This is a genomic window from Kribbella sp. NPDC051137 (assembly GCF_040682535.1).
Classification (GTDB): domain Bacteria; phylum Actinomycetota; class Actinomycetes; order Propionibacteriales; family Kribbellaceae; genus Kribbella; species Kribbella karoonensis.
In genome coordinates, this window is record NZ_JBFBBI010000007.1 from 503,757 (window position 1) to 560,895 (window position 57,139).

Annotated in this window: 53 protein-coding genes (2 of these 53 only partly in view); 30 read left to right on the forward strand and 23 right to left on the reverse strand. The window is 65.1% G+C overall.

Annotated features, from left to right (window positions below; genetic code table 11):
- Both AB0M51_RS37790 and AB0M51_RS37795 read left to right on the forward strand, forming a co-directional pair.
- A protein-coding gene (locus AB0M51_RS37790; protein ID WP_363753217.1) for a nucleoside triphosphate pyrophosphohydrolase family protein crosses the window boundary here: on the forward strand, positions 1-236 show its end. The gene continues 637 nt to the left of window position 1, outside the view; only the last 236 of its 873 coding nucleotides appear in the window; its start codon lies off the left edge, out of view; it ends in the stop codon at positions 234-236.
- Between the two features lie 176 nt (positions 237-412).
- Complete coding sequence (locus AB0M51_RS37795) at positions 413-568, forward strand: hypothetical protein (RefSeq protein WP_363753220.1); 156 nt, start codon at positions 413-415, stop codon at positions 566-568.
- Here AB0M51_RS37795 and AB0M51_RS37800 read toward each other — a convergent pair.
- The gene (locus AB0M51_RS37800; protein ID WP_363753223.1) at positions 549-1,700 is read right to left on the reverse strand and encodes a hypothetical protein; all 1,152 of its coding nucleotides are present in this window, start codon (positions 1,698-1,700) and stop codon (positions 549-551) included. The genes AB0M51_RS37795 and AB0M51_RS37800 overlap by 20 nt on opposite strands.
- Entirely contained in the window at positions 1,649-2,302 is a 654-nt protein-coding gene (locus AB0M51_RS37805) for a hypothetical protein (RefSeq protein WP_363753226.1), read from the reverse strand. The genes AB0M51_RS37800 and AB0M51_RS37805 overlap by 52 nt, the downstream gene beginning before the upstream one ends.
- Before the next feature lie 1,654 nt (positions 2,303-3,956).
- Between AB0M51_RS37805 and AB0M51_RS37810 the strand changes: the two genes are divergently transcribed.
- Together AB0M51_RS37810 and AB0M51_RS37815 are read left to right on the forward strand one after the other, a co-directional pair.
- Positions 3,957-4,310 carry a hypothetical protein gene (locus AB0M51_RS37810; protein ID WP_363753229.1) on the forward strand — a complete coding sequence of 118 codons (354 nt, stop codon included), beginning with the start codon at positions 3,957-3,959 and terminating at the stop codon, positions 4,308-4,310.
- A gap of 76 nt (positions 4,311-4,386) precedes the next feature.
- A complete protein-coding gene (locus AB0M51_RS37815) occupies positions 4,387-4,929 on the forward strand; it encodes a hypothetical protein (RefSeq protein WP_363753232.1) in 543 nt (180 codons plus the stop codon).
- Between the two features lie 945 nt (positions 4,930-5,874).
- On the opposite strand, the gene AB0M51_RS37820 is transcribed toward AB0M51_RS37815, so the two are convergent.
- Positions 5,875-7,158 carry a hypothetical protein gene (locus tag AB0M51_RS37820; protein ID WP_363753235.1) on the reverse strand — a complete coding sequence of 428 codons (1,284 nt, stop codon included), beginning with the start codon at positions 7,156-7,158 and terminating at the stop codon, positions 5,875-5,877.
- A gap of 117 nt (positions 7,159-7,275) precedes the next feature.
- On the opposite strand from AB0M51_RS37820, the gene AB0M51_RS37825 reads away from it, so the two are divergent.
- A complete protein-coding gene (locus tag AB0M51_RS37825) occupies positions 7,276-8,151 on the forward strand; it encodes a HEPN/Toprim-associated domain-containing protein (protein WP_363753238.1) in 876 nt (291 codons plus the stop codon).
- A gap of 639 nt (positions 8,152-8,790) precedes the next feature.
- Here AB0M51_RS37825 and AB0M51_RS37830 read toward each other — a convergent pair.
- Together AB0M51_RS37830 and AB0M51_RS37835 are read right to left on the reverse strand one after the other, a co-directional pair.
- Positions 8,791-9,084, reverse strand: coding sequence for a hypothetical protein (locus tag AB0M51_RS37830; RefSeq protein WP_363753241.1), 294 nt, complete (start codon positions 9,082-9,084; stop codon positions 8,791-8,793).
- A gap of 109 nt (positions 9,085-9,193) precedes the next feature.
- Positions 9,194-11,059 carry a hypothetical protein gene (locus tag AB0M51_RS37835; protein WP_363753244.1) on the reverse strand — a complete coding sequence of 622 codons (1,866 nt, stop codon included), beginning with the start codon at positions 11,057-11,059 and terminating at the stop codon, positions 9,194-9,196.
- A gap of 399 nt (positions 11,060-11,458) precedes the next feature.
- Between AB0M51_RS37835 and AB0M51_RS37840 the strand changes: the two genes are divergently transcribed.
- The 3 genes from AB0M51_RS37840 (at position 11,459) to AB0M51_RS37850 (ending at position 15,758) form a co-directional block, all read left to right on the forward strand.
- Positions 11,459-13,120 carry an AAA family ATPase gene (locus AB0M51_RS37840; protein WP_363753247.1) on the forward strand — a complete coding sequence of 554 codons (1,662 nt, stop codon included), beginning with the start codon at positions 11,459-11,461 and terminating at the stop codon, positions 13,118-13,120.
- Entirely contained in the window at positions 13,120-14,757 is a 1,638-nt protein-coding gene (locus AB0M51_RS37845) for an ATP-dependent helicase (protein ID WP_363753250.1), read from the forward strand. Before AB0M51_RS37840 ends, AB0M51_RS37845 begins: the two co-directional genes overlap by 1 nt.
- A 131-nt stretch (positions 14,758-14,888) precedes the next feature.
- Positions 14,889-15,758, forward strand: coding sequence for a hypothetical protein (locus AB0M51_RS37850; RefSeq protein WP_363753253.1), 870 nt, complete (start codon positions 14,889-14,891; stop codon positions 15,756-15,758).
- A 1,389-nt stretch (positions 15,759-17,147) separates the two neighbouring features.
- Here AB0M51_RS37850 and AB0M51_RS37855 read toward each other — a convergent pair.
- From AB0M51_RS37855 to AB0M51_RS37865, 3 genes are read right to left on the reverse strand one after another with little or no spacing between them, the layout of a single operon-like run.
- Positions 17,148-17,525, reverse strand: coding sequence for a hypothetical protein (locus AB0M51_RS37855; protein ID WP_363753256.1), 378 nt, complete (start codon positions 17,523-17,525; stop codon positions 17,148-17,150).
- A complete protein-coding gene (locus tag AB0M51_RS37860) occupies positions 17,525-18,631 on the reverse strand; it encodes a mechanosensitive ion channel domain-containing protein (RefSeq protein ID WP_363753259.1) in 1,107 nt (368 codons plus the stop codon). The genes AB0M51_RS37855 and AB0M51_RS37860 overlap by 1 nt, the downstream gene beginning before the upstream one ends.
- Positions 18,632-18,646: 15 nt before the next feature.
- Positions 18,647-20,206 (reverse strand): MFS transporter, encoded by a 1,560-nt coding sequence (locus AB0M51_RS37865; protein WP_363753263.1) that lies wholly within the window; start codon positions 20,204-20,206, stop codon positions 18,647-18,649.
- Positions 20,207-20,466: 260 nt separating this feature from the next.
- Here AB0M51_RS37865 and AB0M51_RS37870 point away from each other — a divergent pair, with 260 nt between their 5' ends.
- Positions 20,467-20,916, forward strand: a complete 450-nt coding sequence (locus AB0M51_RS37870) for a DNA starvation/stationary phase protection protein (RefSeq protein ID WP_363753266.1) — start codon at positions 20,467-20,469, stop codon at positions 20,914-20,916.
- 140 nt (positions 20,917-21,056) lie between these two features.
- Here AB0M51_RS37870 and AB0M51_RS37875 read toward each other — a convergent pair whose 3' ends face one another.
- The 5 genes from AB0M51_RS37875 to AB0M51_RS37895 form a co-directional block, all read right to left on the reverse strand.
- Positions 21,057-21,512 (reverse strand): Hsp20/alpha crystallin family protein, encoded by a 456-nt coding sequence (locus AB0M51_RS37875; protein ID WP_363753269.1) that lies wholly within the window; start codon positions 21,510-21,512, stop codon positions 21,057-21,059.
- Positions 21,513-21,617: 105 nt separating this feature from the next.
- Positions 21,618-21,848 carry a DUF1931 family protein gene (locus AB0M51_RS37880; RefSeq protein WP_363753404.1) on the reverse strand — a complete coding sequence of 77 codons (231 nt, stop codon included), beginning with the start codon at positions 21,846-21,848 and terminating at the stop codon, positions 21,618-21,620.
- Positions 21,849-21,941: 93 nt separating this feature from the next.
- On the reverse strand, positions 21,942-22,232 hold the full coding sequence (locus AB0M51_RS37885) for a hypothetical protein (protein ID WP_363753272.1): 291 nt from the start codon (positions 22,230-22,232) through the stop codon (positions 21,942-21,944).
- Positions 22,233-22,755: 523 nt separating this feature from the next.
- Positions 22,756-23,439 carry an ANTAR domain-containing protein gene (locus AB0M51_RS37890; protein WP_363753275.1) on the reverse strand — a complete coding sequence of 228 codons (684 nt, stop codon included), beginning with the start codon at positions 23,437-23,439 and terminating at the stop codon, positions 22,756-22,758.
- Positions 23,440-24,002: 563 nt separating this feature from the next.
- Entirely contained in the window at positions 24,003-24,506 is a 504-nt protein-coding gene (locus tag AB0M51_RS37895; RefSeq protein WP_363753278.1) for an Hsp20/alpha crystallin family protein, read from the reverse strand.
- Positions 24,507-24,853: 347 nt separating this feature from the next.
- Between AB0M51_RS37895 and AB0M51_RS37900 the strand changes: the two genes are divergently transcribed.
- The 6 genes from AB0M51_RS37900 (at position 24,854) to AB0M51_RS37925 (ending at position 30,525) form a co-directional block, all read left to right on the forward strand.
- Positions 24,854-25,519 carry a response regulator gene (locus AB0M51_RS37900; protein WP_363753281.1) on the forward strand — a complete coding sequence of 222 codons (666 nt, stop codon included), beginning with the start codon at positions 24,854-24,856 and terminating at the stop codon, positions 25,517-25,519.
- A complete protein-coding gene (locus AB0M51_RS37905; protein WP_363753284.1) occupies positions 25,516-26,898 on the forward strand; it encodes an ATPase domain-containing protein in 1,383 nt (460 codons plus the stop codon). Before AB0M51_RS37900 ends, AB0M51_RS37905 begins: the two co-directional genes overlap by 4 nt.
- Positions 26,899-27,035: 137 nt before the next feature.
- Complete coding sequence (locus AB0M51_RS37910) at positions 27,036-28,460, forward strand: AAA family ATPase (RefSeq protein ID WP_363753287.1); 1,425 nt, start codon at positions 27,036-27,038, stop codon at positions 28,458-28,460.
- A gap of 325 nt (positions 28,461-28,785) precedes the next feature.
- Positions 28,786-29,271, forward strand: a complete 486-nt coding sequence (locus tag AB0M51_RS37915; RefSeq protein WP_363753290.1) for a general stress protein — start codon at positions 28,786-28,788, stop codon at positions 29,269-29,271.
- A complete protein-coding gene (locus AB0M51_RS37920; RefSeq protein ID WP_363753293.1) occupies positions 29,268-29,780 on the forward strand; it encodes a CorA family divalent cation transporter in 513 nt (170 codons plus the stop codon). The genes AB0M51_RS37915 and AB0M51_RS37920 overlap by 4 nt, the downstream gene beginning before the upstream one ends.
- 133 nt (positions 29,781-29,913) lie before the next feature.
- Complete coding sequence (locus AB0M51_RS37925) at positions 29,914-30,525, forward strand: hypothetical protein (RefSeq protein WP_363753296.1); 612 nt, start codon at positions 29,914-29,916, stop codon at positions 30,523-30,525.
- 202 nt (positions 30,526-30,727) lie between these two features.
- On the opposite strand, the gene AB0M51_RS37930 is transcribed toward AB0M51_RS37925, so the two are convergent.
- The 3 genes from AB0M51_RS37930 to AB0M51_RS37940 form a co-directional block, all read right to left on the reverse strand.
- A complete protein-coding gene (locus tag AB0M51_RS37930; protein WP_363753299.1) occupies positions 30,728-32,053 on the reverse strand; it encodes an NAD(P)/FAD-dependent oxidoreductase in 1,326 nt (441 codons plus the stop codon).
- Positions 32,054-32,278: 225 nt separating this feature from the next.
- Complete coding sequence (locus tag AB0M51_RS37935; RefSeq protein WP_363753302.1) at positions 32,279-33,208, reverse strand: DnaJ C-terminal domain-containing protein; 930 nt, start codon at positions 33,206-33,208, stop codon at positions 32,279-32,281.
- Positions 33,192-33,467 carry a hypothetical protein gene (locus AB0M51_RS37940; RefSeq protein WP_363753305.1) on the reverse strand — a complete coding sequence of 92 codons (276 nt, stop codon included), beginning with the start codon at positions 33,465-33,467 and terminating at the stop codon, positions 33,192-33,194. Before AB0M51_RS37940 ends, AB0M51_RS37935 begins: the two co-directional genes overlap by 17 nt.
- 514 nt (positions 33,468-33,981) lie before the next feature.
- On the opposite strand from AB0M51_RS37940, the gene AB0M51_RS37945 reads away from it, so the two are divergent.
- From AB0M51_RS37945 to AB0M51_RS37955, 3 genes are all read left to right on the forward strand, one after another.
- Entirely contained in the window at positions 33,982-36,780 is a 2,799-nt protein-coding gene (locus AB0M51_RS37945) for an AAA family ATPase (RefSeq protein ID WP_363753308.1), read from the forward strand.
- A 252-nt stretch (positions 36,781-37,032) separates the two neighbouring features.
- A complete protein-coding gene (locus AB0M51_RS37950) occupies positions 37,033-37,155 on the forward strand; it encodes a hypothetical protein (protein WP_363753311.1) in 123 nt (40 codons plus the stop codon).
- Positions 37,156-37,417: 262 nt separating this feature from the next.
- Complete coding sequence (locus AB0M51_RS37955) at positions 37,418-37,849, forward strand: barstar family protein (RefSeq protein ID WP_363753314.1); 432 nt, start codon at positions 37,418-37,420, stop codon at positions 37,847-37,849.
- Between the two features lie 182 nt (positions 37,850-38,031).
- Here AB0M51_RS37955 and AB0M51_RS37960 read toward each other — a convergent pair whose 3' ends face one another.
- Positions 38,032-38,952, reverse strand: a complete 921-nt coding sequence (locus AB0M51_RS37960) for a helix-turn-helix domain-containing protein (protein ID WP_363753317.1) — start codon at positions 38,950-38,952, stop codon at positions 38,032-38,034.
- A 213-nt stretch (positions 38,953-39,165) separates the two neighbouring features.
- On the opposite strand from AB0M51_RS37960, the gene AB0M51_RS37965 reads away from it, so the two are divergent.
- The 3 genes from AB0M51_RS37965 to AB0M51_RS37975 all read left to right on the forward strand — a co-directional run bounded on the left by AB0M51_RS37965 (position 39,166) and on the right by AB0M51_RS37975 (position 40,820).
- A complete protein-coding gene (locus AB0M51_RS37965) occupies positions 39,166-39,720 on the forward strand; it encodes a hemerythrin domain-containing protein (protein ID WP_363753320.1) in 555 nt (184 codons plus the stop codon).
- 423 nt (positions 39,721-40,143) lie between these two features.
- Complete coding sequence (locus tag AB0M51_RS37970) at positions 40,144-40,446, forward strand: BON domain-containing protein (RefSeq protein WP_363753323.1); 303 nt, start codon at positions 40,144-40,146, stop codon at positions 40,444-40,446.
- Positions 40,446-40,820: a BON domain-containing protein gene (locus AB0M51_RS37975; protein WP_363753326.1), complete on the forward strand. Its 375-nt coding sequence runs from the start codon at positions 40,446-40,448 to the stop codon at positions 40,818-40,820. The genes AB0M51_RS37970 and AB0M51_RS37975 overlap by 1 nt, the downstream gene beginning before the upstream one ends.
- A gap of 1,264 nt (positions 40,821-42,084) precedes the next feature.
- On the opposite strand, the gene AB0M51_RS37980 is transcribed toward AB0M51_RS37975, so the two are convergent.
- The 6 genes from AB0M51_RS37980 to AB0M51_RS38005 form a co-directional block, all read right to left on the reverse strand.
- Positions 42,085-43,218 (reverse strand): glutathione-independent formaldehyde dehydrogenase, encoded by a 1,134-nt coding sequence (locus AB0M51_RS37980; protein ID WP_363753329.1) that lies wholly within the window; start codon positions 43,216-43,218, stop codon positions 42,085-42,087.
- A gap of 417 nt (positions 43,219-43,635) precedes the next feature.
- Positions 43,636-44,193: a nucleoside monophosphate kinase gene (locus AB0M51_RS37985; RefSeq protein WP_363753332.1), complete on the reverse strand. Its 558-nt coding sequence runs from the start codon at positions 44,191-44,193 to the stop codon at positions 43,636-43,638.
- Between the two features lie 111 nt (positions 44,194-44,304).
- Complete coding sequence (locus AB0M51_RS37990; RefSeq protein WP_363753335.1) at positions 44,305-45,189, reverse strand: hypothetical protein; 885 nt, start codon at positions 45,187-45,189, stop codon at positions 44,305-44,307.
- Positions 45,190-45,374: 185 nt separating this feature from the next.
- The gene (locus AB0M51_RS37995) at positions 45,375-45,821 is read right to left on the reverse strand and encodes a DUF1931 family protein (protein ID WP_363753338.1); all 447 of its coding nucleotides are present in this window, start codon (positions 45,819-45,821) and stop codon (positions 45,375-45,377) included.
- A gap of 48 nt (positions 45,822-45,869) precedes the next feature.
- Entirely contained in the window at positions 45,870-46,778 is a 909-nt protein-coding gene (locus AB0M51_RS38000) for a PrsW family glutamic-type intramembrane protease (RefSeq protein WP_363753341.1), read from the reverse strand.
- Positions 46,779-46,812: 34 nt separating this feature from the next.
- Positions 46,813-47,235 (reverse strand): hypothetical protein, encoded by a 423-nt coding sequence (locus tag AB0M51_RS38005; RefSeq protein ID WP_363753344.1) that lies wholly within the window; start codon positions 47,233-47,235, stop codon positions 46,813-46,815.
- Between the two features lie 792 nt (positions 47,236-48,027).
- Between AB0M51_RS38005 and dnaK the strand changes: the two genes are divergently transcribed.
- The 9 genes in view from dnaK to AB0M51_RS38050 are tightly spaced (at most 51 nt apart) and all read left to right on the forward strand, a layout consistent with a single transcriptional unit that may run on beyond the window.
- Positions 48,028-49,911: a molecular chaperone DnaK gene (dnaK, locus tag AB0M51_RS38010; protein ID WP_363753347.1), complete on the forward strand. Its 1,884-nt coding sequence runs from the start codon at positions 48,028-48,030 to the stop codon at positions 49,909-49,911.
- 5 nt (positions 49,912-49,916) lie between these two features.
- Positions 49,917-50,477: a nucleotide exchange factor GrpE gene (locus tag AB0M51_RS38015; protein WP_363753350.1), complete on the forward strand. Its 561-nt coding sequence runs from the start codon at positions 49,917-49,919 to the stop codon at positions 50,475-50,477.
- Entirely contained in the window at positions 50,477-51,466 is a 990-nt protein-coding gene (locus AB0M51_RS38020; protein WP_363753353.1) for a DnaJ C-terminal domain-containing protein, read from the forward strand. The genes AB0M51_RS38015 and AB0M51_RS38020 overlap by 1 nt, the downstream gene beginning before the upstream one ends.
- Positions 51,463-51,807: a chaperone modulator CbpM gene (locus tag AB0M51_RS38025; protein ID WP_363753356.1), complete on the forward strand. Its 345-nt coding sequence runs from the start codon at positions 51,463-51,465 to the stop codon at positions 51,805-51,807. Before AB0M51_RS38020 ends, AB0M51_RS38025 begins: the two co-directional genes overlap by 4 nt.
- The gene (clpB, locus tag AB0M51_RS38030; RefSeq protein ID WP_363753359.1) at positions 51,798-54,425 is read left to right on the forward strand and encodes an ATP-dependent chaperone ClpB; all 2,628 of its coding nucleotides are present in this window, start codon (positions 51,798-51,800) and stop codon (positions 54,423-54,425) included. The genes AB0M51_RS38025 and clpB overlap by 10 nt, the downstream gene beginning before the upstream one ends.
- On the forward strand, positions 54,422-54,862 hold the full coding sequence (gene trxA / locus AB0M51_RS38035; protein WP_363753362.1) for a thioredoxin: 441 nt from the start codon (positions 54,422-54,424) through the stop codon (positions 54,860-54,862). Before clpB ends, trxA begins: the two co-directional genes overlap by 4 nt.
- The gene (locus AB0M51_RS38040) at positions 54,859-55,122 is read left to right on the forward strand and encodes a UBP-type zinc finger domain-containing protein (RefSeq protein ID WP_363753365.1); all 264 of its coding nucleotides are present in this window, start codon (positions 54,859-54,861) and stop codon (positions 55,120-55,122) included. Before trxA ends, AB0M51_RS38040 begins: the two co-directional genes overlap by 4 nt.
- Positions 55,119-56,732 carry an FAD-dependent oxidoreductase gene (locus AB0M51_RS38045; RefSeq protein ID WP_363753368.1) on the forward strand — a complete coding sequence of 538 codons (1,614 nt, stop codon included), beginning with the start codon at positions 55,119-55,121 and terminating at the stop codon, positions 56,730-56,732. Before AB0M51_RS38040 ends, AB0M51_RS38045 begins: the two co-directional genes overlap by 4 nt.
- Positions 56,733-56,783: 51 nt before the next feature.
- Positions 56,784-57,139 carry the 5' portion of a manganese catalase family protein gene (locus AB0M51_RS38050; RefSeq protein ID WP_363753372.1) on the forward strand. Its footprint extends 262 nt past the window's final position, so the window shows 356 of its 618 coding nt (coding positions 1-356); it begins with the start codon at positions 56,784-56,786; its stop codon lies off the right edge, out of view.

Sequence of the window (57,139 nt, forward strand, 5' to 3'; positions counted from 1 at the left end):
CACTGGTCTTCTCGTACGCGGCGCGTCATGGGTACCTTCGGGATGTCAACCGAATCGATCACGAGCTCCTGACCACCATCGGCCAGATGACCGCTCACCTCGAGGTCGGCGCTTGCAGGGCAGCGGACTGGGAGCACGCGATCCTCACCGGTTACAGGGCCTGGTGGAAGCTGCGCTCGCAAGGTGCCGGTCAGCTGGAGCTGGACTTGAAGGCTCAAACTCTGACGGTGCTGTGATGAGCCGGGGGCTTTGCTAGGTCTGGCGCAACAGAGGACGCGCAAACTGAACACATGGCTCACCGTTAGATCCAAGGTGCTCGGTATTTCGCGGCGATGAGTGGTGGAAGCAGAGCTGGCTCGAGGTCGGACTCGGCAAGCAGGTCTCGGACTGCGTCCTCCTGAAGATGGACGACATGGAAAGCGAGCTCAAGGTCGGTACGGTCGAATCCAGCGGCGGACCTGCTCAGATAGAGACGAACAAGATCGTGGTCTCCGGGGCGGCTTCCGAACGACTGCCGGAGTGCAGCCTGCGCCACCGTGTTCCCGGCATCACTGTCGAATGCAGGTGATGGTCGGGGCCTCGCCGAACATCAAGTTGTCGGTCGCACGGCTGGCCAACACGATCTTCCATCCGGCTTCCGGATCGGAGGATGCCAGCACGCCGGAGCTCAGTCGGCCGAGCGATGTCTGAAGCCCAATCCGTAGTTCTGCGACGGATTGTGGGAGCGCTTGATTGTTCTTGTGGACCTCGGACGACCGCAGGAACTCGGTCTCGAAGAGGTGGATGAGACGTTCCTGGCCGGAGGTAACGTCGTAGTCATTCGACTGCCACAGCTGACTGATGCGTGCGCGCAACAATTCCCGTGCGGCTCGCCGTACGGAGCCCCGTACGAACATCAAGTGGTTTGGAAACGCAGCCGCGTTCAAAGATTCTCGGTACGCCTTGAGAGCCCCCGTCAGGACGAACATGTCTAGTGCTTCCCTTAGCCCCTCAGGTCCTGCATCGACATGCCGGATGGATGAGTGCACGCTGAAGGCCGGCCAATCAACCCCCGTGGACGTTGCTTCGTCGCCGATTGAGAACAGTTCGCGCGCACCGACGTAGCCAGCGGGCCGCGGAAGTGACGTGACGAAGTCGCGTGGGAAGGTGTGCTCCGGCATGCTCGCATTGAGCAGAGCAGCGGTGAGGGGAGTGCTGCTGAAAGAGATGTACTGGGCTCTGGGCAGCATCGCGAGCAGCTCGGCAACGGCCTTGTCGATTGCCGAGGACGGTCCGCGGCTGGCCTCCGCGTCGACGATGAGAGCAGGAACCTCGTCGAGCGGCGTGCCGATCCCGGCCAGGTCTCTGGCCAGCTTTCTCAGTACCGCCTTGTTCTTCTTCACTACCATCAGCCGGACGGAGGCACTGTCAATGTTCTCCTGGCCGAAGAGCGGACGGCTCTCCACTCGCTTCTCGAACCGGAGGGCGCCAAGGTGACTTGCCAACCGTTGGTAGTCCATTTCAGGGCTCGTCAACCGGATGATGCCGGCAGTGTCCGGCAAGGATGGCAGTTCCTCGTCGAGACGGCGTTGGAGTTGCTGCCGCACGAGGTTGGTTGCACCGCTCACGACGATCACCAGTCGGTAGCCGACGTCAATTGTTTTGGCGATCAGGCCGGCGATGTGGGCCGCCGCTCCACTTTGTGCGTATGCCAGGACCAATCCTCTTGCCTGGTACGGCGTCTGCGCGGACGGATCAGCCAGCGACCTGATGGCCTGGTCCGTTGCCGAATCGACACTCGCGATCGCTGCGGTGCTCCATCCCGGGCCTCGAGCAGCCGTGTGTACTGGCGCCAGTAGGGGTGTCGGTGTTCCTCGGGGCAGTACCAGGGCTGCCGCTCCTTCATCGGGACCACGACGTTCTGCTGGGCCGGCCTCTTGAGGCGGGAGAGCTCGGATTCGAATTGAGAGATTCGTTGCTCGGCGCCTTCGAGCAAGGTGCGTGAAGCGACGAGTTCGTTCTGTGTGCGTTCCAGTTCGAGCTGAAGGAACGATTGCGCGGACGATGTCAGGCCCGACGGCTGCGTACTGTCAGCGGCATCGAGTGCCACGAGCCGGTCGAGCTCGGCTTGCACCTCGCTGAGTGTGCGAAGCGTCGCGTTGTGGGCTGTGATTGCAGCCAGTTTGTTCAGCTCGGCGGCCTGGAGCCTTTCACGAGCCTGGGCGGTTTCTTGCTTCAGTCGGGTGGTGTGACCCCGGTTGCGCGTCCTGTGCTGTCCGATAGAGCTGGATGACCCGGTCAGCCTCACTGCGAAGGTCTCCACGGAGTCTGGCAACTTCATAGACCAGGTCAGTGACGAAGTCCTCTGGGGGTAGGTTCGCGGCATTGAGATAGCGAGTGATCGCGCTGGGGGTTCGTGCCTGCTTGGCGGCATAGCCGCGCACGGAGATTCCGAGGCGCGCAAAGTGCTCGCGCAGTGCGAGCGCCAGCTCCCGGCGGACCGGTGAGACGTCTGTTCGCACGGGTCCCAGACGACCTCCGATGTGCTGCATCCATCATTCATAGCCGACCGTGCCGGACAGCGCAGGTGTTGCACGCGCTTTTGCAACGCGTCGCACTCGATGCACCACCGGGACCAGGCTCCATCCTGGGCCAGCGACGAATCATCGTTGAGGAGAGGAATCCATGGTGGAGCAGGAAAAGCCCCAAGGCCGGTCGATCGCTACTGCACGTGCCCTGAGTCGGCGACGAAGACTGCGCGGAGTCCGAACCGAGCTCGTCCTCGGCCTGGCGCGAGGCATGGCGACTGCGCTCGGCAGCGCCTTAGTCTCAGCTCTGATCTGGTGGATCGCACATCGGTGAGCGTGGCGATGATCAACTGGGGCTCTAGCTGCTCGAGCTTGCCCTGCCGCGAAGCCAGCAATTGCCCCGTTAGGCAGTGTGAAGTAGGTGGTCTTGGCGCCGGTATGCATGGCGGTGTGGAGGAAGTGAGGTCCGAGATGTTCATGATGACGACGACCTGGTGATCTGACTAGCCGTTGCGACTTCGCACTCGCTGGCGTCTGGCGTCGGCAAGGATCCTCCAATACCTCGCCGAGAAGGCCGAAATGCGGGCAGGAACGAACGAATGATTGTGGCGTGCTCGGTTGCCCTTGCGACCGCGTTGGAAATCGCGAAGCTGTTGAGAGTGCCTGGGCGCTGGTCGCCGGCTCGGTCGGCTTGGCGGCGGTGATCCTCGACGTCGCAGGGTTAACAGGGTGAGTGGCGCGATGCCCGCTCCGGCCCAACCACGCCACCGGGCAGTGCTCAACGATGCGCTCCAACGATGGCCTCGAACGCCGCATCGTCTGACGGACTCAGCCGGTTTCCATGCGTCAGTCGCAGCGCTCGCATCAACCGAAACAGATGTCAATCGAGCTGACATCAGGCTACTCATCGGCGCCCAGTATTGCGTTCGTGAGATCGCGATCCTTTGAGAGCACGTCGCACCACAGGGTTCAGTGGGGCAAGCGGCAAGAGGCTGCGGCAGTTGCTGCCCGCGGAAAGATCTTCAAATTGGGGCCAGATGCATGCTCATGGAGCGGCAATGTTGCCTCAAACGTTTGCGGGACGAGGTGGACTGCTACTGAGTCGCTGCGCCATCGGCGGAGTTCGACAGAATCTCGACTCGGTCATCCGCAGCCCATCTAAGCAATGTTGGTCAGCGGCGGATGCGAGTTCCGCCTTCAAGCAAGCATCAGATCGCGGCGATGCTGCCTGGGCGCAATCAATACCGCACGGTATCGAAAGTATCTCGCAGTCAAGCCCTTGCGCCGTAGATACATGATCCGATCTTGCAGGCCTATATGGCGCGCTGTAGTCTTCGGGCGACCTAGAGAGGTCAGGGGGAGTGAGGCGTGACAAACGCAGAACCGACGCCCGGGGGAGATGGGCCCCGAACGGAAGGCGAGACACAGACTGCAGCGCCAGGCAATAGTGTGTCTGCTGACGTTTCCGAGAAAGTTCTTCTGAAGGAAATCGCATTGCGTGAGGCGAGGATCCGGCTCGTTTGGCGCCCGTTCTTCACTTTGCTCGGCCTGGCCGCTGTTGTGGCGGCGATGGCTCTGCCGGCTGACGTTCTCAGTGGCAAAGAGACCATCGTCAACCTAGAACTGGCACTCACGGTCACGGTTTCCGTGTCGCTAGCAGGATTTGGCACCTGGATCTGGGGTAATCGACACAGGCGCCGCGCAGATCGCTTGGACACGCGGAACAAGGACCTAACGCGAGATGTCAAGGAGCTCAAGCAACGGCTGAGGGACAACCAGCTCTCTGACCGGGTCTCGCGCTGATGGAAGCGCCGGTTGGGGTAGCGGAATCGCGGCGAGTGCGTAGTGTAGGTGGAGCGGACCACGATGGGGGCGAAGGATGATCAGCGTGTTGTCACTATTATTGGTTGCGGCGGTCGCCTTGTGGGTTGCGGTGATCGTTGTCTTCCCGGCGGCTTCAGGCGCACGCTTCGTCGCACAGGTTTCTGAGATCCGAGACGAGTGTGACGACGCTGTCCTTCAAGGCGACTTGCCTGACATCGATGCTGTTCGCCAGTTTATTGCGAAGACCGACGTCATGCTGAAGGATCCATACCGCCTGGGTGGTACGTCTCGTGCGATTGCAGTCATCGTCACGATGAAAGCGCATGGCATCGATCCAGCGAGAGACCTGGCGCCGCCCTATTTCGGGCTCGATGCAGAACAGTGCATGATCATGGATGCCTTCGATCGGCGCCTGGTGAGTGCGTTGGCTCTGCATCTGGCAGGCGGGTCGATCTTCTGGTGGGCGCTCCGACCCCTGCAACTGCTTGGTGGAAGGGCTGCCGAGCGTATGGAGCAGTCGCTGTTTAACGCTGACCGGGCGGCGCGCGGTTACAGCAGGGCCCTTGACGAGCATCCATCTCTCACGCACGCGGCTTAGCAGTTGGCGCGCGCCACTGGGTGCGGGGGGCCAGAGGGCCTAGAGGTATGGCGTGACGCCGTTGTGCAAGCCCTCGCAGCGCGGTCCGTTGGCCAGTTGCGTGCTGCGACTGGAGGGAGTTGCCGTTCGCTCGTCCTGTGCCCTGCCGTTGTTCCGAGCGAGTCAATCTCGCGGCGGATGCCGAAGACGGGAGTCACCCCATTCGGCCGGCGTGCTGATCGACTCACGAAACTCGCACACACCCAGACGCCGCTGGAATGGCGTGGTCTGCATTTGTGCGCCCGTCGACTCCCGGTTTCAAAGCTCGCCCGATCACACCCAACCGGATCGCGACTCGGTGACTCCACCGGCCGCTTCGGCAACGAACAATGCCGTTCTGGTCGGCTGGCGGTCGGCCCGCGACCAAAGAGGCGCCACGACGAGCTGGACAAGCGATAATACGACAGTGGTCCATGCCAGAAGGCGCCTGATCCCAGTCGAGAATCGTTCGTGGCTCAACTGGCTGGCCGCTGAACGAATCCTTGCGGATATGCACTCCTCCTGATGCTCGCTGCGGGGGACAATCGCGCTGATCTGATAGATCCGTGGTGCACGTGCAGATGCACGTACTAACGGCGTGTGCACGATCGCTCTCTCGGCCAGCAGCGTGGCCGGGCGGCCGCGTTTGTACTTGCGGCCGGGACCGAACCGGCGGACTGCTCGACGACGAGGCCTTCGCTCATGGGCTCACCGATGATCGTGGACACGGTCGACGGAGCGGGAGAGGTACATCGGGCCAGCTGGGCTCGAGAAGCGGCGCCGGCCTGGGCCAGGGCACGGGTGATCCGATCGCGGGCGTCCGCCCGGCCCATCATCGTGATCCTGCCGTCTTGTGCCTGTGCATGGGCTCCTCGGCCACCGGGCCAAGCTGTCCCGCCGACTCAGCTGACCCGACCAACCAGGTCCTCAGTACTCGAAGTTGTTGATCCGGTCCTCGAGCTCGGCGAACCGCTCCACCTCTTCGAGGAACGCCTCAGAGCCTTGAGCGATCGCATCCCGCATCCGTTCGCGATGCTCAGCATGGAACGCCACCTGCAGGCCGCCCTCGATCCACACGAACGCATCCGAGAGCGGTCCGGTGCGCAGAAACTTGTCCACTGCATCGAATACCTCGCACGCTTCCGCGAACGTGCTCGGCGCTTCAGAGATGACGGTCGCCTTGATCGCGCTCGCGCCCTCAGCCAACCGCGCCGGTATCGCACCCATCGGCGAGTGCACGAGCAACGACTGTTCCTTCTTTCCGAACCCGCCGTGTGCGTCGAGATTCCTGAACTGCTCCGCAGCGTTGCGGAGTAGGTCGAAGGTCTTCTTCGCGTCGCCGTTAGGGGCAGCCATCGCGTCGCGAAGGACGTAGCGCCACTTGTCCGACCACGGGTCGCCGATTGCCGTGGTCACCGGCTTCTCTGCAGGGTCCCAATGAGGGGTGAATGGCAGTGCTAGGACCAGGACGTGTTCCAGCCAGGAGAAGTAGGCCGACGCCATCGCGGTCAGGCAATAGCCCACGTTCAGCGGGCTGAAGAAGGGGAGGAAGTAGTGCTCGTCCTCGGGATCGCCTCCGGCCGCGCGGATGGTGATATCGATCATTTCTTGGCGGATGTCTGCGTCTCCGTGGCCGTCGATCAGAGCCTGGCCTTGCCACCGGAAGAAGTTGTAAGCGCCGCGGAGCCGGCCGTTCTGGTTCATCAATGTGACGTTGCCTGACTCAACCTGACTCTGCACCAGGTCGTTGAGCACCTTGGATCCGAACAACTGAGCCGCCTTCCGGACCGCGGCGGTGAAATCAGCGACGAGCGCGGCGAGGTCTGGGTCGCTGCTGAGATCGACCCGCTTGGATGCGATAACCCCAGGAGGCGGTGTGAACGGCTGGTTCTCGGTCGGTGTGAGTTCTCGATCCGTCTCGACCATCACCCTGAGTCCGAACTTCGTCGACGCGAACGACACATTCGTGTCCCTGAACCTTCCGCCGACTCGCCATGCCGTCTTCTCATCCCAGCCGCGCTGATTCACGAACCCAGCCCAGACCAGAGCGGCGTGCGCCAGCTCAGGCACAGGAAAGTCTCCTTCCTGTACCGGGGACCGTAGTTCGCCCTTCTGCCACGGCCGTCCGGGGTCGTCGGGTGCGAACTCGGCGAGGATGTGGCCGAGGATGCGTTGGGTCTCCTCGTCCGGCTGGAGCGATGGGATGTCCACCTACGCAACCTACAGCGATCGGGCCATGTCTGACCCAACGAGTTGCAGAGACGTACGCCGGCGCCTGGTCGCGAAATTCCGTAGGTGCCACCAGGCACCGGCTGCCAAGATTGCTCAGTGGGAACGCAGATCATGCTGAGCCTCAACGACATCAACATCGACTACGGCCAGAACAGGTACTGGAAGAGCCACTACTGGCTTTTTCCGCCCGGAAGCGAAGCGAACGTACCAACCGAGTACGTAAGCGGAGTCCAGCTCCTGCCCGGGTACGAAGCGTCGCTGGCCGACGTCCGTTTCCGCCTGTGCCACCTCGGATACTCATACGCGGAGACCAGACGGAAGTTCGACACCTATGTGCGCCGGTGGCAACGCACCGACGACGACCTGCAGATCACCTACGACGAGTTCCACGACACGATGACCGGCATCGAGTTCGCAACGCTCACCTCCGACGACCTGAAGCGCTACATCTGGGACTTCAGAGACTTCATCATCGATCGGCTCGCGACGGTCCAGCGCGACAAGCATGTGCTCGAAGACTTCATCTACGGCCTCGACTTCTCCATCACGCTCCGCACGTTGTGCGACCGGTCAGACAATCTGCAACTGCCGGTGAGGTGGCAAACCCAAGACCTCATCGACAGCGGATGGGTCACGCTCGAGGACCTCAAGGACATCGACCGACAGACATACATCGACAACCACACTCTGCTGTGCGGCCGCATTCAGGATCACGTCGGCATCTACGGGCTGAAAGCGTTCGACAGTTGGTTGCACGCCCAAGGCATCCCGAAAGCGGCCCCGTACAAGCGGTCGTATCCCGGCGGCCGTCCGACCCAAGAGATCCTCACGCTCCCCGTCGCAGTGCGCCACAAGATCCATCACCCCGAGAACACCCACAACACCCTGCTCGACGAAGAGCTGCGAGAAAGCACCGAACTCCTCCCCGGCATCGTCAAACAACTTCCATCTCCTGGCCTTGGCTTGGTCTAACTCGCGAGTCCCCGCAGATCGGCTGGAGTTGCGATCTCAGGCGCAAACGAAACGGCCAGCTCTCTAGGATCTCGTGCACCGATCCCACGACCTGGCTCGACACCAGCCCCGGCACCTCGACCGGTAGGCTGCTCTGACGCTCGTCGGCGGCCCCTGGCGTTCCCCGTTGCCTACTACGCCGACAGCGCGTTCTTCGCCGGATCGCATAACCACTTCGAGCGGGGCTGCCGACGTTGCCGATGGCAACTACATGAAACCTCCTGGCAACAGACTGCTCCGTTACCTGGGGTGGCTGCGGCGACCGCCGCCCTGGCTGGGACTGGTCGTACTCCGACGGGTCCGCAGATCGACCAGGGACCGATCCGTACCGTCCGCACCGGCCCCACACGTAGAGACGCGCCAATGGAAGCTACCGTATTCGGCCCGTCGAAGCGTGAAGCGCAGACCGACGCAGCAGATCGGTTGCTGACGATTCTGCGTGAACCCGACCATAGACAGCGTGCGGCTGGGGCCAGCTGAAACCGAGCACCGGTCATGCATTGACACCGATGTCCTTGCTAGCACCCTTTCCTGTGACGTAGCGCGTGGCGCAGCATGGCACCTCAACATGACCGCTCAGTCACCTCCGGACGTGCCTGGTCAATCATCGCATGCGAAGTCGATGAGCTTCTGATACGACGTTCGGTCCTCGTCCCAGACCTGGACCAGTTCGATCGGTCTCTCACGGAAGTCGACGTAGCTCAGCACCGGTTCGGCTTTGGCTCGTGAGATGGCTACGAAGAACTCCGACATCGCTGCGGTTCTGATACCCCAGAACGGCTGCGTTTTTACGACCTTCTCGAACTCGAGACCCTTGCACTTGTGGATCGCGAGGACCCGTACAGCGTCTGACTCGGACAAGCGTCGCAAGGCGCCGATCGCGACGAGCATCACGGTCGGAATGAGGGCAGCGTCGGGTTCGAGGGCCGGCAGTTCCGCGGCGGAGGGCAGGATGTCGTCGCCGCGGGGACGGTGATCGGACCGGCGGCGTAGCCCTGCACGATCAGATCTGCGTGTCTGGGTGTGCCACCGTTGTCTCGGGAGGCTCCGGTGCGGACAAATGATGACGCACTCGCTTGATTGGGCGAGTGTCCTTGACCTGGGAGAGCTGCCGGTCAGCTGATGTGTTCCCCGGTACAACGCCGCGGAATCGGTCGAAGATCGGTGGCCGTCGATCGACCGCGAAGTCGGCATAGACGTTATTAAGTGTCGCCTCGCTGAACGCGATGATCGAGATGGCTCCGGGCAGCGCGAGGAAGCATGCGCCGACAGTGGACAGCGCGTTGGTGTTCCCGACTCCGATCCCTGCGAGGATTGCGATCACGATCGCCAAGATGGATGTACCGACGCAGATCGTTGCCAGACGCGAAAGGAGCTGTCGGACGGTCCGATGAGATGCCGGATGAGCCGGAAACATCTCTGGCTTGAGCCTGGACGCGGTATTGAGGAAGGCGCCGGCGCCTAGCAGGGCGAATACGGCAGACGCGATCCACCACGCGACTGTCCGGCCAAGGAGGAGCGGCGGCACGATTTCGGCGACGCCGAGGATGACAGGTATGGCGGTGTCTCGAAAGGTTGGGGACCAGCGCATGATCGTGCTGAACCACAGATACTCGTATGACACGATGATGAGTCCAGCTAATCCGAAGAGGGACATGGCGACCGTCTGTGGTACGGCCTGCTCTCCTGCTCGCTTCAGGTAGTTGACGGTTTCAACGGTCAGGACGCTCAGTGCAACGCCTTGGATGATGCTGATATTCATCAAGTAGCCCTGAGGAAAGATCTCGATCGAGCGCTGCAGCAGGGTTTCGCGATCAAGCGGCTGCAGTACGCCGCCCACGCCATCGGCCGGGCTGCCCGGTGGGTCAGGGAGTGTCTGCTGCGATCCGGTGTCCTCTGCTGCGGGGACGATTTCTGGCGTTGCCAGCACCACAGCCACGATCAGAAGTCCGGGCAGTACCAAGCCGACAGCCAAGCTGACAGCGACCAGCGTCGTCTGTTCGGCTGACTCCCATGCAGAGTCGGGTCTTGCCATCATCCACCCGGCTGCCACTGGGCCGACGATGCCATAGGTCAGCAGGGCAGAGGCTGCCAAGGTGAATGGCCAGGACACGATCGGCGCTGCGGAGGCGTCAGGCCACCACTTCCTGAGCTTGCGTCGTCCGGCGGTCAGCGAGACGGTGAGCAGCACGACGAGCGCGGGGGCAGTCCAAGCTACGATCGTGAGGTTCCTGGGACGGTCGCCTCCGTACATGATGCTCAGGTAGTCCAGGCTCGTCATCGTGAGCAGCAACGAGACGGCCGCCGCAACCCCGAGCACCATGTACCTGGAGAGCGCTGCGAGCACCCGGCGGTCGTGACTTGCGGTCGGCTCATCGCCAGTGCCATCGGCATGGTCGGCCATCAGCCAACTGATTCCGGCCATCAGAGCAAATCCGCCGACGCCGAGCATGCCGGCCGCGGCCATGCCCTCGCTCCACACCCGTTCGCAGAATCGGTCCGTGGTCAAGCCTGTGACCGTGCCGAATAGATAGCTGTCGAACGCTAGGACGACGAAGGTGGCCGCGAACAGACCTAGGGCTTGGCTGCTCCGCGACCCCCGGCGTGCGAAAAGAATGACGATCCCTGAGAAGATAACTGCCGCCAGAACGCCGGCCAGCTGCGAATTAGCAGCCGACGACGTGATGATGCTCCATCCGGTGCCGTTCCCCGATGCACAGCCGCCATTGTCCATGTGTTCCCCCGGTCTCACCATCGGACTGAGGGAACAGAGCGTTACAGCGCGCAATTTATGACCTGGATCGGCTCCGTCGCGGTGGTTTCTTCCGCGCCTGGCCGCCGGGCAGGAAGCTCTGATGTCGAAGTGCACGGCAAGATGCCAGATCTTCTACTCCGGCTGGTCGTCGAGTCAGCAAGCACGCAGTGTGCCTCGCGATGTTGATTGCTGGTTGGGAGCTCGACGACGGCCGAGCGCTTCGAGGATGACGGAACACCAATCGGTCGGTGCTGTTCGGCCCGACCGGCGGATGCGAGTGCCCGCCTGGAGGGATCGTAGGAGAGGCGCCGCCGACGTCGACAGGGCTGCACCGCCTACCTCATCCTCGAATCCGTCTGCCTCGACTGGGCGCCAGCCCCGGGCCTGTCCGTGTCCCGGTCTCCTGTCGCTCCCCACCTGATCTCCGACTACGTGGTGTAACAGTCCCCGGAGGAGTTCCGATATAGCCCACTGCAGACGCGGTGCTCGCGTGTGGTCGGTCAGGTACCGCGCGTGTCGCCGCTGGAGTGGGAGTGGGGGAAGGCGCGGATGCGCATTGATCGGGTGCAGGTCAGCAATCACAGTCGGATTCGTGACCTGAGCCTGCAGTTCCGCACGCATGCGGTGATCGTCGGTGCGAATGATGTCGGGAAGACGTCATTGCTGCGCCTGCTGAACCTGCTGTTCGGGTGCACAACAGCGCAGCTATTTCAACGGCTGTCCCTCGACGACCTTGAGAACCTAGGCACCGAACTGGTCGTAGAGGCCCGGCTGATGGACTTCGACGATGTGGATCGGAGGCTCTTCCATCGCGAGATCTCGATCAGCGAAGACGACCAGAGCGAATCGCTGCGGGTTCAGCTGGCAGTCGGTCCCGATCCGGCTGACGAGACTGCGGTCATGATCCGACGGTGGTTCCCGGAGGGCGGACACTCGGCGGGACCGTCACGGGACCAGCTCGCACGGTTCGGATGGAGGTACCTGCCTGCTACGCGGGCCGCAACCGCTGGATCGTTCGATGGTCCGAACAGTGCCCTGCAGAGTCTGCTGCAAGCGATCGACCTGGGCGAGCAGGAGACAGAGCTCGTCGGACTGATGTCGAGTTTCAATGACCGACTCGACAAGGTCGGCACGATCGATCAGCTTCGTGGGGACGTTGCGAGCCACCTGTCGCGGGCTATGCCGCGTTCCGTCGACAAGGACGAGCTGGCTGTTCGCACCAGCATCGATCCTGCGGCTGATGTACTCGGTGCTGTCTCGATGTTCTTCAAGCGCGATGAGGGACTGGTGCCATTGAGCGAGCAGTCAGACGGTCTGCGGCAACTTATCTCGATGACTCTGTTCGATCTGGCTGAGGGCGCGGCGAATGTCGTCGCGATCGACGAACCGGAACTTCACCTTCATCCTGCAAGCCAACGCACCGTTGCCGATTTGTTCGCTAAGTCGACCAATCAGAAGATCCTGGTGACTCACTCGCCCTACATGGTGCAGCGCTTCGAGCCACTGCATGTGATTGCTGTGGGGCCGGACGGCACCTGCAGCCAGATCGCGGATGAGAAGCTGGATGCCGTCGGCAAGCACCTCGCGAACTGGTGGTCTCCACGTCTCCTCGAGGCCCTCACCGCACGGTTCGTGATCCTCGTCGAGGGGGCATCAGATCGCGTCATCGTCGAAGCCGCCGCCGAGCAGCTTGGGGTTCACCTCGATCGGCTCGGAGCGGTGGTGGTCGACCTCGACGGGGCGCACAAGTTCCCGCACGTTTACAAGTTGATCGGGAAGGATGGGTTCAAGGTTAAGCTGCTCGGGCTCGTCGACGAGGCTGAGAGCGCGATGTGGCAAGGAGCGATCGGCGGACGACCACGAGATGTCTTCGGCAGCCAACTGTGGGTCTCTGCGCCGGATCTCGAGGCGGAGTACTGCGGCGCGCTCGGCGGGCCTGGCGCCGCGAGGGCGCTCATCGCGTCGAGAATGTGCAGTGAGCGCACCATCCTGCAGGCATGCAATGCGTCCGACCTCGACCATGTAGATCCCACAGCTGTCGCTCACTACTGCCGAGGCGACGGGCGCAAGGTCACGGCGGCGGTCGCCATTGCGTCGCAAATGACACAGTCGTCCGCGGCTGCCATCGCCAGCGTGGCCGGCCTCCTCGCCGAACTGGCCAGGCTGGGTGCCTAGTGCCCGTCGATGAGGGGCAGCGTGCCGCTGCGACGACCGAGAACGCGAACCTGCTCGTGATCGCACCTCCCGGATGCGGAAAGACCGAGCTACTCGCGATGCGCGCGGACGCCTTGATCCCGCGCCTTCAGGCTCATCAGAAGGTCCTTGCCTTGACCTTCACCAACCGGTCCAAGGCAAACCTGAGTAACCGGCTGCGGACCGTCCTCGGTGAGGCGCGGTACCGACGCTACGTCAGCGTTCGAAACTTCCATGGCCACGCGGCTGAGATCGTCTTGTCACACGGCCGGACGATCGGACTCGACCCGGATCGGCTCGCGATGCCGACGACGAAGACCTTCGGAAAGGCGATCGCCGCCCTGTCCGATGACAAAGACGATCGCGACGAGGCAGCGCAGTTGCTTGCTGACATCAAGCGGGGAGCCCGACACGACCCAGAGGTCTTGGACCTCATCCGCCGATCCGGCAATAGACTTGCTGAACTGGTCGAACTGGCCCGATCGGCAGGAGATCAGCTGCACTACGACGATCTTCTGCGCCATGCGCAATGCCTGCTGCGTGTAGACGAGGTCGCCCGCCTCTATCAGCAACACTACGGTGCGGTCCTGGTCGATGAGTTTCAGGACCTGTCACTGCAGCAGCTGGACATCGCCCTGCGGACAGCGAATACCACACGGACTTTCGCAGGCGACCCCCTTCAGGGCATCTTCTCCTGGGCAGGCGCAGCGCCCCGGGAAGTGGAGCTGCAACTTCGAGACCTGGCGGACGAACCCATTCACCTGAACGTCTCGTATCGCTCCTCACCCGCGGTGCTGGCAATGGTGAACCGAATCGCTCAGCCAATGGGAGCGGTTGCGCTACGGGCCTACGACCCGCCGGCCTGGCCGGACGGAGGAGCAGCCGCAGCGTTCACGTTCTCCGCACCGGAGATCGAGGCGCAGCGGGTGGCGAACTTCGCTGCACGCGTCCTCGCAGTCGCACCAGAACTCAGCATCGGGATCGTGAGCCGTGCCAGCTGGAGGCGCAAGGAGATCGACACTCAGCTCGCTGTCCTCGATGTGCCACGTCGTCACTGGGATCTGGACATCGAAGATCCGGCGATCTATGAACGGATTCGCGTGACTGTCGAGGCCTCGCGGCGGGGTGCGACAGTTGACGACGCCCGCGAGGCGGCGATCGCGGCGACGAGTCCGGACGACGTGGACACCCTTGAACAGCTGAACGACGCCTTCGACCAGTTGGAAGCCGTCGGTGCGCCCACCGCCAGGAAGGCACTGGCACAGTTCCGTCCGGCTGCTGACGACGCGGCCGTCGGACCGGGCGTCCATCTTCTGAACGCGCATACCGGGAAAGGGCAACAGTTCGACTGGGTCGTCGTAGTCGGCTTGGAGGAGGGTCACCTGCCCGACAAACGGTGCGTGGAGGATCCCGCGAAACTGACCGAGGAGCAGCGGGCCCTCCTCGTCATGCTGTCCCGTGCACGACACGGCGTCATCGCTACCCGTGTCGCCCGGCAGAATGGCTGGTATGGCCCGTACGCCGTACAGCAGTCTCGCTGGTGGGACGACCTGGCTGCTGCTGCGACGATGACGTCGGCACAGCTGTCCGCTCACCTCCAACGGATGTATCCGAAGTGATCCGGCGGCGGCGTTCCTACCCAGAGGTTGAGCAGAAGGTCGGTGCGCTCGAGCTTGCTGGGACGGCCTTGAGAGGTTGTCGGTGGTGACCGATAGCGTTCGTGGTGATAGTCGGATTCAGGGGGCTGAGGATGGGTGCGTCACGGTTTTATTCGGCAGGTGTGCGCGCCGCCTTGTTCACGCTGAGTCGCGGTCGATGCTACGAGCCGACATGTCAGCAGCTGGTCACGCGGTTCATTGACGGCGAACCGAGCGTCAACATCCAGATCGCGCACATCCACGCGCTTGAGGACAACGGGCCGCGGTTCCTGCGCTCGATGCCGATCCCGAAGCGCAACGGCTTCGCAAATCTCTTGCTGCTTTGCCAGGCACACCACAACCGCATCGACAGCAAGACGTACGTGCACAAGTATCCGGCCACTCTCCTGCGCAAGTGGAAGCAGGATCGCGAGGGCAGTGCGGGGGAGGCGCTCGCCAACATCCAGATCAAGGACGACGCCGAGCTTCGGACGTTGTTTGCCGACGTTCTGCAGGAAGTGAAGGCGGAGTTGCTGGAGGCCATCCAGCGAGTCGAGAAGGTCAGCTTGGACCAGGCGGCGCTACTCCGCACCCTGGTGGACGAGTCGTACGGCTGGCCTCGCTTGAATGAGGATGCGATTGCCTCGCTGGAGCGCTCGGCCAAGATGCTGGTGACTTTGGAGGACACCACCGGCCTGCTGGCTACCACCGCCCGTTCGATCAACGAGGACACAGTCACGTCGATCCGCTTTGCGGTCGAGGATTTGAAGAGGGCCGTAGACGAGGCGAAGTACATTGAACAGTCGCTCAACACCTCGCTGGAGGGCGACCAGTTCGAGGACGAGCGAAGTTCGTCGCCGGTCATTCACGTAGACACGGGAAAAGACTGGCGGTACTTCTTTCGCGGTGTGGGTGTCGGCGCGGCCCTTGTCGTGGTCGTGATTCTCGCGATCGTGATCACCAACGCGGTCAACGGTTCCTGAGCTCGGGGTGGCAGCTCGAAGGTGGCAGACGCGTCGTGAATCGGAGGCCGTCCGCTCTGACGGCTGGTGCGATGGCCGCCGGACGGCTGCAGCTGCTCGAGGTAGACCGCCTAAGGGGAGTTTGTGTGACGAAAGCTGTACGTCCTCGGGCTGGGCCGGCACGAGCATGTGGCGAAAGCGAACCGCCGAGGCTGGGGGAGTGCGACTGCGATCGCTGGCGTGGTCGCCCTCCTTGGTGTGGCGCTCGGACTGCGGAGCCGAGAGGTCCCCAAAGCCGCTCGCGCGATTGCCTTGCCCCGCGAAGGCAGGAACTTCTGTCGTGCCTTTCGAGGACGGTTCGGCGGAGTGTCGGCTCGGTCACAAGCTGGACAGGTTGGGAGGCGACATTCTTCTCCAGTTCCGAGACGGCGTCGCTCGCGGAGCCGCTGGCCAGGCCTTCGTCGGCAGTACGCAACGCGGAACTCGATGCAATCATTCATGTAGACATCCCCTCGACCGGACCGCTTCGCCTGCGTCGCATGGGGTGGCCCATTGCAGACATGCGCCCGCTCGAGCCTGGTCTTTCCTCGCCTCCGTGCCGTCCCTAACCGGTTCGTACGAGGCAGACATTGTGGTGCGCTATTCGACTGACCGTTCGCAGCTTCGTATTGGTGACTCGCAGGCACGCCGGGTCCTCTTCACCCGACTGAGCTAACGTCGTGACTTGTCAATGATGCGCGAAAACTCTTACTGGTAAGGGATTCATTGATGGTCTAATTCGCATCGGATCTCATCGATCATCATCCTCTCGCGCTGATTAAGGTGCGAGAGGTGAGTGACGGCTCTGCCGGGACTGCTAAGTCGGGCCTTCCATGGAACGTGTGTTCTGGGTTTCGTGTCGCACCCTGGTTTGCGTACACCAAAGGCGATGTGGGGATGCGTCTTGTTGATCGAACCAATGGGCATGCCTCCTAATGAAGTCGCCGCCTAGTATGCGCTGGCCAGACGCTAAGCGCAGCTAACCCCCGGCGGGGAGCAGTCGATGAAGAACATGCAGGGCGGGGAATGTCGACCGCTAGTGCAAAAGCCCCATCGTGACCACGTCAGTTTGCTTGCCATCGACTGCATGAGCTCGCGTACCGATAGCAGTACCCGGGCATACTGCAGGCGTCGTTCACCGCCTATCGGTCCGGTTCGAAATGAGTGGGATGTAGCCGTGGCCTACGGCAACGAGTGGAGCGATGGCAGCGGTCATCGTGTGTGGGGTGGTGCCCTGAGCCTGGTGGCCGCCGCGCCTCATTCGTGCGGATGCCCATCGGCCAACGTGGCGGCCCTGGCAGCACGAGGTAAACGGCTCGGCGCCGTATGGAAGGGCCTCGTTTCGTACGGGGCTCGTCCCGTTGGTTCACGTCATTGTTCGGAGCGGCCGCGGTGCGTCTGGGCAGGCTGCTCGAGCATGCCGTGGAGGTGTGCGGCCGCGAGTTCGATCTCGGTGTACTTGTACTGTCCGGCGCGCGACTCTGCAGACACGACCCCGCATCGATGGATGTCGGTGAAGTCGCCGTAGGGAAACTTGTACCTCGCTTTGGCGGCATCGTTTTGCTCAGTGTCCACGCCCAGATACCACTTCTGGTATTCCGAGAAGCCGTGCCGCTCGATGAATGCGTTCTCATCGGCTGCGGTCGGTCGATGCTCGCTCCAGTGGTCTCTGTCATCGAGCACCGTCCGGCCCTCGGCAATGAGTTCTCTGGCATGTGCGTAGGCTCGTTCATTCAGCTTCAGGTTCATCAGGTCTCCCTACTTCGCCGGTCGGCGGGTGATCGGTCTGTCCGGTGTGCCACGGTGTTGAACGCGTCTCGTTGCGAGACATCGGCGCGGACCCTCGGTAGGGCGTCGGGGTGTTGCTGCTGCAGGAAGAGCAGCAACTTCTCGCGCACGTCGCAGCGTAGGTCCCAGTTGCTGGGGGCGTCCGCGGAGCTCACCAGACCGCGAACGATCATCGTTGACGGAGTGGTGTCGACGACCTGCAGGACCCAGTCCCGGCCGTCCCAGAGCGGAGAGCATTGGACCAGCCGGTGCATCTCGGCGCGGAGGTCCTCTACCGATACCCGGAAGTCGACGTGCAACAAGATGCTGCCCAGCACCCTTGCCTCATCTCGGGTCCAGTTCTGGAACACGTTCGTGGTGAACCACGAGATCGGGAGAATGAGCCTGCGGTTGTCCCAGGTCCGGACGACGACGTACGTCAAGGTGATCTCCTCGATGCGGCCCCACTCGTCGTTGACGACGACGACGTCGTCGATGCGGATCGGATCGGCGACTGCGATTTGGATGCCGGCGAACAGGTTCGTCAGGGTTGTCTGCGCGGCCAGGCCGGCCACTATGCCCAATACACCTGCTGATACCAGGAAGCTCGCGCCGAGAGCACGGGCCCACGGGATGGTCATGGCGCCCGCCGCGATCGCGACGAAGACCAGTACCGCGATCGCCACTCGGCGGAGGACAAGAATCTGAGTGGTGATCCTGCGCGACTGCCGATTGTCGCTCATGGCGAGGTCGAGGCGCGTCGAGGCAACGTCCTCGACCACGCCGGTCAAGTGGATCAGTAACCAGGTGACGGCGGCGATCAGCGCCAGGACGAGCGCGTGGCGGACGATCTGTGTTGGAGTGGCGGGCAGGCCTGCTGCCGGCAGTGCGATCAGGATGGCGGTGATGACCACGACGGCCCGGAACGGGCGCCTGCATCTTCGTTGCAGCGAGGACCACACGGGCGAGGACGAACGAGCCTGCCTGCGGCGTACGACGATTCGAGCGCCGACGGTCACCAACAAGGCAACCGTGATCGGGACGGCCACAGCCAACGCCGACTCGATGTACTCCGGCCCTCGTGCCATGCTCGTCGCCGATCGTCATGTCCGCCGCGGGTGTTCCGACCGCCGTTCGGTCGGCGGCCGGCGGCGAACGTGCGAGGTCAGACCGCCAGTGAGGCCGCTCTCCGCACCGGCGACCACAGCGCGTACCGACAGCGGAGTGGCGACGGCCTCGAGCGAGCGGCGTTCGGCGTCGATCCCCCAGATGAACTCAACCAGACCGCCGATCACCATGAGCAACGCGGCCACGGCGTACCCGGCAAAGACTGCGCCTCGGTCGGTGCCATTCCCGATCAGCGTTGCGAACAGCCAGGGCGCGATCACACCGCCGGCGAGCACCGACAGGGCGAAGAAGAAGGCGATAGCCTGTGCCCGGATCTCGACCGGGAAAATCTCACTCACCGTGAGGTACGCCGACGATGCGGCGGCCGATGCGACGAAGAAGATGACACACCACAACACTGTTTGGGTCGTGGCGGTCAGAGCACCCTCCTTGAACAGCCAGCCGGTGATGAGCAACAGCACCCCGGACAGGCTGTAGGTGCTGCCGACCATGATCCGCCGCCCGAGCGTGTCGAAGTACTGACCGAGCAGTATCGGCCCGAGCAGGTTCCCGAGAGCGAACGGGAAGATGAAGTACGCAACCTTGTTGTCGGCGATGCCATAGAACTCGGCGAGGATCAGGGCATACGTGAAGAAGATCGCGTTGTAGAGGAAGGCCTGCGTCGACATCAGCGTGACCCCGACCAGCGAACGTCGGCGATAGTCTCGCAGGGTCACTCGGGCGAGTTCGCGGTACGACACCAGACCGCGCGGGCTGAGCTCGATGGATTGTTCGTCTCCGACCGGCTGTACGTCGATGCCTTTCGCCGCAAGGTCACGTTCCAACGTGGCGACTATCTGCTCCGCCTGGTCGGCACTTCCGTGGGTCAGCAGCCATCGCGGACTCTCCGGAATGTGCCTCCGCAGCGGCCAGATCAGGACGCCGACGAGCGGCCCGATTAGCAGCGCGAGGCGCCACCCCAGGTCGACGTCGAGGATGTCCGGATCGAGGAACAGGAAGTTCGCGCTCGCCCCGATCATCGCGCCGAGCCAGTACGTCCCGTTGACGGCCAGGTCCGTGCGACCGCGGTAGTTCGCCGGGATGAGCTCGTCGATGGCCGAGTTGATCGCGGCGTACTCACCGCCGATGCCGGCACCGGCGATCACCCGGGTCACCGCGAAGTACGGGAAGTTCATCGAAACCGCAGTGAGCGCGTTGCCGAGCAGGTACAGGCCGAGAGTCAGCAAGAACAGCTTCCGCCGGCCGAGTTTGTCGGTCAGTCGGCCGAAGAGGAGCGCTCCGAGCACCTCTCCGGACAGATAGAGGCTCGCGCCGAGACCTACCTGGGATGACGTCAGCCCCAGCGTGTCCTGGTCTCGCAGCCGCTCTGCGATGGTGCCGGCGATCGTGATCTCCACGCCGTCCAGCACCCAGGTGATGCCCAGCGCGACGACCACGCGCCAATGGAACGGGCTCCACGGCAGGCGGTCGAGCCGCGCCGGGACGGTGGTCCGGATCGGGGCAGGCCCAGGCTCTGGGTTCCGGGCCTGCGTCATAGCGGCGCCTGCGCGTTTTTGTTTGCCGCCGACCTGTGTGCCACGCCGCGCCTCCTACTGAAGACGACATGCTGTTCTGTGACGTGCTTGAACCTCCACGATGACCGCTGCGACGCGGGTGCACGTCCCTCAATCACGTAGTCTCTGGCCGCCGTACGCCGCAACGACGTCGCATCTACAAAGACGCGGGATGCCGCGGCCAGTGGCAGGTCGCCACGATGAGTGAGATACCGGCGCAACTCTGAGGCAGGAGAAGAGCTATGGACCGAAACGCTGTCGGAAAGGAACTCGAACCGCTGCTCATCGAACTGATCGATCTCGCGCTCATCGCGAAGCAGGCTCACTGGAATGTCAGCGGCCTATGGTTCCGGCCATTGCACGTGCAGCTCGACGAGCTTGCAGACGATGTCCGGAATTGGTCTGATGACGTCGCCGAGCGTCTCTCGACCATCGGCCTTGCCGCCGACGGACGTCTGGAGACCCTGGCGAAGATGACGCCGTTCGATGCGTTCCCAGATGGCTTTGTCGACAGTCGGACGGTGGTGGCGCACATAGTTGAGCGCCTGAACCTGGTCGTCGAGAGCAACCGCACGCGGATCGACCGCCTCGGCGCTCTTGACCTCGTCAGCCAGGACCTCGTCATCAGTGTCACCGCGGGCCTCGAGAAGCATCGCTGGATGTTCGCGGCCGAGCAGTCGAGCACGGCCTGACACCGGCGGTCGGTTGCCCGGCCTGCACGTCCGGTCTGGGTGGACGAGCACAGTTGCGGGCCGGGCTACCGACTGTCCTTCCGGAATCTATCGTCTGCCGTGGCGAAGATGTCTCCTTCTCTTCCGGTCTTACTCGCCGACTACTTCACCTCGATCTGGCGGCGTTGACCTGCGGAGCCCTTCGGGACGGTCACGCGCAGGACGCCGTCGTTCAGCGTCGCCTCGACACCGTCCTGCTTGACGTTGTCGGGCAGCACCACCTCGTAGTGGAAGCGCCCCCATGAACGGGTCTGGCGTCGCAACCACCCCTTACGCCCTTCATCTTCGGGGCGCTCGCCGCTGATGACGAGGCGACGGCCGTCGAGTTCGATGGTGATGTTCTTCTTTTTCACGCCAGGCAGCTCGACTTCGAGCACGTAGCCGTCGTCGGTCTCCTCCAGGTCGGCGAGGGGCGTGAAGCCGTCGCGGAGTATGGACGGGACTTCGGCCCACTGGTCCTCGAACAACCTGGACATCTGCTGGCTGAGCCGGTCGAACTCGCTGGCCGGGTCCCAGCGGGTGATGTCGCTCCTGGCACTTCGTACGGGCAGTGCCATCGTTTTGGTCCCTTCGTGTGAGCTGGCCTGGCGGGTTGCCGGGCCTGTTACCGCAAGCATTCGGCGCGAGGCGGTACGACGCATCCCGCGTCCGCGCAGTCTCGACTACAACAACAGGCCGAAGATCCGGAATGCGCGCTCCCAGTGCACCGTCTGGGAGTTCTCCAGCTGCGCCAGTATTGGTTCCAGCTCGACGTCCTCGCCGAGCTTCCGGAAGGCGTAGACGCTCTCTTGCAGACCTTTGGTGATGGGAAGATCGCGCGATTGGAAGATGTCCCGGCGGTCCTCGTTAGCGGTGGCCTGCTCGGCAATGAGGAGGTCGTACAGCTTTCGGATACGAAGTCGCTAGGCGTTTGACATCATCCTTGTCCGCCTTCAGGCTCGCTGCGAGGCGGAAGAATCGCGCGAACCTGGTGACGCCCATCATGGTCATTCGGCGTCCTCCCGATCGGTCAGGTCGCCGATGACGAAGGCCAGTCCGATCCCGAACAACCAGACGTCCTTGGCGATCGACAAGCCTTGTTCGGTCGGATGTAGGCTGCCTTCCTTGTGCATCCCCGGCGTCCGAAGGTAAAGCCCAAGGAGCCCCGCAGAGAAGGCAGTTAGGCCGGTTCCCGCCAGCGCTGCGGGCACCACCGGTGACAGCATCGCCGCGCCGAGCACCAGCTCCCCTGTGGCCAGCGCTCGGACGAACCGGCAGGAGTCGATTGTTTGCAGCATCGGGTAGGCACCGGCAGCGAAACGGTGCAATGTGGGCGGCCGTCAACGGGTCCGCGCTGAGTTTGCGCATGCCGGAGTCGACGATGATGGCGCCCGGCCCGAGTCGCAGTGGAGCCTCCCAGGGCCTGATCCGGGCAATCATGACGCTCTCCTGTCTCCTCCATCGGGCCACGGATCCCGACGGCGACGCCCTGAAGGACTGCTGCTATGGCAGCGGTCGCCACCGCTCAAGTCTCGCCAGGAACACCTGCGAGGCGCATCCCGCGACTGCGTAGAGCGGCAAGCTCTGATACGCGGACCTCCTGGCCAACGCGCACGCCGAACGGTGGCGTCAGCGAGAACTCTCGGCCCTCGACCGGTTCACCGACGACTCATTCACCTCCCGCTGACCTGCTTGTTAACGCGGGCGCTCGGTCAGCTGCGAAGGGAATCTCGCCGATCGGCCGGCGCTCCTACTCGACACATCTGCTGAACTCTCATGGCTGTGAGCCTCGTTTGGGATGACTCGGCGCTGCGTAGCTGATCAGCGTGGTCTTGTGGTTCCCGTGTGCTGCCCCCTGACAGACAGGTCTTGGAGCAACCTGTCCATGGCGTCGCGAGTGCCCGGTAGAACGCGGTCGGTGCGCTGCAGCACTGCGACGAGACTCTCGGCGATCTCATTCAGTTTGGTGTTGTATCGCTGTGAATGCCATCGGAGCAACGCGAAGGCTGCTTGGGGATTGAGGCCGTAGGCCAGCATGAGCGCTCCCTTCGCCTGCTCGATTGCGGAGCGGTGCTCGGTCGCGGCCCGGACAGCGGCAGCGCCGATCTGGAGAGAGTAGCGCTGCTGGCCCGCGGTGAGATCGATGGCGAATCCTTGAATGCTGTCGATCGCGCCTCTTGCGGTTGGCCTGGCGTCGCCGAAGATGACGGTGCTGTGCTCCCTGCCGGCGGCATCGATGATGCGGTGTGGGCAGCAGAATGGCTCGCCTGTTTGAGCGACCTTCGCAAGGAGTTCCGTTGCCGGCGGACCGTCGTCCGGATGCTTGAGGGACATCATGAGATTGGTAGTGATCTCGGTATCGAGAGGCAGACCGCACAGCAGGTACATCGACGGAGAGAACCACCAGGTGTGTTCAGCAACGGCATACATGAATCGGCCGATCGTCTCCGCTCCGGTGATCAGCCCACCCAGTCCAGTAGCCGGTGGCCCCAAGCGGTCAGTCATTCTCGAACCACTCCCCATCATTCACTTCTCCGGGATCGGATTGCGTACGTTCCGATCCTCTTGCCTCGAGCGGATCTCAGGCACCGAAGTTGTCGCCGACGCCGAGCCGTATCCGGTATGGCCAGTCGGGTTGTCGGCCAGGTGAGTGCCAAGCATTTGCGGCTGCGATCCAGTCCGATTCCGGACGGGTCCAGCATGGCTCCGGTTCGGGGCCATCGCCGACCGTCCTGGACGTTCGAGCTTGGAACCCCTGTCATGCACCGTAGTCCCGTCGCGACTCATGGACTCACGTCTGGTCAGGCATCAGGAGCCATCGCGTGCCGACTCGTCCGGATCGGAAATGAGACCTGTGGAGTCGTCAACCGAGTGCACAGCGTGTGCGTGCCACGGGGATGCCCTGATCGGTCGTCAGAGGCTGCCTTCCTGCCGCAGGCCGAGGTACGCAGGGGCCAAACCGAAGCGCGCGCCGGAGAATGTGGCCAGGGCTCCGCGCTGAGCCGCAACGGCACCTCCCAGGCTTCGGTTGCAGACCCGGTTCGCCTTCTGTCTCGGTGTGGCCCAGCTCAGGCGGAGGTGCTGACGGTGGCCTTCTGGTCGGCGCTCTCCTGGGTAGCGCCGTCCTGTGCGGCATCCTCACGGGCGGCGGCACCACTCTCGGTGATCTGGAGCCTGCGCGGCTTCGGCTGCTCGGCGACTGGGACGACGAGCGTCAGCACCCCTTGGTCGTAGGTCGCGGCGATCTGGTCGACGTCGAGGCTGTCGCCGAGGAACAGTTGGCGGGTGAAGACTCCCTGCGGTCGCTCGGCGGCGACCACATCCTGGCCCTCCCCGGGTTTCCACGTGCGCTCCGCGCGCACCGTGAGAACGTTCTTGTCCGCCGTCAGTTCCATGGAATCGCGATCCACGCCGGGCAGATCGAAGCGGATGATGAACCGGTCGCCGTCGCGAAAGGCGTCGATCGGCATCGTTCTTTGTTGAAGCGCTCCACCCTGCTCGCCGAACATCTGTGACATCCGGTCGAGCTCACGGAACGCGAGTTCACGGAAAGGATCGAATCGCATCAGCATGGCTGCCTCCTGTGTGCTCCGGCAGGGGAGGGACGGATCAGATGATCCAGCAAGTGCGACCTGCCGTGGCCGACCGGTTGTCGGGCTCAGCCCGACGGCGGTGGCACGGTTCCGAGTCTCGCCATAGGGCCTGGCGTCGACATCCCGGATTCTCGTAGTCCACCGCCTCGCATCCTCGTGGACTAGGGAATGCCCTCCGGGGGAGATGAGGTAGCCTGTCGATCATGAACTAGGCGTCCATGCCCAGTGATTCGATGCTCCAGACATGGATGCAGCCACGAGGAGCCTGCCCGGCGGCTGTTCGCCGGTAGAACGCGTGTCGTGCCGACGAGGGGTGCGCTTCTTCCATGCCTGATCAGCCCGTCTACAGCATCGGGGCTCTCGTGCGGATGCTCGGTATCCCGGCGGCGACGCTGCGGACGTGGGAGGACCGGTACGGGGTCGTGGTGCCCGAGCGGAGCCCGGGTGGCCACCGTCTGTACTCGCGGTTTCAGGTAGAGCAACTGCGCTTCGTCGGTGACCGATTGTCGGACGGAATGGCAGCTAGCGACGCGTACCGCCTGCTGCAGAGCCGCATGGCCAGCGGCGTACCGCTGGAGGCTGCGAAGATGCCGGGCGGCGACGGCTTGCTGGTCCTGCTGGCCGAGCAGGATCCGTTCGCGGCCGACTTCTCCGACTACTTCCTGCGCACCGAGGGGTACGGCGTTACGCTCGTCTCCGCTGCTGAGCACGCCTTGGCTGAAGCCGTGCGGAATATCCCGGATCTCGTAGTGATCGATCTGCTGATCTCCGGTGCGCAGGGACTGCGGCTCTGTGCCCAGTTGCGACAGCATTTCGATGTTCCGGTGCTGGCGATCTCCACGCTCGACCTGCGGGACAAGGCGTTGGAGGCCGGTGCAGCCGCGTTCCTGCGGAAACCACTCGAACCACTGCGACTGGTGTCTGTCGTCCGGGATCTGCTCGGGCAAAGCGCCTACCTGCGGTCGGGCTCCGCTGCAGAATCCAGCCCATGAACGACCGAATGACCACTGGATCGGATGCGCTCGATGTCGTCCTCGGCGGCGGACTCCCCCGCGACGCGATCGTCCTGGTGATGGGCGCCCCGGGTTCCGGCAAGACGATCTTCGCGCAGCAATGGGTGTTCTCCAATGCCACCCCTGAACGGCCGGCGCTGTACCTCGCCACGGTCTCCGAGCCACTGGAGAAGGTCCTCCGATATGGACAGACTCTGTCGTTCTTCGATCCGACTGCAGTCGGGCGCAGCGTGTGGTACGAGGACCTCGGGGGAACACTCCGCGACCATGGACTGCCGGGAGTTCTCGAGCGCATGCGCGAGCTCATCCGGGTCAGGCAGCCTGCGATGATCGTGATCGACAGCTTCAAGGCGATGCATCCCTACGCCGGCCGGAGCGGCGCCTTTCGCCCGTTCCTCCACGATCTTGCCGGCATGCTGAGCGCCTTCCCGGCGACTTCGCTGTGGGTCGGGGAGTACCAGGAGGACGAGATCCAGCGCTCTCCCGAGTTCGCTGTGGCGGATGCGATCATCGCGCTGAAGAGCGTTCACTCCGCCGAACGCACCTCCCGGGCTCTCCAGGTACACAAGCTCCGGGGCGGCGGCTTCCTGGCCGGGACGCATTCCTACCGCCTGTCGGACGACGGCATCACGGTCTATCCCCGGCTCGCGGATCCCGCGGATGTGAGGGAGTACGAACTCCGCGGTGAGCGTGTGCCGTCCGGCATCCAGGCGCTCGACGGCATGCTCGAGGACGGCTACTGGTCGGGGGCGTCAACCCTCGTGTCGGGCCCCACCGGCGTCGGGAAGACACTGATGGGATTGCAATTCGTCTTCTCTGCCGTCAATCAGGGCGAGCACGCGATCATCGCGACGATGCAGGAGGATCCGTCGCAGTTGGAGCGAACGGCGTCGCAGTTCGGCTGGTCTGTGAAGAGCGACAACCTGACACTCATGTACCGCAGCCCGGTCGACCTCAACGTGGACCAGTGGGTGTACGAGCTTCTCAACATGATCGAGACCACCGGTGCCAGCAGGGTTCTCCTGGACAGCCTGACAGACCTGCAGGCTGCGACCTCTGATGAGATGCGGTTCAGGGAGTATCTCTACTCCCTGCTGCACAGGTCATCGCGTCAAGGCACGAGCCTGATGATGACCTATGAGCTCCCTCAACTGTTCGGGGTGTCGAAGCTCTCGGACGTGGCGGTGTCGCACATGGCCGACAATGTCGTACTGCTGCAATACAGAGATGTCACCCGAGTGATGTCACGTACGCTTACGGTGCTGAAGACACGGGCCACGGGCCACGAGTCGCGGGTGCGGGAGTTCCGGATCACCGCCGACGGGATCATGCTCGTCCCGGGACAGGCCACTGAGTGACTTTGGGGCTGGCCAGCGTACTACGCAGGGGTAGTTGTCTTCGGCACTTCCTCGACAGCTCTGGCGGGCCATCGGCCGCCCGAGAGAGTCTCCAGGTGTACGGCAACTTGGGCGACGACTGAAGGGAAGGGGCTCCCATGCACACCCAACGGACTCCGGATAGTCGGCTTCGCGGTCGATTGGGGGAGCTCAAGTTGGTTGCCGACCTTCTCGAGTCCGTGGCGACCGGGTGTGGTTCGATCCTGCTTGTGGAAGGTGCGCCGGGCATCGGGAAGACCCGCCTTCTCGCTGCGGCCGAGGAGCGGGCAACACACGATGGTTTCAGCCTCGCGAGAGCTCATCCTGGCGAGGCGCCGCGGTCACTGCCGCTGGCGACGTTGTTCTCCGGGCTGGACCTGGCGCGACCTGGCGGTTCGCGGGCCCGCGCAGCGACCACCCGGGGGCATATGTTGGCGCGCCTCGAACAGTTAGCGGTTCACACCGGGAAGCTGGCCTCGCGTGGCCCGGTCCTCATCACGTTGGATGACGTTCAGTGGGCCAACACGATGACCATCGCGGTGTTGCGAGAGTTGCCGGCGTGGTTGGCGGAGTACCCCGTCGCATGGGTGCTGGCGCGTCGGATGGGGACCCGGCAACCCTCGATAGAGTGGTTGTTCGGTGAATTGGAGCACCTGGGAGCGTCTCGGATTGCGCTCGGACCCCTCGCGGACGATGCCGTCGTTGACGTTATCGCTGACGTGCTCAGAGCGCGACCGGACAGCGACCTACTGGCCATGGCTCACGGCGCCTCGGGGAATCCGCGACTTATCAGAGCACTTCTGGACGGACTCCGCGACGAGGGCGGTGTCGCCATCGCCGGCAGCCGGGCACGGCTGCTGTCCGAGCAGCCACCCGGGCAGGTGAGGGAAGTCGTCAACGACTGGGTCATGCGGCTCAGCCCCAGGGCGGGCCATCTCCTCGACGTCGCCGCGTCCCTGGATCCGTTGTTCGGTGTGGACGACCTGGCCGACCTCCTTGGATGGTCGAACGAGCAAGTGCGCTCGCCTCTTCACGAGATCCTCGCGGCCGGGCTGCTCACCAGTGTCGCGAAGGATGTGCTGGCCTTCCGCCACGAGCTGGTCCGGCAGTCGGTGGCTGACGGTGTTCCGGCGGCTGTGCGTCAGGCGCTACGTGAGCAGGTTGGCACAACGCGTCGGATCTGCACAGTCCTGACCGCGGCCCCGACGAGCGACTGGCGCAGCGACAGGGCAGCCGTACGGGACCAGGTGAAAATGTGCCATCCGCTGCGGTGGGCTGATGAATATGCCGGCCGGCGGCAGCGTTCAGCCAAGAGGTGGGACGCTCTGACAGGCACTGAGCGGGCGGTGGCCGACCTAGTGGCTCGAGGGCTGACCAACCGCGAGGTGGCGGCGCGCGTCTTCCTGTCGCCGCACACCGTCTCCTTTCATCTGCGCAAGGTGTACCGCAAGCTTGGTATCCGGAATCGCGTAGAGCTGACGCGCGCGTCCGTCGACCGTGAATCGGATCGGCGCTCTACCGCTGGGGCCGATGTGTCCATGTAGTGAGGTCCGTAGCAGGCGACGTAGGGCATGCCCGCAGATCCTTACAGGGCCGGGAGACCGAGGTTCATCGTTTCAGCGGCGCTGCGAGCGGTTGAAAATGCGATCACCGTCGGGAAGGACGCGACGTGCGAGTCCCGCCGTTGTCAGACTCTGACGCGAGGATGACGCAGCACATCCCGGTTCCGCGCAGCCCTCTGCGGGAAGCGGTGAGCTGCTCACATCTACGCCTTCCTGAGCACGGGGAACTGAAACCACCCGAACCAGTGATGTGTCTTCGGCGCCCCGGCGAAAGTCTGCTGGTGACGACACTGTTGGAGGGACATTCATGACCACGCCCCAGGAGACAACTGCCCTCATCCGCGGCGAGACCGTCGCTTCCTTTGCGAGCTACGCCGAGGCTCAGCGCGCGGTGGACTACCTGTCGGACAACGGCTTCCCGGTCGAGAACATCACCATCGTCGGCTCGGACCTGAAACAGGTCGAGCGGGTTCTCGGGCGACTGACGAAATGGAAGGCAGCATTGGCGGGTGCCGGATCCGGAGCCTGGATCGGCGCGCTGATCGGTCTGTTGCTGTCGTTGTTCGCCGACACGGGCACCGGCGTCGTGCTGATTCTGCTGTGGGGCGTGCTCTATGGGGCGGTCTTCGGGGCGCTGTGGGGTTTCATCGCGCATCTTTTCACCTTCGGTCAGCGCGATTTCTCGACCTTCGGGATCACCGTGGCGACCCGGTACGAGGTGTACTGCGTGCGGGAGCAGGCAGCCCGCGCCGCCCAGATGCTGATCCAGATGCCCAGCCGTGACGCGGGGTGATCGGCTGGAGCGCCTGGCACCCGGAACTGCATGTTCTGGGGACCTACCATGGACCTCTACAAGATCCTTGGGTCTCCAGGGCAGCGAGCCTACGACGCGTCGGAAGGTCGGGCGACCGTGGTCCTGGATGCCGCGGCCAGCAGCCGAGCGATGCTGATTGCCTCCGGCATCCCGCTACCGGCAACTTGACCTGCCAAACTGAACAGCGTCTCGGCGAGCGTCCATCAGCGGGAGAGGTACTTCCGCGACGCGCACGATCATCTGATCCGCACCAGCGGTCTGATCAACACCTATCAGCCCTGCTGACGGCCTCGACGGACGTCTTCTTCTCGGCCGTGTCAAACCGTCAGAACGCTGTGATGAAGCAGCTGACCGTCATCTTGACCGTCTTCTTGCCGCCCAGTGTCCTCAGCGGCGTCTTCGGACAGAACTTCGATTGGATGATCGGCCACCTCGGCGGCTGGCCGGCCTTCGGTGCCCTCGGCATTGGGGTGGGTCTCGTGGATTGAGAGACGCCCCGAAATCCCACGACCGCGTAGCCAAGGGCGGTCGCTCGGTCTCGAAGATGACACGGTCACGTGATGTGTCATCTCCCTCGCACGGCCATGATGAATCGTCAATCCGTTGCACAGGAGTGGGGACATGGCCGATCTTGCTGTCGAGCACGCGGTGGTCTCCGGCACGCTGAGCCCACCAGTTGCCTGTGCCCGCCCTCACGCGCGTCCGGCGCCGCGAGTGCGAACGCCGATGTGCAGATGGGCTGTGGCGGCGGGCAACCTCGCGTTGAGCATGCTGCTCTTGGTTGGCTGCGCTGATATGAACCAAGCGGAAGTCAGCCGGCAACACGACTATGGCGACGTCAGCATCGGCAATCTACAGGTGCGGGCGGTCAGGCTGATCAAGGCTGCCGACGACCGGGCCGTCGCAGTGGTTGCCACCTTCATCAACTATGGGCCGCCTGTCGTGCTGAGCGAGGTGACGGTCGAAGCTGGAAACGCGGACGGTACAACAGGCACAGTTGCGCCCTTGAGGGCTGAGCCCCGGCTCAGCATCGCGACTGACGCCGTCGTACGCGTCGGCGGCCCCGGCTATTCGCGGATCCACCTGCCGGACCCGCAAGTGCACCTTCGGACCGGTCGCCTCGCCACCGTGAAGCTCTCGTTCACGGTGATCGGGGCGGTGGCCGTCGAGGTGATCGTTGAAAAGCCCACCGGGTACCTCGCTCCGTACGCTCCACCCGCGAAATCCGGTTGAGCGCCCTGATCTCGAAAGCGCCATCGGCGTCATCTACCGCCCGCAGACCAGATCAGGTCGAGCGGAGTCATTGCGCCTCCCGCGCCGAAGAACAAGTCCTCACCGCCGGCTGTTGCTGCCACACATCCCCGGATCATGTAGTCCACGCCCTTGTGTGCGTCGTGGACGCCGAACCCTCCTTGGGCGATGTGGGTCTGTCGGGTCAGTGCGTGGCGGCGTGCTCCTGAGGCCTGGCTTCGGTCGCTTCGGAGGAGCCGCTCGTTTCGCGTATTCCACCAAGCGAGACCAGGTCGCGACGGAACAGTGACGCCAGTGCCCAGTCGAGTCCGATGCGAGCCTTGCGGTTGACGGTCGGTATCTGGGTCAGGTGATAGGTACGGTGCAACATCCACGCAGGTAGGCCCCGCAGTCGGATTCCGTACAGCTCGGCCACTCCCTTGTGGAGGCCAAGGCTTGCAATGGAGCCGGCGTACCGGTGGGCATAGGGCCGTGCGGACTGTCCGTGGAGCACTGCGACGAGGTTGTCGGCGAGGTGCCGGGCCTGGCGGACTGCATGCTGGGCCGTGGGCGGCGTCGGCACTCCCCGGTTCGTGAGATCAGGCACCGCGGCGCAGTCCCCCGCGCTCCAGGCGTCCTCCGTGCCGACGACGCGGAGGTCGGCTCCGACCCGGACGCGCCCCTTCTCATCGAGGGCCAGGTCGGTCCTGCGGAGTATCGGGTGCGGCTGCACACCTGCGGTCCACACGAGTGTGCCGGCGTCGAACTCCGTACCGTCCGAGAGCCGGATCCGCCTGTCGACAGCCGACTCCAGCCGAGTGTTCAGGCGCAGGTCGATGCCTCGTCGGCTGAGCTCTCCGGCGGCGCGGCGGCCCACATCCTCTCCTACCTCGTGAAGGATCCGTCCGGTGAGCTCTACGAGCATCCAGTGGAGGTCGGCGGGCGTGACATGGCGGTAGTAGCGGCACGCGGAGCGAGTCATGTCCTCGAGTTCGCCGAGCGCCTCGATGCCGGCGAAGCCTCCTCCTACGACGACGAACGTCAGGGCGCATCGGCGTACCTCCGCATCACGCGTCGTTTCCGCGAGATCAAGCCTGCTGAGGACGTGGTTGCGCAAGGCAATAGCCTCCTCGATCCGCTTGAAGCCGATGCCGCACTCCTCGAGGCCCGGAACGGGCGGCAGACGCGTGATCGCGCCCACTGCGAGCACCAGATGGTCGTACGAGACGTTGTAGGAAGGGCCTTCCGACGGCTGGACCGTCACGCAATGGTCCAGGTGCGCAACTCGAGTGGCCCGAGCGCTGAGCACCTCGACCCCGGGCAGCACTCGGCGCAATGGAACGACGACGTGCCGCGGCTCCACAGTCCCGGTCGCTGCTTCGGCAAGGAAGGGCTGGTACGTCATGAAGTTGCGCGGCGTCACGAAAAGCAGTTCGGCCTCGCCGCGGAGCCGGCGTTGGAGCCTACGCGCGCAGAACAGGCCGGTGAACCCGCCGCCAACGATGACGATGCGTGGAGAGATTGTTGTCATGGCGGCGAGACTGGCAACACCGTGATCGTGATGCATCCCCACTTCACGTAGTCCTCTGCACCAACTCGCCGACCGCATCAATGACGAACCAGAGCCGATGGTCCCGATCGCCCCGTTCGGCTACGAGTAGTTGTGCTCGGCCCGGTTCGCGCAGCCAGCCTCGTCACGAACTCGCCCCGGGGGACCACAGCTGACCGGAGGGCGCGGTTCAGACGAACGCGCTGCTCATGGTCGGTTCCGCGGATCGAACGTGGAGGTGGCGGCCAGCTGTTCGAACAGGCGCCGCTCCTCGTCGGTCAGCCGACTGGGCACCATGATTCGGACCTCCGCGTACAGGTCACCTTTCCGGGCGAGCGGGCCCGGCATTCCACGGCCGCGCACGCGCAGGCGCTGCCCGCTCGACGTACCTGGGGGGACTCGTACCTTTGCCTCGCCTCCCGGCGTGTCCACGGCGACCTTGATGCCCAGCGCTGCTTCCCACGGCGTCAGCGGCAGCCGGACGTGGATGTCACGCCCCTCGACCCGGTATCGAGGATGGGGAGCGATGCGTACGACGAGGTACAGGTCGCCGGCGGAGGCGCCGCGGGTTCCTTGCCCGCCTTGTCCTGCCAGCTTGATGCGCTGACCGTCGGCGACCCCGGGAGGGATGGTCACCTCCACGCTGCGCGTTCCCTCGGGCCCCGCGACGGTGAGCCACCGATGCACGCCCTTGTACGCATCGTCGACCGATAGCTCCAGCTCGAACTCCTGGTCGGCCCCCGGGATGGGGCCCCACGTCGTCCGACCGCGAGACCCGAACATGTCTCCGAAATGATCGTCGAGGTCGATGCCGACCTCATCGAACCAAACCCGCCCGCCCGTGCCGGAGCTTGCTCCGGTGCCCGTCGTCCCGGCCCGCGCCCAGGTCTCGGCGTCAACACCATCCGAGGCTCGGCGAAAGTCGTGCCCGATCGCGTCGTACCGCTTGCGAAGCTCGGGGTCGGACAGCACGTCGTAGGCTTCGGAGATCTGCTTGAACCGCTCCTCGGCTTCCGGCTCCTTGTTGATGTCCGGGTGGTAGGTGCGGGCGAGCTTGCGGTATGCGCTCTGGATCTCCCCAGATGCGGCGTCCGGCCGAAGCCCGAGCACCTCGTAGAAGTCACGGCGTTCCGCCATCGCCTACTACCTTGCGACCACGACGCCCCGCGACGTCCTGACCTTCTTCGGGCTTCCAGGTGTGCTCCGCGCGAACGCTCAGAATGTTCTTCTCCGCCGCCAGGTCGATCGAGTCGCGGTCTACACGCAGAAGGTCGAAGCGGATGACGAACTGGTCGCCGCCTCGATAGGCGGCGATCGGCATGGTGCTCTGCGGAAGCCCGCCATCAATATGGGACATCCGGTCGAGTTCACGGAAAGGATCGAAGCGCATCAGCATAGGCACCTCCCATTTCCTCCCGTACTGGAGGTGCGGATCCCTTGCCCGTGGACGCGGCGGTCGCCGCAGCACCGGTCGGCACAGATCCGAGCCTCGTGGACTGGGCGGTGCGTCTACATCCCGGATCCATGTAGTCGTCCTCTTGATGCGTTCCGAGAAAGGTGACAGATGTTCGTCCGTGATCGCTGATGGGTGCCCCGGAACACTCGAGCGCAGGTGGCACGACGTCCGGCGATGTTTGCCTGACTGCTAAGGCCTACGCATCGTGGGTCAAGGTGAGTGACTTCGGGGATCGCCAGCTTCCCCGCATCAGCATTTGGCTTCGCCACTTTCTCTGCAGGTCTGGCGAGGCGCCCACCGTCCGAGAGAGCCTCGAAATACCAGGCCGCAGGTCCACGTTCGATGATCCCTTCATTCCAGCGACGATTCTTATGTACCTTCGGTGCCCCTCCTCGGCTGCCGCACGCTCACGTGGTCGCCGGAGCGATGCCGGAAGGTATGGCTAGGAAGCAGCATGGCTCGCACTTCACTGCATGGCCGTGAGACCGAAGTCCACCATCTGAGCGAAGCGATCACGGCGGTCGCGGCGGGTCAAGGCTGCGTCATCCTTGTGGAGGGGACTGCTGGGCTGGGCAAGAGCCGGCTGTTGCTGGAGGCAGCTACCAGGGCCCGACGCGCCGGGATCGCCGTCGCGGGCAGCGAAACCGACGAATTCCATGGTCTGTCGCCGCTTGCATCGTTGCTGGCGGCCATGCGCCGCAGCATGCCGCGGATTCACTGGGACGCGGAGCTGGAGACGGCGAACGCATTGGACGATGACCAACGCCTGCTGATCGAGCAGTTCACTGTGGTTCTTCAGGAGATAACCCGTAGGCAACCGGTCCTGGTCACACTCGACGATCTGCAGTGGGCCGACCCGCTCATGCTGCTCGCCGCGCGATCTGCCACCGAGCAGCTCGCAGCCAGTCCGGTCATGTGGCTGCTCAGTCGGCGCCCGTGGCCGACCACGCCGGCGTTGGACGGGGTGGTCTCTGACATGGTCGGCAACGGCGCGACCGTCATCGAGCTTGCGCCTTTGCCAACCAGCGCGGTCGCCGAGATGGCCGCCGACGTGCTTGGTGCCGCACCGGACAACGCACTGTTGGTGCTGCTCGAGAAATGCGCCGGCAACCCTTTCATGGTGGTTGAGTTGCTTCGGACGCTCGCTGAACAGGATGAGCTGGTGATGGACGCGGCAAGCGCCCGATTCTTCCCAGGTGGTCCGTCAGGTTCTGTATACCAGCGCCTCAGCGGGAGGCTGAGCTCGCTGTCCCCGCTGACTCGGCAGATGCTGGAGGTGGCGTCGATCTTCGGCAGACTCTTCGACGTACGCTGTGTTGCGCAGGTACTCCACCGGACTGTTGCCGAGTTGTTGCCATCGCTCCACGAGGCCCTCGGAGAGGATCTCGTGGTGGAGGAAGGCACACAGCTCGGCTTCCGCCACGCCCTCGTCCGTGAGGCGGCCTACAGCGCCCTGCCGGTCAGCGCACGCAGGACGCTGCACCGTGAGGCCGCGGATGCTCTCCGTTCCGTCGGTGGCTCCGCCGTCGACGCCGCGGCCCACATGACGAAAGGTGCTGAGGTGGGCGACGCACACGCCGTCGCCCTCCTCGTCCAGGCTTCCGACGAGTTGGCCCTCATCGCCCTTGGGGAGGCAGCCGATCTGCGACTACGGGCCGTGGACCTGATGCCCCCCACCGACCTCCGAGCGCAGCGGGTGGCGGAGACGAACGGACTGCTCCTCCTGGCTGAGCGTGAAGAGGAGGGCGAGGCGCTCGGCGAGGCAGCCGTGCAGGCCAAGCTGCCCGCCGAGCTCCAGGCACGGCTGCATGTTCAGCCGGCCCAGACCGTCCGTTTCGGCGGTCGTCCGGCCGCTGCGTTACACCCCACGCGGACCGCGCTTGAACTTCAAGGGGTCAGCAATTCGACTCGAGCCCTGCCCCTTGCCGCAGAGTCGAACGTCCACTTGGTGTCGGCAGATCCTCGTGCGGCGCTGCGGGCAGGCGAGGAAGCGATGGCCACCGGACGAGAGCAGGCCGACCGTGCCGCTCCGGGCCGAACTCTCCTCACGATCGGGGATGCGGAGCGGATGCGCGGTCGGCTCGTAGGGTCGCTGGAGCTGATCGATCACGCTGTTGAGCTTCTCTCGTCCGATTCAGCGGGGTCGGGGCGGATAGAAGCGCAGTGGACACGAGGACGCACGCTGATCGCGCTGGATCGCTTCGATGAGGCATCCGCTGCCTTCCAATCGGCGATGCAGGGAGCGAACAGGCTCAACATCGACCGGGCGGCGGTGCCAGCCCACAGCAGCCACGCAATGCTGCTGCTTCACCAGGGCGCACTCGATGACGCGATGGTTCAGGGCGATGCCGGCTTAGTCAGAGCCCAGGAGCTCGGATCATGGAGCTATGCGCCTGAACTCTCGGCGGTGCTTGCGGAGGTGGCCGCGTACAGAGGGGAATTGGAGCAGGCACGGGGCCATCTGCGGCGCGGTACCAGTCTGACCGGTGAGCGGACCGGCTTCGCGGCTCAGCTGGCCTGGGCGTCTGCTGTGATCGAGGAAGCCGCCGGGGCGGAACCCTCACGCGTGCTCTCACGGCTCGCTCTGATCTACGAGCAGTTGCCGGACCACGTGCTCGCCCTGGTACTCAACCCGATGATCGGACCATGCCTCGTGGCTCTCGCCCTGCGCGCTGGAGATGGTCGGCGGGCACGCGTGGCCGCGGAAGCGGCGGAGTCCCTCGGCCGCGGCAATCCGGGAGTGACTTCCTTGGCCGCCGCCGGCATGCAGGCCAGGGGTCTGCTGAATGATGATGTCGACTGCCTTGTCGCAGCTGCCCGGGCGTTCCAGGCAAGCCCGCGGCCGCTGGCAAGAGCCCGCGCATGCGAGGACGCCGGACTCGGCCTCGTGCACAAGTGCCGTAGTGCGCAGGCTGTCGACCACTTCATGATGGCGCTTGTCGAGTACGAGCGCATCGGTGCGCACTCACCCGCGCGGCGCGTCCGCGAGCGACTGTCGAGCATTGCCGCGCGAGATCAAGAACGATCAGCGGCAGGGCGGCCCGCGTTCGGCTGGGGAAGCTTGACCGAGGCCGAGCTTCGAGTCGCTCGATTGGCCGCAGGCGGACTCACCAACCGCTCCATCGCCAACGAGCTGTCGCTGTCTCCCCACACCGTGGAATCTCACTTGCGGCACACCTTTCACAAGCTTGATATCCGATCCCGTGTTGAACTGACCCGCATCGTCCTGACGCACGAACCGACGGATGCATGACCGAAAGTCGCTGCTCTGCCCGGTCGTGACAGTGGCGGGCGCGGTCCAGCAACTCCATCGACAGCGAGTCCGAACGGACCGAGCCGACCCACGTGAGCCTTCGCTTGATCTCCCGAGGGCACCACGCGTTCCCGGGATGGAGCCGGGCCTGCGGAGGCGGAGGCTTTCTCTGAGACTGTCACCCGGTGGCGAGCGTATGCCCTCAGCTCGCGAGCGCCTGCCGGATGCCTCGGGTGAACGCAAGGAGACGGCATGGCAGTCGAGGTGGAGGTACTGCGGAGCGATCTGCTCGTCCACAGCCGCGGCGACCGCGGCCGGACACGAACTCACGAAGGACTTCGACGAGCTTGCGATGATGCGCGGCTGGTCCGGTGACATCGCGAACGTCTCACGACGATCGGCGCCGCGGCCGATTGCGCGAGTGGCGGCCGTGGGAGGTCGACACCCTTCGACAGCTTCACAGTGTTCGCGTTCGTGACGCCCTGGTGCCACATCCGGTGTCCGCAGATCCGTGGCAGCCGCTCGGTGGGTTGGTTAGAAGACTCCGGATCGTGACCGGGACGGGCGATGAGTGCTGTTACACCGACGGTCACTACAAGTCGTTTCCGCCGGATCCGGGCGGACGCGGGATTGACGGATGACTGAGCTGCGCGCGTTGCTGAGCAAGGGGCTGCGGCCTGGCGTCTACCGCTGGCGCTCCGACCTGAGCACCGAGCAGGTTCGCCGCGACGTGACGGCCGCCGGCTGGAACTTCGTCCTGCTCGACACTACCGGCGTACACGACAAGGTCGGCTTCCTTGACGTCTGTGCGATGGCCTTCGACCTGCCGCGCTGGTTCGGACGGAACTGGGATGCTCTGGCCGACTCCCTCAGCGACAGGTCGACCGGCAGGCCGGACCTCGTCCTGTGGGAAGGCTGGCGGGAGTTGCTCGACCATGACCACGATGCGATCGACATGGCGCTGCAGATCTTCGCAGAGGATGCCAACGAGTGGGGCCAGCTTCGTGTGTTCCTCCGCGAGGCGAACGACGTACCGGATCTCGTCAGCGAAATACCCGTCGTCGTCTAGTTGTGCTGCTGACAGAGGCCTATGACAGTGGGTCCGGGGTTTCTGTCGGAGGCGTTCGTAGGGGCTCTGTCCGCTGAGTGGGGTCGATCGTAGTTGTAGTAGTTCTCGCAGTGCTGGAGTCGGTCGTTGAAAGGCTGACATCGTCGATCACCTGACCCTCGAGGAGGCGGCGACCTTTCCGTTCAGCCGGGGTGTCGCGGGTTCGATGCGGATGCCTTTGTCGATGAGGTGTCAGTGGGACGCTTAACCGAACTCCTTTGCCGTTGTCGGTCTGGACTTGCTCGACCTCGAACCGGAGCTCGACAAACCATGGTCGAGGAAGCGGATGGCTGTCTGTTGATCGTGGTTAGGGTGGATGCGCAGCACCCGCAGCCGGGTGCAGTCGTCGATCGCGGTGTACTGGTCGTAACGGCGTTGCGGCCGGTCTGTCCGAGTTGCTCGATGAACTTCGCTTCGACCCGGAGTTGATGGCCCGGACATTGCTTCTCATAGCGTTTCCACCGGGTCTGTTTCCGCTTGTAGCGCTGCGACGCCGGCAGCCGACTCATCCCGGCCTTGTGCAGAATCCGCCAAACCCTCGACGGACTGATCGTGATCTCGTGGTACCGCTTCAAGTACATGGCGATCTTTTGCGGCTCGACGTGGAACTGCGGCCGCAGCCACAAGATCTTCGCGATCACCTTCGCACCGGTCGCGTTCGGCGACCGGTGCGGGACGCTGGAGGGATCGTTCAAGCCCTCGAAGCTCTCGGCCTCGTAGCGTTTGCGCCACTTGTAGAAGCAGGTTCTGGTGATGCCGAAGTAGCGACAGGTCGCAGGGACGTTGCCGCTGACCTCATCGACATGCAGAAGCACGGCCAGTTTGTGCTTGGCCCGGCGCACGAGGTCCCGCTCGGCCGAGGCAGTCATCGATGAGACCGCGTCTTTTCCTTCCATTTGGTAGAAGGCCCAACTATCCACAACCTCCGTCAGTTCTATGTCTAGTCGCTGGTCCTCGTCGGACCGCATCACCAGCGCGGCCCCTGCAGCGATCGGGTGCACGTCGTGCCACGCAGCTTCGCGGTCCTTGAGGGCGAACCGCCCGGTGTTCAGCTCACACCTCACGAACAGGTCGCCGCCGACTGCTGCACCAGGTCGACCACGTTGCCTCGTACGCCGGTAGAAACCCTGAGGACGCCGGGTCGAAACCACTTGATCTTGTGATCCGCGCGCGGCTGCTCGGTTCCTACAATCGGGATCGACTTCCTCACGGCCGAGGTACGGGCTGGCATCCTGTCGCAGGCGAGGTAGGCGGACAAACGCAGCAGGGGAACGCGCATGACCACGAATCTGATCGATCTCGTCAAGCAGGACCATCGGGAGCTCGCGCGGCTGTTCGACCAGCTCGACCGGTACCGCCACCGCCGGCCGATGCTGCGCCCGGTGTTGTCCGCTCTGCTGATCGCGCACGACCGGGCTGAGGAGGATGTGGTCTACCCGCGGGCGCGCGATGCCGGTGATGCGGAGGGAGTCCGCCGCGGTCAGCTCGAACACCTCCGCACCGAAGACCTGCTGGTCGAGCTGGGACGTGTCGACCCCGACGACGCGGTCTTCGACAGCATCCTGACCGAGCTCGCCGACGAGGCCGACCATCACTTCCGGCACGAGGAGACCGAGATCCTGCCCGCCCTGCGCGACCGGCTCGCCGGAGATCAGCTGGTCGAGCTCACGGAGACGTTTGTCCGCAGCAGGGAGCACCACTTCGGCGAACGCCCCGGCGAACGCCGGCTGACCGACCTGCGCCAGCAAGCCGCCAACATCAGCCTGGCTGATTTCGCGGACCTGGCGGAGAACGACCTGGCAGACCTCCTCGGTAAACTCGCTGACGAGTGATCAGCCCGCGCCTGATGGTCCAGAACCGCGGAGCAAACTGTGGTCCGCCGCCTGGAGGCGGCGTTCCATTCGTTGATGCCATTGGCGGACTTCGGCTTCGAGTGCGGTGTGCTTCGGTGGGCGGAGCGGCGAAGTTTGCGGTCGGTCAGTTCGGCGAACCAGCGCTCGATGAGGTGGCACGACTTTACCTGGGCAAGAGCGCGGCCTCACGGCAACCGTGCGGACTACGCATTCCGGGGATGCTTGTCCCGCCGTAGAGCTGGAACCGTTCACGGAAGGCTGCTGATCCGGCGAGAGCGCTCACCGTCGAGGTTGCCAGAGTGAGCCGCAGGTGGAGCGAACGAGGACACGCGAAGGTCGAACCGGATCGGCGGCAGGCGACTGCACATCATCGGAACGAGACCAGCCGGGAGGCAATATCCAATGGCGACTGCAACGGCAACCGTAAGCGATGAGGAGATCCAGCGGGAGGTTTTGGAGGAGCTGAAGTGGGATGCCCGGGTTCAGCCCAACGAGGTCGGCGTCGCGGTGAAGGACGGCGTTGTGGTTCTGACGGGCTGGGTGGATTCGTACCTTAAGAAGTGGGCGGCAGAGCGGGCAGCGCACAACGTGCGAGGGGTGGCCGCAGTCGCCAACGACATCGAGGTTCAGCCCCGACTTCTGACGAACGCAACGACGCCGACATTGCAGCAGCCGCAACCCGAGCGCTGGAATGGGATGCGATAGTGCCGATCGAGAAGATTGACATCACAGTGTCCGGGGGCTGGGTCACTCTTCGTGGCGAAGTCGAGTGGCAGTTCCAGAAGCACGATGCGGAGCGGGCTGTTCGCCGTCTGTCGGGCGTGCGTGGGGTGAGTAATCTCATCAAGGTCACACCACGGGTGAAGCCGTCACCGGGCGAGCTGAAGAAGAGGATCGAGGATGCGCTCGTGCGCAGCGCCGAGACAGATGCTGAACGGATAACGACCAAGGTGCAGGGGGACAGGGTCATCCTGAAGGGAACCGTCCGCTCATGGGCTGAGAGGAAAGAGGCGGAGCGAGTCGCTTGGTCTGCGCCCGGAGTGGCCTCGGTCGAGAACAAGATCACGGTGCGCGTATAGCAGCCGCTCCGCCCTTGCACCACGCCGCCGGCTCACGACAACAGCTCGTCCGCTCGACGATCAGCCAGTCCCGAGCTGGCACGGAGCTGCGGCATCGCTTGCCAAGGAAGGCCAGCTCTCGCCTCTCCCAATACCCGTACCGCCCCGGCCGGAGCTAGGTGGACGATGCAGACAGGCACAACATATGGGAGGTACCGGTCTGCCTCGCCAGCGGGGCGTGCCTCCCAACTCCGGCCCTGTCCAGGCGCGCCGCGGACGGTGCGACAGCGGCGCACGTGCAAGAGGTCGCTGCTTTGGGTCGGACGCCAGCGACGGCGACTTCAGTGAGATCGCCGACACTGCCACCGAGCCCGTCCTCGCGCGGCGGGCCGGCGCCGTGGCCGCCGGTGTCGTGCGTTGGTGGCCGGAGGACGCGCCGACACACGTCATCGGTGGCGGCAACTCCGTCGGCCACGCGCCGGTGTTCCTGGCAGGGCAGGTCTCTCGTGTGTTGCTCATCGGCCGCAGTGAGACTCTTGCGCGGGGCATGTCGACGTACTTCGCCGACCGGATCGTGCAGACCGTATTCCACGGCAGGACGCCGCACTCGCAATGGTCCGGGGAGTCTACGTCGCAGTGCGCTCCGCACCTCCCAGATGCCCTGGTCGGGCTCTCGCGATCGTTCGAGCGCGCATTTGACCTGGGTCTGGGATCGTCCACAGCCGGTCGTCGACCCGGCGCCGGGCGCCGGTGAGAGGGCGATCGTTCAGCACGGATTCGGTTAGCACTCGCTCGCCGTCGACGCCGTACATGATCTGAAGGTCGCCGCCGCCCTCAGCGAGGCCATCCGCGGCAGGGCACAGCCACTCCACCTCGCCGTCCGGACCGATCAAGGGCTGTCGTCCCACAGTCCCACAGGAACGCGTAGTCGCCCGATCGGCGGGAACTGTCCGCGCCGTACCACCCAGTCTTGCCTGCCAGCCGACCGGGCGACAGCGGCCCAGGCACTCACAGCCCCGGCCAATGCGCCGCCCTTGGCTCGTCGACCGCTCGGGCCGGCTCGTCCAACGACCGGCCGACGAACCCAGTCACCACGCGGTCCGCTGCCGTCGGCGACGCACACACGGGCTCGGATTACCTGATCCGGGGATGTGTGGCAGCAACAGCGCGGCGTTTCCGACGGCGGCACCATCCCTAGGTCGCGGTTCAAGCCCGGCCGTACGACACCATCGGTCCTGCACCTGCTGCTGGTGTCGGCGGTCAGGAGCGTCGCTGTGCTTTATCGCTATGGGTGCAGAAGCACTTTGGTGTAGCCCTCGACGCGTCTGTCGAACTTCTCGTACGCGGTGGGTGCCTGGTCGAGGGGCAGTTCGTGGGAGACGACGAAGCTCGGCGTTGCGCGACCGGTGATGATGAGATCGCGGAGTTGCCGGTTGTAGCGCTTCACGTTGCATTGCCCGGTGCCGATACGCAGGCCCTTCTCGAAGAGCTTGCCGACGGCCACGAGGAGCATTCCTTGCTTTGCGGCTTCGTCAGGCGCGCCGGGGTCGGCCGGAACATAGAGCCCCGGCACTCCGAGCCTTCCGGTCGCTCGGACGGACTGGATGAGCGCGTTGAGGACCACGGCGGGCTCCTCGCGGTCACCAGTAGAGGTCTGGGCCTGGTAGCCGACGGCGTCGATCCCCTTGTCGGTGCCCTCGCCGTTCGTGTGCTGCTTGATCTGTTCGACCGCGTCGGCCTCCTGGAAGTTGATCGCGATGGCCCCGAGGTCTTGCGCCTTCTGCAGTCGTTCGGGTACCCGGTCGACGACCAGGACCATGGAGGCGCCCCGGAGCAGTGCGGAGTAGGCGGCCATCAGGCCGACTGGTCCGCCACCGTAGACGGCGACGCTCTCGCCCGGAGAGACCGCGGCCAGCTCGCAACCGTGGTAGCCGGTCGGGAAGATGTCGGCGAGCAGTACGAAGTCGGCCTCGTGCTCGGTGCCCGTGGGAAGCTTCAGGCAGTTGAAGTCGGCGTAGGGGACACGCAGGTACTCCGCCTGGCCGCCCTTGTACGGGCCCATGGCAACGTAGCCGTATGCTCCGCCGGCGAATCCGGGGTTCACGGTCAGGCAGTATGCGGTATAGCCGTCGACACAGTTCTTGCAGAAGCCGCAGGCGACATTGAAAGGCATCACGACACGATCGCCCGGCGTCAGCGAGGCGACCCCGGACCCGACCTGATCGACGATGCCCAGGTTCTCATGCCCGAAGACGATGCCGGGCTCGGCCGCGGTCCGCCCCTCGTACATGTGCAGATCCGAACCGCAGATCGCGCTCGTCGTGATCCGTACGATCACGTCACTCGGGTGCTCGATCCGCGGATCCTCCACCTCTTCGACAGCTACCTGGAACGGTGCTTTGTAGACGACAGCCTTCATGTCGGGCAACTCCCATCCTCGATGCAGACCTCTGACTCCACGCGCGGCTGTCTGCTTCGGGACCGGTCCCGAGAGATCCGACTCTGCGTGTAGGAGCGGCGGCGTCGCTCGCGGTCGGCATGCGCTCTAGAAAGTAGACTGCTGGGAAGCCGCGAGGGTCATCCCGCATGTGGCTAGTGTCATCCACACTCAGGTGAGGAGCAGCAGATGTCGCGGCGGATCGGGACCTTGCTCGTTTCCGTCCCAGGCCTGTCAGGTGTCGTGTACCCCCCGGGTACCAGTGTCCTGATTACGGGCCGTGGGGCGAGTGTGGATGCGTTCGTCGGGGCTGACTGGCTGCCATTGGCATGGTGGGAGTTCGCCGAGGGCGGATCCGAGCCCGGCCAGTGACTGCCGGGTGAACCTGGGCTTGGCGCTTCACGGTTCCAGGGCGGCCAGGATGTCTTTCGTCACATCGTCGACGTTCTGGCTCGCATCGACTGTGTGCAGAAGCCCCTGTCTGCGGTAGTAGTCGACCAGCGGCCTCGTTACCTCGTCGAAGACGCGGAGCCGCTGGTTGACGACGTCCTCGGTATCGTCCCTTCGGCTTTCTGCGTGCGCTCGAGCCAGGGTGCGCTCGATGAGCACGTCGCGGGGTGCATCGAGGAACATCACCACGTCCGGCCCGGTTCCTGCTTGTTCGGGCAGAGCGCGGGTGGCCTGGCCCACTGAACGGGGGAAACCCTCCAGGATGTAGCCGTTGCGATGTGCGGCGGCGCGTACTGCGGGCAGGATCAGATCGATCACCAGCTGGTCTGGGACGAGCTCGCCCCGGTCAAGGTAGCTGGCGATTTCCTTGCCCAGGGGTGTGCCGGCCGTCGCCTCGGCTCGCAGCCGGTCGCCGGCTGCGATGCGCTCGAGACCGAGACGCTGGGACAGCCGGTCGCCCTGCGTGCTTTTGCCCGAGCCCGGCGCACCTATCAGCAGCACTTTCATGATCGGCACCATTAATTGTGGGCGTTACTTGCGCCCTCGAGTCAGCATACTTCGACACCTGTCTTGGGTGGGGCCTAAGCAAGTGCGCTTCCTCACGGGTGTTGGAGGTCGTCACGTCTCGCTACGGTCGCGCTCGAGGCGGTCGCGGCGATCCTGCTCGCGCTTGGAGTAGGCGGCGGCGCGGATGGCCTCGTCCGACTCCAGGCCTGAGCCGAAGCCGCCGCCTACGGTTGCCGCCGATGCGACGAACCAGGCCAGGACGAAAAGGTCACCGTGGCCGATCGGAACCTTGACGTAACCGCCCATCACGCCAGGGTCAAGGACGAAGAACGCCCACGCCAGGTTCACGACGTACAGGGCGGCGTAACAGATGAGTACGCCAACCAGCAAGGTCATCAGCGTCGAGGCGTTGTAGAGGCGTGACCTTTCCCGCGCCTGTGGGGAATCGTCGTCGGGTCGGTCCCTCAGCTCGCCGTCGATAACGAGCCAGGCGACGACGAGCGCGACCGAGGCGAAGCTCGCGCTCACCAGGCGCCACCATGACATCGAGCCTGCCAGCAGCCAGACCGTGGAATTGATCGTGGCCACGGCCCCCGTCGCCAGTGCCGCCACAAGTGCAGACTTCAGGCCGGGCACCAGCAGCCATGGCCGGTTGGCGAGCACCATACCCAGCAGCAGGCGCCAACGGCCGCGCGCACGCGGAAGGGCAACGCGGTGCTCGTCGTTCGTGCTCGGGTCGGCCATGCCGCTGACCAATGAGCGCACCGCCCGACGGGCGCGAATGCGCATCCGGAATCCGCCCAACGCGGGCAGTGACAGCACCGCGGTCTGCCGGTCCGAGTCGGTGTCAACCAACAAGTGCCGGCCTTCCTGGTCGTGCAGTGGAAGTTCGGTCAGACCGATCACGAGGTCCCAGTCCTGCCGGCGCGCGTGGTCCTGCAGCCGGCCCATGGCGGTGTCGACGTCTTCGGAGCCGGTGGTGAACGGCTCACTCACAACGGTGAGTGCCAGTTGTCACTACCATCGAGTGGGCGCAGATCGGTCAGCCCTTTAGCGATCTCGGTCGGCGCGGCCGGATCAGCCACCAGACCAACGCGAATGGCTCCCATTGCAACCCGGTACCCGCCGCGGTATCTACGACATCGCCAGGCGCGGAGGATGCTGATGGGCAGCTGACCCGTCTAGAGCAGGAGGTCGAAGATCTGGAAGGTGCGCTCCCAATGCTCGGAGCCCGGGTTGCGCACTTCCGGGTCGACGATCTTGATCGTGCGGCCGACGGCGAGGCTCAGACCGCCGACGACTTCGGGGAGCCGGGACTCGGTCTCCTCGCTCAGCGTCGCGTCGAGCGGTGGCCAAGTGGCCAGCTGTTCCAGCACTGGTTTGAGCTCCACCTCGTCGTCGAGCGCACGGAATTCGTGAATGGTCTCCTGGAGGCCTTTGGTCAGGGGCAGGTCGCGCCATTCGATGACGTCGCGGGCGTTCGCCTTCGCGGTGCCCTGGGCCATCAGCAGCAGATCGTAGAGTTGCTTGCCGATGAAGTCGTTATGGCGTTTCAGGTCGTTCTTATCGACGTCGAGCTCCGCCGCGAGACGAAAGAACCGCTTGAACCTGGCCACGGCCATCACCATGCCATCTCCTCCTTGGGTCGATACCGCCTACGCCGGTGCGGTGCGGATTCAGTGCCGGTGCGTGAAGCTCGGTTCGGTCGCGGTCCGGCGCCATGCCACCCGCAGCGTGATCAAGCCCAGTACCGCCACGATCAGGAGCGACGCGATACTCAATAGGGTGAACGTGCGCGTTTGCTCGGTCGTGGGCTGCGGCAGGTACCCCATCGAGAGCAGCTGGTACTGCCACTTGGTTCCGGTGAGCAGGAAGGTGAGCGCCAGCGCGATGCTGTGCGAGTAGTCCCAGAGGGCGTGCACCACCGAAACCCACAGGTAAGTGAGTACGACCGGCAGCGTGTAACGGAACCTGCCTGCACGTGCCTCGTAGAAGAGCACTCCACCGATGATCGCTGTCCAGAGTCCGTGGCCGAACGGCGTGAGCACACCGCGCGTCAGTTCTGTCTGCACCAGAGCGCTGAGCGAAAGGCCTCGCAGGGTGAGTACTGCGTTGAACGCGTAGCCGGCCGTCTCGAAGGCAGCGAAGCCGAAACCGACGGCCGCACCCAGGATGAAGCCGTCCCGCGCATGCCGGCGAGACATCCGCCGGGCGACGACGATGAGTGCACCGGCCTTGGCGGCCTCCTCGATCAGCCCGACTCCGAGGAACAGCAACGGTGACGGATCCAGCAGATAGGTCTCCAGGACGGACGCACCGAGGACGCCGAGCAGGCCGCCCAGGATGAAGGCGCTGACGATCAGCTCGGCGGTGACGTGCTCGTCGCGCCATCGCTCGAACGCCCACGCCACGAAGGTGATCGGGACGAGGAAACTGCCGAGCAGGATCAGAGTGGGGACGAGATTGGCGTTCGCGGTGAGCAGTGTCACCACCAGGCTCACGATCCACAGCGCCAGACCCACCAGGAGGACCCGCAGCCAGGTACGACGATGCTTCGTGCGGGTTTGATCGGCATTCAGAGCCACGCTGCACCTCTCCGGGACGGAAACGGCGATCGGATCATGACTTCTCGGTCAGGTCGTCGATGACGATCGAGAGTCCGATAGCCAGCAGCCAGATATCCTTCGCGATCGGGATGCCTTGGTCGGTCGGGCGGAGACTGCCTTCCTTCCGCAGACCGGGGGTCCTCAGGTAGAGCCCGAACAGGCCGCCGGAAAACGCTGTCAACCCTGCTCCGGCCAGCCAGCCGGGAATGAGCGGAAGCATCAGCGCCGCGCCGAGGGTCAGTTCAGTGACGGTCAGGACCCGCAGGAAGACCCTCGGGTCGATCTGTTTGAGCTCGGGATAGGCGCTGACGGCGAAGCCGTGCGTCTGCGCTGCTGCCGGTTCGCCCATGCCGAGCTTGCTCAGACCTGAATTGAGGATGAAGGCACCAGAGCCGAACCGCAGCGGAACCTGACGAGCCTTGATGCGCAGAACCATGATTGATCCTCACTTCTCTGGCGTAGCGGGTTGCCACCGGTCCGACTGGTGACAGGTCGGGCGGGCGGTCCGCGTTGGGCCCCATGGGCTTCCAGTCTTGCGAACGACTTGATCGACGGCATCCCCTGATCATGTAGTCGGCGGCGGTTCTCTTCGCAGGTGTAGCGTGCGATGCAACGCGCATTGGCCGGCGCCCGGGACGGGCAAGGGGATCCGCGGCCAGCAATCGGTGTTCGCCGACGGGACGCCCCGCAGGGCCCACGCTCTACCTGACCACCGTGTCGGAGCCACCGGAGGAGATCCTCCGGTACGGGCAGACGATGTCGTTCTTGGACCAGAGCGCGGTCGGTCACAACGTCTACTACGAGGATCTTGGAGAGCGCTGGTGGCCAACGGGCGCCGGTACTCCCGAGTATCGGATTACGGTCACCCGGCCGCGGACCGCTCGACGTTCGGTTGGGCAAGCCTGACCGACGCCGAGCTCCGGGTCGCTGGACGGGCGGCCTGTGGACTCACGAGCCTGCCGTCGATCGCTGAGTCGCGCCGCCGGACACAACCGCTGCGCCCAGGACCACAAGAACTGGGGATGTGTCGGCAGCGACCCTGTGCAAGCTTCGGCCCGACCGGGCCGAAGGGACCGCCATGTGGTCCGCAGGAACCTGGTGAGCTCGTCCGAGGTCGCTACGCCGCGTGCACCGACGTGGAGGACTCCACATTCAAGGGATGTGTGCGGCGCGGTCGTGGACCAGGTTGGGGAGTATTCGTGACAACCGTGCTGAGCAGGAGGCAGACATGGCCAAGGCCGTAGGCATCGACCTGGGAACTACCAACTCGGTGATCGCCGCGATGGAGGGCGGCCAGCCCACCGTCGTACCGAATGCCGAAGGGGCCCGGACCACGCCGTCGGTGGTTGCGTTCACCGATGCCGGCGAGCGGTTGGTCGGGCAGTTGGCTCGCAGGCAGTCCGTGCTGAATCCGAAGGGGACCATCAGTTCTGCGAAGCGGTTCATCGGGCGCAACTACGACGAGGTGCAGTCGGAGATCTCCACCGTCTCGTACGACGTGGTCCCGGGGCCCGACGGAGCAGTCAGGTTCGAGATCCGGGGCCTACTGCACGCCCCCGAGGAAATCTCCGCGCTGGTGCTGCGCAAACTGGTCGAGGACGCCGGCAGGTTCCTGGGGGAGAAGGTCACCGAAGCCGTCATCACGGTGCCCGCGTACTTCAACGACGCCCAGCGCCAAGCCACCAAGGACGCCGGCCGCATCGCCGGCCTGGAGGTGCTGCGGATCATCAACGAGCCGACCGCCGCGGCGCTCGCGTACGGGATGGACAAACTGGCGAACGAGACCATCCTGGTGTTCGACCTGGGCGGCGGCACGTTCGACGTCAGCGTGCTCACGGTCGGTGACGGCGTCGTGGAGGTCCGGGCGACGGCGGGGGACACGCATCTGGGCGGCGACGATTTCGACCGCCGGATCGTCGACAAGCTGGCCGACGACTTCCAGCGCGAGGTCGGAGTGGACCTGCGCCAGGACCCGCAGGCCCTGCAGCGCTTGTTCGAGGCGGCGGAGAAGGCCAAGGTCGAGCTCTCGTCGGTGACGCAGACGACGATCAGCCTGCCGTTCATCACGGCGAACGCGCAGGGGCCGCAGCACCTCAACACAACGTTGATGCGGTCCACTTTCGACCAGTTGACCGGCGACCTGGTCGAGCGGTGTCTGGGTCCGGTGCAGCAGGCGATGGCCGACGCCAAGGTCACCGCGAGCGACATCGACGAGGTGATCCTGGTCGGTGGCTCGACCCGGATTCCCGCGGTACAGAACCTGGTCCGCCGGCTGACCGGCGGCAAGGAGCCGAACATGACCGTGAACCCGGACGAGGTGGTCGCCATCGGCGCCGCGGTCCAGGCCGCGATCATCAAGGGTGAGGTCAAGGACGTCCTGCTGCTCGACGTGACACCGCTGTCGCTCGGACTGGAAACGATGGGCGGCGTGATGACGAAGGTGATCGAACGCAACACGACCATCCCGGCGCGTCGGACCGAGGTCTTCAGCACCGCCGAGGACAACCAGACCGCGGTGGACGTGGTGGTCCTGCAGGGGGAACGGGAGTTGGCCGCGGACAACCGCCAACTGGCCCGCTTCAGGCTGGAGAACATCCGGCCCGCACCGCGCGGCGTACCGCAGATCGAGGTCACCTTCGACATCGACGCGAACGGCATCCTGCATGTCTCCGCCAAGGACAAGGACACCGGCGCGGAGCAGAAGGTGACGATCAGCGAGACGTCCAACCTGGACAGGTCCGAGGTCGAGCGGATGATCGCCGACGCGGAGGCCCATCGTGGCGAGGACTCCCGGCTGCGCGAGCTGGTCGATGCGCGCAACACACTGGACTCGATCGCGTACCAGGTCGAGAAAGCCCTGGCGGATCGCGGTGCCGCGGTGGCCGAGCACGACCGGGCCCGGGCAGAGATGTTGATCGGCGACGCGCGACAGGCGCTGCAGTCGCAGGACACCCCGGTGGAGCGGCTGCGCGAGCTGACCGGTGAGCTCCAGCAGGTCGCGCAGGCCCTGGCGGCCTCCGCGTCGGGCCCGTCGGCGCAGCCGCAAGGCTCACCCGATGCCGAGGGACAAGACGATGACGACGTGATCGACGCCGAGTTCTCGACGAGCTGATCGAGATGTCGCAAAAGGACGCCGAGAGGGCCGGTACGACGTCCGCCGCCGACCGGCCCGACGACCACCCGCCGGCCAACGGCAGGACCGGCCAGTCAGCCGCGGACACGGCCGCGGACACCGCACATGACCTGGAGGACCGGACCGCCGAGTTGGAGGACCGGTGGCGGCGGACCGCGGCCGAACTCGAGAACTTCCGCAAGCGGACGGCGAGGGAGTCGGCCGGGCAACGCGACGACGAGCGGGCCCGGGTGCTGGCCCGCTGGCTGCCTGTCGTCGACAATCTCGAACTCGCCCTGCAGCATGCGGGTCCCGAGGCCCAGCAGATCGTCGAGGGGATCGAGGCGGTCCGGAACCAGGCTCTGGCCGTACTCGCCGAGTACGGCTACCCCCGGTTCGACGACGTCGGCAAGGTCTTCGACCCGAAGCTGCACGACGCGGTCGGCACCGTCGCGAGCCCGGATTCGGAACCCGGTACGGTCGTGCACGTCGTCCGGCCGCGGTACGGCGACGGTGACAAAGTGCTGCGTCCCGCCGGGGTCATCGTGGCCACAGAGGAGCGCTGATGCCTCCGGACGGCGACTTCTATTCGATCCTGGGCGTTTCGCGTGCTGCCGGCGCGGACGAGATCCAGCGCGCGTACCGCAAGCTGGCCCGCCAGTACCACCCGGACGTCAACAAGGATCCGGACGCGGAGGAACGCTTCAAGCAGATCTCCGAGGCCTATGACGTGTTGTCGGATCCGAAGACACGCGAGCGGTACGACGCCTTCGGGGAGGACTTCCGCCGGGTTCCGCCCGATATGGACCCGGCCGACTACGCCCGGGTCCGGGCCGCGGCCGGCGCCGGCCGGGGAGGTCGCTCGAGCCGGTCCGCGGAGGGCGGCTTCGGTGAGGGTGTCCGGTTCAGCACCGGAGGCGCCGAGGGGATCGACATCGAGGATCTGCTCGGCGGGATGTTCGGCGGCGGCGGCTTCGGTGGCGGTGGCCGGTCCACGCGCGGCTGGGGTCCGATCCCGGGCTCGGACCAGGAGGTCGAGATCGAGTTGAGCGTCGAGGAGGCGTACCGCGGCACCAGTCGCTCGCTGACGTTGCAAGGGGCCGACGGCACCCGCGGGAACCTCGACGTGAAGATCCCGGCCGGCGTGCAGAACGGCCAGCGCATCCGGCTCAAGGGCCAGGGTGGCCAGGGCACGGGTGGCGCTGCGGCGGGCGATCTGTACCTCGTCGTGCGGATCGCGGAGCACCCCCGCTACCGGCTCGACGGGCGCGACATCACGGTCGACCTTCCACTCGCCGCCTGGGAGGGCGCGCTCGGCGCTTCCGTGGACGTCAGGACGCCAGGCGGCGACGCCAAGGTGAAGGTGCCGAAGGGCACCTCGACCGGTCGCAGGTTGCGACTGAAGGGACGCGGTCTGCCCAACCCCAAGGGCCGGCCCGGTGACCTGTACGCCGAGGTGAGGCTCATGGTCCCGCACCGGCTCACGCCCGAGGAGGAACGACTCTTCGAGGAGCTGGCGGGGACTTCGAAGTTCGATCCCAGGAGGAGGAGATGACCATCCAGATCGTACCCAGAGCCGGGTTGGGCCTGGACGAATTCTGCCGGCTGACCGATCTCCATCCGGACCTGGCACGCCGGTTCGTCGCCCTGGGGTTGCTAGAGGCAACGACTGACGCGGACGGGCAGCCGCGGTTCAGCCCTGGCCAGCTTGCCAGGGTCGCCCGGATCAGGCGTCTGCGGGCAGGTTTCGCGTTGAACTACGCCTCGTTGGGGCTCGTACTCGACCTGCTCGACCGGATCGCCGTACTGGAGGCGCAGCGCAGGCGCCGCGACACAGCAGTGGTCAGAACAAGTGCCAGAACAGGAGCCAGGACAGGAGCCAGGACATGGACATGAACCGGTTGACGCAGAAGTCGCAGGAGGCTCTGCACGACGCGCAGACGAAGGCTCTGCGGTTCGGTCACAGTCAGGTCGACGGCGAGCACCTCCTGCTGGCACTGCTGGACCAGCCGGACGGACTCGCGCCGCGCCTGCTGGCCCAGGCCGGCGCGGATCCGGACGACCTACGGAGCCGGCTCGAGAACGAGTTGTCCCGGCGGCCACGGGTCAGCGGACCAGGAGCCGAGCCCGGACAGGTGATGATCACCCAGCGGTTGTCCCGGCTGCTCGACTCGGCGGAGCGGGAGAGCAAGCGGCTCAAGGACGAGTACGTGTCGGTCGAGCACCTGGTGATCGCGCTGCTGGACGAGGGAAGTACGAGTACTTCGGGTCGGCTGCTCGCCGAACAGGGGATGAGCCGCGACGCGTTCCTGACCGCGCTGACCTCGATCCGGGGCAACCAGCGGGTCACGTCGTCGATGCCGGAAGCGGCGTACGAGGCATTGGACAAGTACGGCCGGGATCTGGTCAAGGACGCGACTGAGGGCCGGATGGACCCGGTGATCGGGCGCGACAACGAGATCCGCCGAGTGGTCCAGATCCTGTCTCGCAAGACGAAGAACAACCCGGTCCTGATCGGTGACCCGGGCGTCGGCAAGACGGCGATCGTCGAGGGTCTGGCGCAGCGGATCGCCAACGGTGACGTACCGGAGGGCCTGAAGAACCGGACCGTGTTCGCGCTGGACATGGCCGCACTGATCGCGGGTGCGAAGTACCGGGGTGAGTTCGAGGAGCGGTTCAAGGCCGTGCTGAACGAGGTGAAGGCGGCCGCAGGGCAGATCCTGCTGTTCATCGACGAGCTGCACACCGTCGTCGGCGCAGGGGCGACCGAAGGCGCGATGGACGCCGGCAACATGCTGAAGCCGATGCTGGCCCGCGGTGAGCTGCACATGATCGGCGCCACCACGCTGGACGAGTACCGCATGCACATCGAGAAGGACGCGGCGCTCGAACGCCGCTTCCAGCCGGTGATCGTGGACGAGCCCACCGTCGAGGACGCGATCTCGATCCTGCGCGGGCTGCGGGAGCGGCTCGAGGTCTTCCACGGGGTGAAGATCCAGGACGGTGCGCTGGTCGCGGCGGTGGTGCTGAGCCACCGCTACATCTCCGACCGGTTCCTGCCGGACAAGGCGATCGATCTGGTGGACGAGGCTTGCGCGATGCTGCGGACCGAGATCGACTCGATGCCGGCCGAGCTGGACGAGCTGACCCGCCGCGTGCGCCGGCTCGAGATCGAGGAAGCCGCGCTGGGAAAGGAGGAGGACCCGGCGAGCCGGGCCAGGCTGGAGGAACTGCGCAAGGAGCTGTCGGACCTCCGTGCCGAGTCGGACGCGATGCGGGCGCAGTGGGAGGCCGAGCGCAACGCGCTGAAGAAGGTGCAGGACCTACGCCGCGAGATCGAACAGGTGCGGCAGGAGGCCGAACAGGCCGAGCGCGACTACGACCTGAACCGTGCGGCGGAACTCCGGCACGGCCGGCTGCCCGAGCTGGAACGCCAGTTGCAGTCCGAGGAGGAACGCCTGGCCAGCAAACAGGGAGGCAAGCGGCTGCTCCGCGAGGTGGTGACCGAGGAGGAGATCGCCTCGATCGTGTCGCGCTGGACCGGTATCCCCGTGAGCCGGCTGCAGGAAGGCGAACGCGAGAAGCTGCTGCGGCTGGACGAGGTGCTGCACGAACGGCTGGTTGGCCAGGACGAGGCCGTCCAGCTGGTCGCGGACGCGATCGTCCGGGCCCGGTCCGGGATCAAGGATCCGCGTCGGCCGATCGGATCGTTCATCTTCCTCGGCCCGACCGGTGTCGGCAAGACCGAGCTCGCGAAGACGCTGGCCGCGGCCTTGTTCGACACCGAGGAGAACATCGTCCGCATCGACATGAGCGAGTACCAGGAGCGGCACACCGTGAGCCGGCTCGTCGGCGCCCCGCCCGGCTACGTCGGCTACGAGGAGGGCGGTCAGCTGACCGAGGCGGTCCGGCGCAAGCCGTACTCCGTGGTGCTGTTCGACGAGATCGAGAAGGCTCACCCGGATGTCTTCAACACGTTGCTACAGATCCTGGACGACGGCCGGCTGACCGACTCCCAGGGCCGGACGGTCGACATGCGCAACACGGTGATCATCATGACGTCGAACATCGGCTCCGCGTACCTGCTGGACGGCGTGACCGCCGACGGGCAGGTCAAGGAGGACGCCCGTGAGGCCGTGATGGACGAACTCCGGCGGAGCTTCCGGCCCGAGTTCCTCAACCGGGTCGACGAGATCGTGCTGTTCAAGCCGCTCACGCTCGCGGAGATCGAGCGCATCGTGGACCTGATGTTCGACGACCTGCGGACCCGGCTGATGGACCGCCGGATGACGCTGGAGGTCACACCGGAGGCAGCTCGCCACATCGCCGCCCAGGGGTTCGACCCGGTGTACGGCGCCCGGCCGTTGCGGCGGTTCATCGCCCGTGAGGTGGAGACCCGGATCGGTCGGCTGCTGCTCCGCGGCGACGTACTGGACGGCTCGGTGATCCGGGTGATGGTCGAGGACGGGGACATCGTCGTGAGGCACGACGTCCTGGCGGAGGCGACGGCATGACCACGAAGATCGTCAGCTGCCCGAACTGTCAGCACCGCAACCGAGTGCCCGCGGCCGCCCCGGGAAGCCCGCGCTGTGGAAACTGCCACCGGCCACTGCCTTGGATAGTCGATGCCGGTGACAACGACTTCGCCGAGGTCGTGGAGCAGGCGACCATCCCCGTGCTGGTCGACCTGTGGGCCGCCTGGTGCGGGCCGTGCCGCCGGGTCAGCCCGGTGCTGGAACAGCTCGCCGTCGAGAAGGCAGGCGAGGTGAAGCTGGTGAAGATCAACGCGGACGAGGCGCCGCGGCTGTCCCGCCGCTTCAACGTGCAGTCCATCCCGACCTTGCTGGTGCTGCGCGGGGGACAGGTCGTGGCCGAGCAGGTCGGTGCCGCGACGGCGACCGCCCTGCGGCCGTGGCTCGAGGACGCGATGCACAAGGAGGTGGCGTCGTGACGGCCGTCGTCGACCCACACCTGGAGATGGTGCGTCCGGTGCGGCCGCGCACACCCGACGGTTGCGAGGAGTGTCTGCGACTCAACACGCCCTGGGTGCACCTCCGGCTCTGCCTGAGCTGTGGCCACGTCGGATGCTGTGACTCCTCCCCGATGCGGCACGCCCGCTCCCATGCCGGCGACCAACGGCATCCCATCGTCCAGTCGTTCGAGCCCGGCGAGGACTGGCGGTGGTGCTATGTCGACGAGGCCTTCGTATGAACGAGACCCCGGACCTGTACGGCGCCTATCCGCGGCTCGAGGACTATCAGCTGGCCGAGCTGTCGTCGATGGGCGAACGTCGGCAGACGAGCGAGGGCGAGGTGCTGTACCAGGCGGGGGACACGCCTGGCGAGTTGCTGGTGCTGCTCGACGGGCTCGTCGCCGTGACCGAGGATCTGGGCCCGCACCGCCGGCTCGTCGCGATCCACGGGCCGAAGCGTTTCCTCGGCGAGATCGGCCTGCTGACCGGTCAGCCGTTCTTTCTCACCGCTCAGGTGCAGCAGCCGGGCGCGGTCCTCGCCGTACCGATGGACCGTTTGCGCGACCTCGTCGTACGGGATCAGCCGCTGGCCGATCTGGCCCTCCGGGCGTTCCTGATCCGGCGTTCGTTGCAGCTGTCGCTGGGGGCGGGATTCGCGATCGTCGGTTCGCGGTTCTCCGCCGACACCCGCCGGCTGCGCGACTTCGCTGCGCGCAACCGGCTGCCGCATCACTGGATCGACCTGGAGAACGACGCTGACGCCGAGCAGCTGATCCGCGACCTCGGCATCGAGGTCGAAGAGACCCCGGTGGTGATCTGGCGGAGCGAGGTACTGCGGAACCCGGACAACGAGCAACTGGCGGCCGCGGTCGGCCTGCGTCAGCCGGCTCCGCCGACGTCGACCTGCGATCTGATCGTGGTCGGTGCAGGGCCGGCCGGATTGGCGGCCTCCGTTTATGCCGCATCGGAAGGTCTGTCTACTGCCGTCTTCGATGCTGTCGCCACCGGCGGCCAAGCGGGAACCTCGTCCAGGATCGAGAACTATCTCGGCTTCCCCGCCGGCATCAGCGGCGGGGAGCTCGCCGACCGTGCGGTCGCTCAGGCCAGGCGGTTCGGCGCCGACCTGACAGTGCCGGCGCCGGTCATCGGGCTGGAACACGAGGACGGTTCCCACGTGGTGCGGCTGCAGACCGGCGAACGGGTCCTGGGCCGTGCGCTGCTGATCGCCTCGGGAGTGCAGTACCGCCGCTTCCAGGTGCCCGGCATCGACGATGTCGAGGCGACCAGCGTGTACTACGCGGCCACCGAGCTGGAGGCGAACCTATGCCGCGACGATCCGGTCCTGATCGTCGGCGGCGGCAACTCGGCCGGGCAGGCGGCGGTGTTCCTGTCCGGGCACGCGTCTCGCGTTCTCCTGGTCATTCGCGCCGACGACCTCGGCGCCGGAATGTCCCGCTACCTGGCGGACCGGATCGAGAATCTCCCCGCGGTAGAGGTGCTGCTGCACAGCGAGGTCCGTGAGGTTCGCGGCAAGCCGACGCTCGAAGAGGTCGTCGTCGAGGACCGGACGACGCAGGGGCGCCGGACGGAGCAGGCCAGGGCGCTCTTCGTCTTCATCGGCAGCTCCCCGCACGTCGAGTGGCTCGGCAATCAGATCGAGCTCGACGACCGGCGATTCGTCCTCACCGGCAACCAGGTCAAGGGTGACGGCAAGCTCTTGGAAACCAGCCTCCCGGGCGTCTTCGCGGCAGGCGACGTCCGGAGCGGTTCAGTGAAACGAATCGCCGCCGCAGTCGGCGACGGCGCGCTCGCAGTGCGACTGGTGCACGAGTACCTGGCTCACACCTGAGCGTCGTACGACGGAAATCCATCACCCTTCTCTCCCAGGTGGAGCGGCCAAATGTTCACGCATCGTCAGGACCTTCAGTTCACGTCCAAGCCGCAGGAGCCGGACGCCGTCTACGCCCGGAGGCTGGAGGAGTCGCTGAGAGGCCAGTACGGCGAGATCACCGTCGCCATGCACTACATGTTCCACGGATGGGACATGCACGTACCGGGCGGATACCGTGACCTCGTCTTCGCACTCGGCGCCGAACAGGTCGCGCATGTCGAGATGCTGGCCACGGTCGTCGCCCGCTTACTCGACCACGCTCCGCGGCAGGCAGCCGACGCGGCTGCTCGTGCCAACCCCGCCGTCGCCGCAGTGCTCGGTGGTACCGACCTGCAGGATGCCATCGCAGCGGGCGCCGGCCCAGG

Excerpts from the sequence above, each read along its gene's own strand:
- AB0M51_RS37980 (WP_363753329.1), bottom strand. The coding sequence starts at position 43,218 with ATGAAGGCTGTCGTCTACAAAGCACCGTTCCAGGTAGCTGTCGAAGAG.
- AB0M51_RS37965 (WP_363753320.1), top strand. The coding sequence starts at position 39,166 with ATGACCACGAATCTGATCGATCTCGTCAAGCAGGACCATCGGGAGCTC.
- AB0M51_RS38015 (WP_363753350.1), top strand. The coding sequence starts at position 49,917 with ATGTCGCAAAAGGACGCCGAGAGGGCCGGTACGACGTCCGCCGCCGAC.
- AB0M51_RS37900 (WP_363753281.1), top strand. The coding sequence starts at position 24,854 with ATGCCTGATCAGCCCGTCTACAGCATCGGGGCTCTCGTGCGGATGCTC.
- AB0M51_RS37875 (WP_363753269.1), bottom strand. The coding sequence starts at position 21,512 with ATGGCACTGCCCGTACGAAGTGCCAGGAGCGACATCACCCGCTGGGAC.
- AB0M51_RS38005 (WP_363753344.1), bottom strand. The coding sequence starts at position 47,235 with ATGGTTCTGCGCATCAAGGCTCGTCAGGTTCCGCTGCGGTTCGGCTCT.
- AB0M51_RS38045 (WP_363753368.1), top strand. The coding sequence starts at position 55,119 with ATGAACGAGACCCCGGACCTGTACGGCGCCTATCCGCGGCTCGAGGAC.
- AB0M51_RS37955 (WP_363753314.1), top strand. The coding sequence starts at position 37,418 with ATGACTGAGCTGCGCGCGTTGCTGAGCAAGGGGCTGCGGCCTGGCGTC.
- AB0M51_RS37910 (WP_363753287.1), top strand. The coding sequence starts at position 27,036 with ATGCACACCCAACGGACTCCGGATAGTCGGCTTCGCGGTCGATTGGGG.
- AB0M51_RS37945 (WP_363753308.1), top strand. The coding sequence starts at position 33,982 with ATGGCTCGCACTTCACTGCATGGCCGTGAGACCGAAGTCCACCATCTG.
- AB0M51_RS37905 (WP_363753284.1), top strand. The coding sequence starts at position 25,516 with ATGAACGACCGAATGACCACTGGATCGGATGCGCTCGATGTCGTCCTC.
- AB0M51_RS37860 (WP_363753259.1), bottom strand. The coding sequence starts at position 18,631 with ATGGCACGAGGGCCGGAGTACATCGAGTCGGCGTTGGCTGTGGCCGTC.
- AB0M51_RS37850 (WP_363753253.1), top strand. The coding sequence starts at position 14,889 with ATGGGTGCGTCACGGTTTTATTCGGCAGGTGTGCGCGCCGCCTTGTTC.
- AB0M51_RS37915 (WP_363753290.1), top strand. The coding sequence starts at position 28,786 with ATGACCACGCCCCAGGAGACAACTGCCCTCATCCGCGGCGAGACCGTC.
- clpB (WP_363753359.1), top strand. The coding sequence starts at position 51,798 with ATGGACATGAACCGGTTGACGCAGAAGTCGCAGGAGGCTCTGCACGAC.
- AB0M51_RS37890 (WP_363753275.1), bottom strand. The coding sequence starts at position 23,439 with ATGACTGACCGCTTGGGGCCACCGGCTACTGGACTGGGTGGGCTGATC.
- AB0M51_RS37995 (WP_363753338.1), bottom strand. The coding sequence starts at position 45,821 with ATGGTGATGGCCGTGGCCAGGTTCAAGCGGTTCTTTCGTCTCGCGGCG.
- trxA (WP_363753362.1), top strand. The coding sequence starts at position 54,422 with ATGACCACGAAGATCGTCAGCTGCCCGAACTGTCAGCACCGCAACCGA.
- AB0M51_RS38025 (WP_363753356.1), top strand. The coding sequence starts at position 51,463 with ATGACCATCCAGATCGTACCCAGAGCCGGGTTGGGCCTGGACGAATTC.
- AB0M51_RS37950 (WP_363753311.1), top strand. The coding sequence starts at position 37,033 with ATGGCAGTCGAGGTGGAGGTACTGCGGAGCGATCTGCTCGTCCACAGC.
- AB0M51_RS37925 (WP_363753296.1), top strand. The coding sequence starts at position 29,914 with ATGGCCGATCTTGCTGTCGAGCACGCGGTGGTCTCCGGCACGCTGAGC.
- AB0M51_RS37895 (WP_363753278.1), bottom strand. The coding sequence starts at position 24,506 with ATGCTGATGCGATTCGATCCTTTCCGTGAACTCGCGTTCCGTGAGCTC.
- AB0M51_RS37815 (WP_363753232.1), top strand. The coding sequence starts at position 4,387 with ATGATCAGCGTGTTGTCACTATTATTGGTTGCGGCGGTCGCCTTGTGG.
- AB0M51_RS37940 (WP_363753305.1), bottom strand. The coding sequence starts at position 33,467 with ATGCTGATGCGCTTCGATCCTTTCCGTGAACTCGACCGGATGTCCCAT.
- AB0M51_RS37855 (WP_363753256.1), bottom strand. The coding sequence starts at position 17,525 with ATGAACCTGAAGCTGAATGAACGAGCCTACGCACATGCCAGAGAACTC.
- AB0M51_RS37985 (WP_363753332.1), bottom strand. The coding sequence starts at position 44,193 with ATGAAAGTGCTGCTGATAGGTGCGCCGGGCTCGGGCAAAAGCACGCAG.
- AB0M51_RS37795 (WP_363753220.1), top strand. The coding sequence starts at position 413 with ATGGAAAGCGAGCTCAAGGTCGGTACGGTCGAATCCAGCGGCGGACCT.
- dnaK (WP_363753347.1), top strand. The coding sequence starts at position 48,028 with ATGGCCAAGGCCGTAGGCATCGACCTGGGAACTACCAACTCGGTGATC.
- AB0M51_RS37865 (WP_363753263.1), bottom strand. The coding sequence starts at position 20,206 with ATGACGCAGGCCCGGAACCCAGAGCCTGGGCCTGCCCCGATCCGGACC.
- AB0M51_RS38020 (WP_363753353.1), top strand. The coding sequence starts at position 50,477 with ATGCCTCCGGACGGCGACTTCTATTCGATCCTGGGCGTTTCGCGTGCT.
- AB0M51_RS37870 (WP_363753266.1), top strand. The coding sequence starts at position 20,467 with ATGGACCGAAACGCTGTCGGAAAGGAACTCGAACCGCTGCTCATCGAA.
- AB0M51_RS37935 (WP_363753302.1), bottom strand. The coding sequence starts at position 33,208 with ATGGCGGAACGCCGTGACTTCTACGAGGTGCTCGGGCTTCGGCCGGAC.
- AB0M51_RS37930 (WP_363753299.1), bottom strand. The coding sequence starts at position 32,053 with ATGACAACAATCTCTCCACGCATCGTCATCGTTGGCGGCGGGTTCACC.
- AB0M51_RS37970 (WP_363753323.1), top strand. The coding sequence starts at position 40,144 with ATGGCGACTGCAACGGCAACCGTAAGCGATGAGGAGATCCAGCGGGAG.
- AB0M51_RS37885 (WP_363753272.1), bottom strand. The coding sequence starts at position 22,232 with ATGCTGCAAACAATCGACTCCTGCCGGTTCGTCCGAGCGCTGGCCACA.